We start from the raw sequence: 57,671 nt of genomic DNA, 5'->3' as shown, positions 1-57,671 counted from the left end.
TGGAAGTTACGTTTGACAGAATTCAGAATTTTAATGTTTCGGTAAAAGAATTAAAAGATACCGTTTTATTTATTCGTAAATTAGTGAAAGGCGGAAGCGCACATAGTTTTGGTATTCACGTAGCAAAAATGGCAGGAATGCCTCAAATTGTGATTCAAAAAGCGCAAAAATTATTGAAGCAATTGGAAAAAAGACATTCCAGTGAAGAATTATCTGGAATTAAATCGGCTAATGATGAATTGCAATTGAGTTTCTTTAATTTAGACGATCCGCTTTTGGAAGATATTAAGGAAGAAATCATGAATATCGACATCAATACTTTAACTCCTGTGGAAGCTTTAATGAAGCTAAACGAAATAAAACGAATGCTGGTTAAAAAATAATTTTAAAATAAAATATTCGTTATCAAAAGGTTATAAAAAAGTTTCAATTTTTATTTAAAAAGTACTTGCAAGAATAAAAATATGTACTATATTTGCACTCGCAATACGGAACAAGTATAGCAACGTTCTTTAAAGTTTATTATACGAAACGCGAAAATAGCTCAGTTGGTAGAGCGCGACCTTGCCAAGGTCGAGGTCGCGGGTTCGAACCCCGTTTTTCGCTCTATACCAAAATATTTGCTTGAGTGGTGGAATTGGTAGACACGCTGGACTTAAAATCCAGTGGGTAGTAATGCCCGTGCGGGTTCAAGTCCCGCCTTGAGTACAAAAGCTCCGAACAATGTTCGGAGCTTTTTTTGTTTAGAAAATTCTAAACTAAGAATTTTCTATTATCTTTAAAGAATTCTTTATAAAATTATCAATCACAACTATGGGTACATTTGTAATCGCACAACGATTAAGTGGAGTTTATAAATATGAGTTTGTTTCCAGAAAAGGAAAAACTATTTTTACGAGCAACGACTTCGAATTGCGTTTTGAATGTGAAGAGGAGATTGAAAAACTCAAAAGTTCTTTAGAAAGATGCGTCTTTATGCGCTTTAAATCGTCTAGTGGAAAGTTTTTCTTTAGATTGATATTAGATGAACATGAAGTGGCGGTAAGTAGAAGATATACCACACAGTTACTGCTTCAAAAAGGAATAGATGAAATAATTAAATACGCGGATAGAGCTGAGTTTTTAGATTTTTCCTCTGCAGAAGATATATTTGGATCATCAGAATAAAAAAAGTCCCGAAAATCGGGACTTTTAATTATAAAATAATCAAAAATTATTTTTTTACTTCTTCTTTAACTGCTTCAACAGCTTCAGTAGCAGCTCCTTCAACTTTAGCAGCAGCAGAGTCAACAGCTACAGCAGTAGAGTCAGCAACAGCTTCAACAGTTTCAGTTACTTCAGTAGCAGTAGAATCAACTGTAGTTTCTGCTTCAGCAGCAGCTTCTTTACAAGAAACGAACATAGCAGCAACAACTGCTAAACTTAATACAACTTTTTTCATTTTGTTATAATTATAAAAGGTTAAAATTTTTTTGAATAGAATTTCACTATTCTGGTTTTTTTATATTTAAAAAAAGCCCCACATTGTGGAGCTTGATTTTTTCTGTCAGCAATAAATTACTTAGCAGGTGCAGCTTCAGCAGCAGGTGCAGCAGTAGCAGCAGAGTCAGCAACTACAGCAGTAGAATCAGCTACAGGAGCTTCTTCAACAGCAGGAGTTTCAACAACTGTAGAATCTACAGTTTCAGTAGCCTCAGCAGCATTTTCTTTACATGATACGAACATAGCAGCAACAATTGCTAAACTTAAAACAACTTTTTTCATCTTACTAAATTATAAAGGTTAATTATTAATTCGGAGCAAAGATATAAATTTTTTAACATGTCAAAATATTTTTAGACATTTTTTTTCATTTTTTTTCTTTGGATTCCGAAATGCTTTATTTCAAATGGCGTGCCAAACTATTTATTTTTTAAAAATATTCTAATTATTTGGCTTTTTGTGACTTAGGGTAAACAATTGTCATCTCCTCTATAAGGTTTTTCGCACCTGCAAATTTATCAATCACAAATAAAATATAACGAGCATCAACCATGATGTTTCTACAGATTTCTGGACTGTAATAAATGTCGCTCATTGTGCCTTCCCAAACTCTATCAAAGTTTAATCCAATAAGATTTCCTTTTGCATCTAAAGCTGGACTTCCAGAATTCCCACCAGTGGTATGATTTGTTGCAATAAACGCTAAAGGCATTTTTCCATTTTTATCGGCATATCTTCCGTAATCTTTTGCATTATACAAATCGATTAATTTTTTAGGAACATCAAATTCGTAATCTCCAGGAATATATTTTTCGATAACACCATCTAAATAACTTACAGGTTCGTAAATAACTGCATCGCTTGGTTTGTAGCCTTTTACTTTTCCATAAGTTACACGTAATGTACTATTCGCATCAGGGAAAATTCTATCGTTTGGAAAGAATTCCATAATGCCTTTCATGTAGGTTCTTTGTAAAGCGATGTTTTTTAAATTTATTTCATCAAACTTAGGCGCTACATTTTTTTGGTAGCTATCTGCAATTGATTTTACCAATTTATACGCTGGATCTTGATTTAACTTTTCTAAAACTGATTTTGCATCACCATTTAATAGTTCTTTCAAACCATTGTAGTTCGTTAATTTAGATGAACCAAATACACTTGTAGTTAAATTTGAAGCATTAATATTGTTCAAACTCTCAGGCAAAAATTGTTTTGGCGATTTTGTAGCGTACAAATTGATCAATTGTTCAAAAACTTTTTCATCCACTTGAGCGCTGTAATCTTTATATAAACCTTCGAATCCTGAAATTAGATTGTTTTTTCTATCATTAAATGCTTGTTCACCTTTTGTATTATAAACTTGCTCTAACTGGTACAAACGATATCCAAAAGATAAAATTTCTGAATTACGCAAAACAACTTCAGTAAAGTAATCTCTTGCAATAGCATATTCTCTAATGTCTTTGTAGTTTTTTTCAAAATCAGCTAAAATAGTTCCGTATTCTGCTTGTTTGCCAGCTTTGTTAACTCTTTCTTGGAATTTCTTTTCGAAGTCTTTTTTGATAGCAACCGCATTCGATTTTTTTAAACCTTTTGTTTCTCCAATCCATTTTTTCCAATAATTCGCAACACCTGCGTATTTTGAAGCATACTGAATTTTAATTGCATTGTCTTTTCTCATGAAACCATCTTGTACTTTTAAAGCGGCATCACGAATTTCAATTTTTGCCGGATTCAAATCATTTACAATTTGTTCCACTGCGAATGATGGTAAATATTCTTGCGTTCTTCCTGGATAGCCCATTACCATTGTAAAATCGTTTTCCTGAATTCCTTTTGCAGAAACTGGGAAAAAGTGTTTTGGTGTGTAAGGAATGTTGTCTTTTGAATATTCAGCAGGACGATTGTTTTTGTCTGCATAAACTCTGAATAAAGAGAAATCTCCTGTGTGACGTGGCCAAACCCAGTTATCAGTATCAGAACCAAATTTACCAATTGAACTTGGTGGTGCACCCACTAAACGAACATCTTTGAATGTTTCAGTTACGAATAATAAGTATTGGTTTCCATCGTAAAAGGCACGAATCATCGTTTCTTGCCAAGCTTCTCTTGTGTAGCTTTTATTTAAAGCCGCAATGTTTTGCTGGATTTTCTTTTGCTTATCACTTTCCGAAGGAAGATTTAAAACACCTTCAAAAATTTTAGTGGTTACATCTTCAATTTTGATGATGAATGTTACCGTTAAATCTTTGTTTGGCAATTCGTCTTCCATTTTATAAGCCCAAAAACCATTCGTTAAATAATCGTTTTCAACGGTAGAATGACTTTGAATGTTGTCATAGCCACAGTGATGATTCGTTAATAAAAGTCCTTTTGGCGAAATCATTTCCGCTGTACAACCGCCATCAAAATGAGGAACAGCATCTTTTAAGCTGGAATTATTTACCGAATAAATATCATCGGCACTAATTTTCATTCCCAAAGCTTTCATTTCTTTTTCGTTGGTTCCTTTTAAAAGCGAAGGAATCCACATGCCTCCTTGTTGCGCTTGAACTTGGAAAACAACTAAAATAAGTAGTAATTTTAAAAATTTCATAGGTATAATTTTATTTAGTGACTTTGTATTTCATTAATTTTCGATTGTGAATTACAAAATCGTGTGCAAGATACAATTTTTGTGCGTTTTCGTTATGCGGTTCGACTTCTAAATACAGTAATTTTAACGATAATTTAGGAACTTCTTTCTGAATAAACTGAATAGCTTCTTTCCCAATTCCTTTTCCACGAGCGGTTTCTTTGATGAATAATTCGTCTACAAAAGCAATTTTTCCACCATATTCGAAACTGAAAATAAATGTTAGAATGATGTAACCTACAATTTCATTTTCAGTATATATTAACCAAGATTTTCCAAGATGTTCATTCGAAATAAATTCCTGAAACAAATTTTTAGCTACTTCAACATCCATCGGATAATTGTCAATCGCATAGAAATCTTGCATCATTTGAGTGATGGTTGAAATGTCTATTATTTCTAATGGCTTGAAGCTTGTCATTAGTTCAAAATATGATTCATAATCGTTTGAGTCGCTCCTTTATTCATTTGAACAAATGTGCTGCAAATGTGCCCTTTTTCTAATCGTTCGTCTTCGTTGTGAAGCAACAAATCAAAAGCTTCATTTAATTGGGTTTGATTTTGAATCGAAATACAACCTTCCATATTTACTAATGCTGTAGCTTCTGCAAAATGCGAGTAATTAGGACCAATCACAACCGGAACACCAAAAGTCGCCGGTTCTAAAATATTATGAACGCCAGGATTTCCAAAACCTCCGCCAACGTAAGCAATGTCGGCATACGAATAGATTTTGGTTAAAATTCCAATGGTATCGATGATAAAAACTTGAAAATCTTCTATTTTGTCATGCTGAACTTGTTTCAGCATCTCATCTTTTTCCGAATACAAAATCGTTTTCTTTTGAATTTGATTTTTGAGATTTGAAATTTGCTCCGATTTGATATTATGTGGCGCAATAATAAATTTCACGTCATCCGAACTTTGATTGATGTAATTCACTAATAAACTTTCATCTTTTGGCCAAGAACTTCCAATGACGATTGTGGTTGTATTGTCTTTAAATTGTTCGATGAAATCCAATGAATTATCACGTTCTAAAATCGAAACTACTCGATCAAAACGCGTGTCGCCAGAAACTTTTACATTTTTAAATCCGATACTTTGTAAAAGTGTTTTAGAACTTTCATTTTGAACAAAAAAGTAATCAAATGTTTTAAGAGCGTTTCTATAAAATCCACCATACCATTTAAAAAACGCTTGCTTTTCTCGTAATATTCCAGAAATTAAATAGGTTTTAATGTTTTGATTTTTCAGTTCGTTCAAATAATTTGGCCAATACTCATATTTAATGAAAAAAGCCATTTCTGGATGAACCAATTTAATGAATTGTTTCGCATTTGAAATCGTATCCAAAGGCAAATAAACCGTAACATCAGCAATTGTGTTGTTTTTTCTAACTTCATAACCTGAAGGCGAAAAAAACGTAACTACAATTTTATGTGTTGGAAATTGTCGTTTCATCGCTTCAATAACAGGTAAACCTTGTTCGTATTCGCCCAAAGATGCCGCATGAAACCAAATCGTTTTATCCGTAGATTGAATTTTATTATCCAAAGTTTGAAAAACCGACTTTCGTCCATCAACAAAAAGTTTCATTTTTGGACTAAAAAGGGCTACAATCTTTAAAAGTTGGGCTGCTAAAAGCGTAATTATGTTGTATAAAAATAGCATAATTGAATTTTATGGTGCTAAAATACGTTTCTTTTTAAGTTAGATAAAATTTGTACTATAGAATTTCTTATTTTTGCTAGACTTAATTTTTATTCCAAATGAGAAAATTGCAAATGGTTGACTTAAAAAGTCAATACGAAAAAATAAAAGAAGAAGTAAATGCTTCTATTCAAGAGGTTTTAGATACGAATACATACATCAACGGACCTTTGGTTCACCAATTTCAGGCAGATTTAGAAAAATATTTGGGAGTAAAACATGTAATTCCATGTGCTAACGGAACCGATGCGTTGCAAATTGCCATGATGGGATTGGATTTGAAACCAGGTGACGAAGTTATTACAGCCGATTTTACATTCGCAGCTACGGTTGAAGTGATTGCTTTGTTGCAATTAACTCCAGTTTTAGTAGATGTTGATATGAACAATATGAATATTTCGCTTGACGGAATTCGTAAAGCCATTACACCAAAAACTAAAGCAATTGTTCCAGTACATTTGTTTGGTCGCGCTGCTAATATGGATGCGATTATGGAAATTGCTAAGGAGCATAATTTATATGTCATCGAAGATAATGCACAAGCAATTGGTGCTGATTACACTTCAAAAGATGGTTCTAAAAAGAAAGTAGGAACTATTGGTCATGTAGCAGCAACATCGTTTTTCCCATCTAAAAACTTAGGTTGTTATGGAGATGGTGGAGCGATTTTTACTAATGATGATGCTTTAGCACATAAAATAAGAGGAATTGTAAATCACGGAATGTATGAAAGATATCATCATGATGTAGTAGGAGTGAATTCGCGTTTAGATAGTATGCAAGCTGGAGTTTTGAAAGCGAAATTACCACATTTAGATACTTATAACAAAGCACGTCAAGATGCTGCAAGAAAATACAGTTTGGCTTTGGGTGTGAATCCAAATATTTGGGCTCCAACTATTTGCGAATCTTGTGATTGTCACGTATTTCATCAATATGTAATCCGTATTTTAAATGGAAAACGCGATGGATTATTAGAACATTTACAGGCAAAAGGAATTCCTTGTGCGATTTATTATCCAATTCCATTACACAGTCAAAAAGCGTATGCAGATTCGCGCTATGACGAAGCTGATTTTCCAGTTACCAATCAATTGGTAAAAGAAGTAATCGCATTGCCAATGCACACGGAATTAGATGATGAACAAATTAAATTTATTACAGATTCGGTTTTAGAATACGTATAATAGTGTTCAGTCGCAGTACTCAGTCTCAGTTACTGTTTACTGCGACTGTGACTGAAAACTAAAAAATGAAGATATTAGTTACAGGCGGTTTAGGATTTATAGGTTCTCACACGGTTGTTGAATTACAAAATGAAGGTTTTGAAGTAATTGCGATTGATAATCTTTCTAATTCATCTCTTGGTGTTTTAGATGGAATTGAGCGCATCACTGGAAAAAAACCTTTGTTTGAAAATATCGATTTGCGAGATAAATCGGCTGTTCAAAATTTCTTTTCTAAATATCAAGATATTTCAGGTGTCATTCATTTTGCTGCTTCAAAAGCAGTAGGAGAAAGTGTTGAAAATCCGCTGTTGTATTACGAAAACAACATCAATTCTTTAGTGTATTTACTTCAAGAATTACAAAAAAAAACAGAAGCTAATTTTATTTTCAGTTCGTCTTGCACAGTTTACGGTCAAGCCGAAAAAATGCCAATTACTGAAAATGCACCTATTCAAGTTGCGATGTCGCCTTACGGAAATACAAAGCAAATAGGTGAAGAAATTATTACAGATGTTGCTAAAGTAACTAACATTAATTCCATTTTATTGCGCTATTTTAATCCTATTGGAGCGCATCCTTCAGCTGAAATAGGTGAATTACCATTAGGAGTTCCACAAAATTTAGTGCCTTTTATTACGCAAACCGCATTTGGACTTCGTGAAAAATTATCCGTTTTTGGAAATGATTATCCTACACCAGATGGAACCGCAATTCGAGATTACATTCATGTTGTAGATTTAGCAAAAGCACATGTAATTGCTTTGCAACGTTTGTTAAACAAGCAAAATTCAGAAAAAGTAGAGACGTTTAATTTGGGAACAGGAACGGGAAGTTCAGTTTTAGAAGTGATTACAGCTTTTGAAAAAGTTTCCAATCAAAAATTAAACTATCAAATTGTGGGTAGAAGAGAAGGCGATATAATTGAAGCTTTTGCAAACACAGACAAAGCGAATACTGTTCTAGGTTGGAAAGCCCAATATTCTTTAGAAGAAGCTTTGGCCAGCGCTTGGAAATGGGAACAGAAAATAAGGAATAAATAAACAAAAGTTAAAAAAGCTACTTTTTTAATAATTAAGAAAACCAATCTTTTATTCTTTTCGTAACTGCAAGTAATTAAAACTTACAGATTATGAAAAAGACACTACTTTTAGTTACTAGCTTCTTATTTACTTTAAATGTATTCTCACAAGTTGGAATTGGAACAACTAATATTCAGAATGGAGTTGAATTCCAAATCGAAAGCAATTCAAAAGGACTTTTAATTCCTAGAGTTGCCCTTACAGCTACTAATGTTGTGGCGCCTGTTGGTCCAGCACCTATCGCAACAGGAGTTCTAATTTTCAATACAGCAACTGCTGGAGCAGGTTTGATTGCAGTTTCTCCTGGATTCTATTATTGGTCTGGAACAGAATGGGTTGCATTGAAATCTAATCCATTAGCTTCAAGCCAAGATTGGTCTTTAACAGGAAATTCGGGTACCAATCCAAGTATAAATTTTTTAGGAACTACTGATAATCAAAATTTCCAAATTAGAACAAACAATATCAATCGTGTTACTATTGAAAACGACGGTCAAGTTATTTTAGGAACTAATACGGCTCCAATTGCTAATACGTTAACAACAATTAATGCAGGAGCAGGACAGATTGGTCTTTTTGTAAACAGCAATAATTCGCAACGAACAATAAGAGCTTTAAACGCTACGAATACACAATTTGTAATTGATGGCGGAAATTTGGATCCAAATGGAGGTAGAGGTGTAATAGGAATTAGCGCAGCTTTAGCAGCAAATGCAACTTCAACCGTTATGGGAGTTTTAGGAGTTGGAGGAAGAACAACCTTTACAGAATTACCAGGTGAATCGGTAGGAGTTTCTGGTCAAGGGACTACAGGTTTGCATGTTAGAGGTGTTGGTAAAGGAAATGGAGTAGACTATTTTTCAGCTTATTTTGAGTACGATCAAGATGATAATTTAGGAACAAGTAATGGTCCATTTGCCAGAATTGCAGGTAAAGATGTGAATTATTTTACAGGAAGTACTGCAGCAAGAAGAGATGTAACTTATGGTGGATATTTTGATGCCAACACTTCAACTACTGATTATGTTTTTGTAGGAGCTAGAAATAATAATACTTCATATAAAGTTTTGGGTGGTGGTTCTTTATCTACTATGATAGAAGATAGAAATGGGAACAATAGAATTCTTCATGCAACGGAAACCCCAGAAATTCTATTTGAAGATTTTGGAACAGGAAAATTAGTTAATGGAGAAGCTTATATTAAAATTGATGAATTAATGAGCGATCATATTTTTGTTGATGAAAGTCATCCTATGAAAGTTTTTATTCAATTAGAGGGCGATTGTAAAGGTGTTTATGTTACTGAAAAAACAAAGAATGGTTTTAAAGTAAAAGAATTACAAAACGGTAGATCTAATGTTTCTTTTTCTTGGAATATGGTAGCCAATAGGGCAGATGTATTAGAAAAAGACGGAACTATTGCATCAAAGCATGTTGATGTAAGATTTCCAATTGGTCCTAAAAAATTAAGTCAGGAAAAATCGGTTGAGAAGAAATACGAAATAGAAATGAAGTAAAAAAAGAATCCCAAGTAGAACAAACTACTTGGGATTTTTCATTAATCTTCTACTGATTCTTTTAATTTTTTTGCACCTTCTTCCACTTTTTCAGCTCCTTTAGCAATAATGTGTTTTGCTTTTTCACCTGCTTTTGAAGAATCAATTGCTTTTTTAGCTTTTACTTTTGCCGAATCTGCAGCTTGTTTTAAATCGGCTCCAACGGCTTTAGAAGCTTCTTTTACTTTTTCTTTCGTTTCTTCTTTACAAGATAATAAGACTGTTACAAGTGCAATTCCTAAAAATATTTTTTTCATGGTTGAATTTGTTTTATGAAAATAAAGTTACAAAATTAATGCCAAACAGAAGTGAAATGTTTTTTTATTGACAAGTTTACTCGATATCATTTTTTAGCTTAAATTCTTCTACTTCTTCCTTCGCATCTTGTAATGTAGTAGCTTCTAACTTTAGTTCTACCACATGAATTATTTCGGCATATTTTGAAGGTTTTATCGAACTTCCAAATTCAATAGCATAACATTTTGCAAATAGCGCTCCCAAGTATAAAATCACAGACGAATAATAAACCCAAACCATAATAATTACTAATGATCCCGCAGCTCCATAAATGGTTCCTAAAGACGATTGAGAAATGTAAAATGAAATTAAAAATTTCCCAAACATAAATAGTAAAGCGGTTGTAATTGAAGAAACTCTGACTTGTTTCCAAGTAATGTTGGCATCAGGTAATATTTTGAAAATTACTGCAAAAAGTAATGTTATCACTGTTAATGTTACCAATGTTTGTCCGATGTAAACCGAATAAACAGCCGCTTCAGAAAAATGGGCAAATAACTTTTGGTTCAATGAATCTAAAATGGCAGATAATCCTAAAGAAGCCAATAAAATAAATCCCAAACTTCCAATTACACCAAAAGAAAGTAGTCTTGATTTGAAGTATAACCAAAAACCAGAACGTTTTTTTAGTCGAATTCCCCAAATAGAATTAATAGAATCTTGAATTTCAGCAAAAACAGAAGTTGCTCCTATTAATAAAGTCACGATTCCGATGAGTGCAGGAAATCCACTTTTGTTAGAAATAGCGATGTTTTTAATCATTTCTTGTAATTGAATGGCGGCTTTTTCCCCTAAAAAATCTTTGATTTGGTAAAAAATTTCGCCTTCAATGGCATTGGTTCCCCAAAAAAGCCCCACAACATATAGTAAAACCATAAGTAGTGGAGCCATTGAAAATACGGTTGTGTAGGCTAATGAAGCACTTTTTTTCATGATTTTGTGTTCTCCAAATTCAGAAAACGTGGAATGAATTACATCCCATAAATCTTTGTAGTACGCTTCTTTAACTCCTTTCAAAATAGGTTATGCCGAAATCGTTTCGACTTCTTTATCAATTTTATTTACTAATCCCACTAAAACTTTTCCTGGACCAACTTCCGTGAAACTCGTTGCGCCATCTTTTATCATTTGTTGTACCGATTGCGTCCATTTTACTGGAGCTGTCAATTGAATGATTAAGTTTTTCTTGATTTCATCTGCGTCAGAAACCGCACTTGCTGTTACATTTTGATACACTGGACAAATTGGAGTTGAAAAAGTAGTTGCTTCGATAGCAGCGGCTAATTCTTCTCTTGCAGGTTCCATCATTGGTGAGTGGAAAGCACCACCAACAGGTAAAATTAAAGCACGTTTTGCTCCTGCTTCTTTCATTTTTTCGCAAGCTAATTCTACTGCTTTGTATTCTCCAGAAATTACTAATTGACCCGGACAGTTGTAATTTGCAGCTACCACAACGCCATCAATCGATGCACAAATATCTTCTACAATTTTGTCGTCTAAGTTTAAAACAGCAGCCATTGTTGAAGGTTTAATTTCACACGCTTTTTGCATAGCAATTGCTCTTTGCGAAACTAATTTTAACCCGTCTTCAAATGATAAAGCACCATTGGCAACTAAGGCAGAAAATTCGCCTAACGAATGTCCGGCAACCATTTCAGGCTTAAAGTTATCTAATGTTTTTGCTAAAATTACCGAATGTAAAAAAACCGCTGGTTGGGTTACTTTGGTTTCTTTTAATTCCTCTGCAGTTCCTTCGAACATGATATCAGTAATTCTAAAACCTAATATTTCATTAGCTTTTTCAAATAATTCTTTTGCAACTGCTGAATTTTCATATAAATCTTTTCCCATTCCTGAGAATTGTGCTCCTTGACCTGGAAATACGTATGCTTTCATAAATTTTGTTTCAAGTTTAATGTTTCAAGTTTTTCTTGAATAGCAAAAATAACATTTTTATTATAATTCGATTGAATTTACAATTTCCAATAATTGATTTTTCAAATCTTCATTTGTGATTCCTTTTTCAACATCAAAATTATCGTTGAAACTAGGCAACGAAAAACTTCCTTTTACAATTCCGCCTTGAAACGGAAATCGTTTAGTAGCAATATCTAAAACCGAACTTCCACCACGAGCTCCAGGTGAAGTAGCTAATAACAACATTGGTTTTTCTTGAAAAGTTTTAGCGTTTATTCGAGAAGACCAATCTAATATGTTTTTAAATGCTGACGAAAAATTTCCATTATGTTCAGCAAACGAAATCACGATTAAATCTGCACTTCCAATTTTTGCATAAAACTCTTGAGCTAATGGATGAATACCATTCTCAGCTTGTTTATCTACCGAAAAAACAGGCATTTCATAATCGTTTAAATCTAAAATTTCTACAGAAACATTTTGAAATTGATTAGCGGTATAAGAAGCTAATTGTTTATTAATGGAAGACTTGCTCGATGAAGCTCCAAAAGCGATGATTTTTTTAGTCATTTTTGTTTAGATAGTATGTTAAAGCACCAGAAGGACATTTGTTTACGGTTTCAATAATTTTTTCTGTCGTTGAATTATCGGGAGTAATCCAAGGTTGTTCTTTTGGTTTAAAAACAGCAGGATTATTTTTAACGCAATTGGCAGAATGCGTACACTTTCCAGATTGCCATACAATGGTTACTTCACCATTTGTATATTCTTTTTTAATGTCTTTTGGATCCATGACTATTTCGTTTTAAATTTATAATACGTCTCTAAATTCGGGAGTTTTATCAAAAACACTTTTGGCAAACGGACAAAGCGGAATAATTTTGATGCCTTTTTCTCGAGCAAATTCCACCGCTTTGGTCACCATTTTTTTACCAAAACCTTTTCCTTCATTTCCAGGATTCACTTCAGTGTGGTCGATGATGATTTTATCTTCGCCAGCAAAAACAAAAGTCATCAAAGACTCTTGTTTTCCATTTACTTCAATGTAAAAAGCTCCGTTTTTATCATTGATTTTTAGCTGTACTTCGTCGTTCATAGTTGTAATTATTGTTCCATCGGAATTTCCATCACTAAAAACTTCGCATTTGAATTCGCCTTGATTTCAATTTCATTGGTTGCCCAAATCCCAATTGCATCTCTTCTTTCTAGCTTTTCACCATTTACTTCAATTTCACCTTCAATATTGATGATATAAAACCCGTTTCCTTCTTTTTTCAAACTTAATTTTTTTGAAAAACCGTTGTCAAAATCACTCAAATAAAACCAAGCATCTTGATGAATCCAAACACCTTCGTCGTCTGCATTTGGTGATAAGATTTGCGCAAAATCATTTTTTTGTAAAGATTGTTCTAATGTAATTTGTTGGTAACGAGGTTCCACATTTCTATATTTTGGAAACAACCAAATTTGAAACAATTTTGTGTGTTGATCAGGATTTGGATTGAATTCGCTGTGTTGAATTCCTGTTCCAGCACTCATTACTTGCACATCTCCTGTTTTGATAGTTGCGGCATTTCCCATACTGTCTTTATGAGCTAAATCGCCTTCTAGCGGAATGGTGATAATTTCCATATTATCGTGCGGATGTGTTCCAAAACCCATTCCTGCCGCAACAGTATCGTCATTTAAAACGCGCAACATGCCAAATTGAACTCTTTCTGGATTGTACCAATTAGCAAAACTAAAACTATGGTAAGCGTTTAACCATCCATGATCTGCGTGTCCTCTTGAATCTGCTTTGTGTAAAATTGTATTTTTCATAATGTATAAATTTAGTAATTATTATGATACAAATTTACATCGATGAATAGGGAAGAGCACTTAACCTAGATTAAGAAATTATTTTTTTAATAATCTCGCTTTCATTTTGCTGAAAAACTCAGGTGTTACACCAATGTAAGAAGCAATATGTTTTTGTGGTACTTTTTGAATTAAGGTAGGATATTTAGAACAGAATTTTTCAAAACGTTCATCAGCGGTTAAACTCAAATTATCCATTAATCGCTCTTGATGGGAAACCAATGAATTTTCGGCTAATATTCTGAAAAAACGTTCTAATTTCGGGATTTCTTGATAAAGAATTTCTTGGTTTTCTTTAGTAATAATCACTACTTCGGCATCTTCTAAAACTTCTATAAAAAGATTGCCAGGTTTTCCTGAAATGTAACTGTACATATCACCAATCCACCAACCTTCGCAAGCAAAATGCAATACGTGTTCGATAATATTGTCATTAATATTGAAACTTCTCAAAATACCAGAATTCACAAAATAAGTGCAAGTAGCTACTTCGCCAGCACTTAATAAAATGGTTTTGGCTTTGAATGGTTTGGTTTCGGTTTTAGACAAAAATAGTTCTTGCTCTTGTGGAGTTAAAGCAACATGTTTGGCGATATTTTCTAAAATGGATTGCATTACTCCAAAAATACAATTTAATTTTGGGATTCCAGAAACAAAAAAACCGATGCATTACACATCGGTTTCTATATTAATGAAAGTGATCTTCTTCAATTTCGAATTCGGCATCTTTTTCCCAAATTTCCATTTCACAAGGTTTGCAATTGAATTTTAGTTTGTATTCCAATTCGCCTTGTTTCAAAACTAAAGGTTCTTTTAGTTTTTTATCCATGTTTTCTCTGTGGTATTTTGGACAACGTTCTAATTCGTATTTGATGCAATATTTAGTCGTCATTACACGAGATTTTCCTGGATCCCATTGCAATTCGAATGCTTTTTCAATTTCGGTTACACCATGACGTTCGTAGAATTTACGAGCGGTTTTGTTGGCAACATTGTACATAAAATCCAATTTCGTTTCTGGATAAGGATGCGATGTTTTTACCAATTGGTGTTCCTTACGAACATAGTTTTTTAAACGAATTTCTGATAATTGTTCGTAAACTGTTCTTCGCATTTCATTGATTTTTGAAATAGGAAGGAACCAATTTCCAGAAAATTCAATCGTAATTTCATCAGCTGTATAAGGTGTAAATCCTGTTTTTGCTAAGTTGATTTTGAAATTTTCAGCTAAAGATTCGTTGTTTTTTGTTTGCTCTTTTGGGTGAACCAAATTTACAACGCTTACATTTCCATCTTCATCAGTTGCGATTAATTCAAAACCTGTTTCGTTTTCTTTTAATAGTAAAGTCGTACTGATTTTTCGAACCGCACTGTCTTCTCTTTCTACTAACTTAATGAAAGCAGCATCGTTGTTTCTATAAATGAAAGTACCTTCTTTGATTTCTTTCAATACATTTGGATAAACAAATCCGTTTTCTGCACGGTTCACGTAAATTCCTTCGGCTTCGTTGTTTTCGTTAATGAAACACAATCCGTCACCATTATTTAATAACTCACCGTTTTCAATTTCGTATGAATTTCCAACGGTTTTAATCAATTTTCCAATGTATTGCCCTTTAGATTTTGGACTTTCCCAAGAACCGATAGATTGATGTCTTTCATTTACAAAATAATCGGTATAACCACGATTAAATGTTCTGTCTAATGAAGAATCGAATAAATACGTGCATTTTCCAGAAGAAGCTTTGGTATATTTATCGCTATTTTCGTTTAAGAAAGCATCTAATTTCTGACGTAAATAAGAAACATTATTTTTCACATAGACAATGTCTTTCAAACGACCTTCAATTTTGAAAGAAACAATTCCAGCCTCTACTAAATTCGGAATTTGATTCGAAACATCAAAATCTTTTATCGAAAGTAAGTGACTATTTTTGATTAAAGTATCGCCATTTCCATCAATTAAATTATAAGGTAAACGACAGTTTTGTGCGCAAGAACCACGGTTTGCCGAACGTTCTCCATTGGCAACACTCATATAGCAATTTCCGCTAAACGAAACACATAATGCGCCCGTAACGAAGAATTCTAATTCCACATCAGAAGCTTCACTGATTTCTTTGATTTGACTTAAATTCAATTCACGCGCTAAAACCACACGTTTGATTCCGGCATCCGCTAAGAATTTAATTTTATCGGCATCACGATTATTGGTTTGTGTACTGGCATGCAATACGATAGGAGGCAGCTCCATTTCCATAATCGCCATGTCTTGAATGATTAAAGCATCTACTCCAATATCATACAATTTCCAAATCAATTGACGACAAGGTTCTAATTCGTTATCATATAGAATGGTATTGATAACTACAAAAACCTGAGCGTTATATAAATGCGCATATTTAACTAATTCAGCAATATCCTCCACAGAATTGGTTGCATTAGATCGTGCGCCATATAAAGGAGCACCAATATAAACCGCATCGGCACCACTATTTATGGCAGCGATTCCTTGTGTTAGATTTTTTGCAGGAGCTAAAATTTCAATCTTCTTCTTCATTTGTAAAGCTTTAATTATTCGGGATTTGCCGAAAAAAAGTGTGCAAAGTTCTTATAAAAAATCCAAGATTTCTAATTCGAGTTCGCTTTTTTTGAATTTAGCGCATAAAAAAACACGAATTACACTAATTTTAGATTATCTGATAACTTCCATTTCTGTGAAACTAATGTTGTTAGAAGATTAGTCTATTGTTTTAATTTATATAGTTTTTCCAAAAAGTAATTTTCAGATGACAGCATATCTCGAACGATATGAGTTTCTACAGAGTATTTATTAGGACCATTTGCTGTTATCTTGTATACAGAAAATCTTGCGCTCAAGTCCATTTTTTGAATATTTTCAAATGAAAATCTTAAATTATCTACAAAGGATTCGGTTACTCCATGATCATCATATAATACCTTTTGTATTGGTAATTTTTCAGTTTTAGTCCTAGAATTTGGCAAATAAAAATAATAAATTTGAACAGAGGGGATTCGCTCTTCGATAACTACAAAGTCATATTCAATTATTTGTTCGCCACTATAATGTAATTTAAATAAATATAACTTTTCAATTTTTAAGTGTTTCCCTCGTAGTGCAATAATTGATTTAATCTGTTCTTTTAAAAACTCATCATTGTTGTTGATCTCAAATGAATCATAATCCCATTCTATAGATTTTAGATAGTTTGGGTCGTTTAATTCTTTAGATAAATAGCTTTGCTTTTCTTGGTCTAAAAATTTTAAGTGACTATCTTTTAATTTTGGTATTATCTCATCAACAAACTTTTCATCCAATTGAAAATATAATTTATCATTAAAATTTTCGGGAAAATCCTCCTCATGTTTTACACTTTTACAAGAGTTGATTAATATTAAAAGAGGAAAAAGAATGAATAAGTTTTTCATTGATTAATCTTTATAAGTTATCTAACTAACCCAGGAATAGAGGGCTAGTTAGATGATTTTTTAAGCATACCAATTCAGTTAAATATATAATTTAAGAAACAGCTTCTTTAATTCTTCTCATCGCTTCTGTTAATAAAGCTTCGCTGGTTGCGTATGAGAAACGAATACAATTTGGATTTCCAAAAGCATCTCCAGTTACAGTTGCAACATTTGCTTCTGCTAATAAGAACATTGAGAAATCAGTTGCATTTTTGATTTCGGTTCCTTTGATGGTTTTTCCAAAATAGTAAGATACATCAGGGAAAACATAAAATGCTCCTTCAGGAACATTCAATTTGAACCCCGGAATTTGGTTTACTAATCCAACCACTAAATCTCTACGGTTTTTGAATGCAGAAACCATTTCGTTTAATACGCTTGGATCCGCTTCAACAGCTGTTATTGTTGCTCTTTGTGCAATAGAATTTGCTCCCGAAGTAACTTGACCTTGAATTTTTGTACACGCTTTTGCGATAAATTCTGGCGCTCCGATATAACCAATTCTCCATCCTGTCATTGCAAATGCTTTTGCAACACCATTAACAGTAATAGTTCTTTCTAACATTCCTGGAATAGATGCAATACTGCAAAATGTTCCTGAAAAGTTGATGTGTTCGTAGATTTCATCAGAAACTACATATACGTGTGGATGTTTTTCTAAAACTTTAGCTAAAGCCGTTAATTCTTCACGATTGTATACCGAACCACTTGGATTACAAGGTGAACTGAACCACATCATTTTTGTTTTTGGCGTGATAGCTGCTTCTAATTGTTCTGGTGTAATTTTGAAATCGCTTTCGACAGAAGTTGGAACTTCAACAGGAACTCCACCAGAAAGTTTGATAATTTCAAAATATGAAACCCAATATGGAGCTGGAAGAATTACTTCGTCACCATCATTTAACATTACTTGCGCAATATTGTATAATGATTGTTTTGCTCCTGTAGAAACTACAATTTGTGATGGTTTGTACTCTAAATTATTATCTCTTTTGAATTTTTTACAAATCGCCTCTTTCAATTCTAAGTAACCTTCTACTGGAGTATACGTACTGTAGTTTTCGTCGATAGCTTTTTTTGCAGCTTCTTTAATAAATTCAGGTGTGTTGAAATCTGGTTCTCCTAAACTAAGGCTGATAATGTCTTTTCCTTGTGCTTTTAATTCTCTTGCCAAAGCCGCCATTGCTAAAGTTTGTGAAACGGCTAAGTTGTTGATTCTGTCCGATAACGGGTTCATTGTGTGTTAGTTATTATAGTTAATACAAAAGACGCGATTCCTCGCGTCTCTCAGTTTATTATGCTAATTGTGGTTTTCTTCCTAGTTCTCTCAGATGTTTGAAGTGAGATGCGATTGCCGCTCGAGTGGTTTTAAACTCGTGATACGGTAAGTTACATTCCGCAGCAGTTTGTTTAACAATTTCTGCAATTTTATTGTAATGAACGTGACTAATATTTGGGAAAATATGGTGCTCAATTTGGTGATTTAATCCACCAGTGTAATAGTTTACAATCCAATTTTTAGGAGCAAAGTTAGCTGTTGTAAACAATTGGTGAATTGCCCAAGTGTTTTCTATTTCTCCATTGTCATCTGGAATTGGATTTACAGTATCTTCTACTACGTGCGCTAATTGGAAAACTACACTCAAGATTAATCCGGCCGTATAATGCATTACGGCGAAACCTAAAATAACTTTCCACCAAGTAACTCCTAAAACCATTGGTAAAACTAACCAAATTGAAAAGTAGATTATTTTTGTAATCACTAAAGTTGTCCAAAGAATTGTTGGTTTTTTGAATTCACCATACGATAAGTTTCTTTTTAAGTAACGTTTCATTTGAAGGAAATCAGTGGTAATAGCCCAGTTGAATGTTAATAATCCATATAAGAAAACTGAATAATAATGTTGAAATCTGTGGTGACTGTACCATTTAGCTGTTTTTGAGAAACGTAAAATTCTTCCAGCTTCTAAATCTTCGTCATGACCAATAATGTTGGTATACGTGTGGTGTAAAACATTGTGTTGTACTTGCCAGTTGTACACATTTCCAGCTAAGATGTAGATACTTCCGCCCATTAATTTGTTTACCCAAGATTTGGTTGAATATGCACCGTGATTACCATCATGCATTACATTCATTCCCACTCCTGCCATTCCAATTCCAATTACTACGTTTAGCAATAAGTATGTCCAAAAAGGCATATCCATTGCAAGTAAAAAGAAGTATGGTGTTAGGAAAAGACCAAACATCACAATAGTTTTCAAGTGAAGTTTCCAGTTTCCTGTTTTGTCAATTTTATTTTCTTTAAAATAATCGTTTACTCTTTTATTTAATGTTCTGAAAAACTTCAGATTGTCTTCTTTTGAGAAAATAGGTGTAGTAGTACTCATAAATTTTGTATTCAAATTTTGCCAAAGATAATTATTATAATTTTTTCATTTATGATATTAGTCATTTTTTATTCACCAAAAAGCGTATTTTTGTGTAAAATTTAACTAATGGAAGAGATTTTAAAGCAATTTCCTGATTTATCTGATAATCAAATACTTCAGTTTCAAAAATTGCAATCGCTATATGAAGATTGGAATGCAAAAATTAATGTGATTTCAAGAAAAGATATCGACGAATTATATACGCGTCACGTTTTGCATTCGTTAGGAATTGCAAAAATTATCGAATTCCGTCCAGGTTCAAAGATTATGGACGTGGGAACAGGTGGTGGTTTTCCTGGAATTCCATTGGCAATTTTGCATCCTGAAGTCGATTTTTATTTGATTGATGTCATTGCAAAAAAAATCAAAGTAGTAAATGAAGTTGCTGCTGGTTTAGGATTAAAAAACGTAAAAGCCGAACAAAAACGTGCCGAATTAGTAAAACAAGAATTCGATTTCATCGTAAGTCGCGCAGTAACCAATATGCCTGATTTTGTAAGTTGGGTAGTTGATAAAGTTTCGAAAAAACAAAATCACGAATTAGCCAACGGAATTTTATATTTAAAAGGAGGCGATTTAACCGAAGAATTAAAAGCTTTCTCAAAAGCCACAGAATATAATTTATCAGATTTCTTTTCAGATGAGTTTTTTGAGACGAAGAAAGTGGTGCATTTGCCGTTGAAGTATAAGAAGTAATTTTATTAAAGATTAGTATTTTCTATGAAAAAAATTATTTTAGTTTTTTTGTTTTCTTTTCTCTTTTCTTGTGAAGGTTCTGATATTTACAGAGGAAAATGGAAAGCCCTAGATAAAGAAGGAAATAAATTGGAAATTGAATTTTTTCCTAAAAAAATGACTCTGTTGGATAGTTTAGGAAAATCAATAAATTATGATTACACTCAAAATTCTATTGAATCTGATGACTCAATAAAAACTTATGGAATTACTTTAAGTGATGGAAGAATATATCAAATTTATTTTCCTAAAAAAGATTGTAGTATTGGTTTGATTTTGGACGAAAATGATAATCAAATATTTACATTAAGTAGAGATACTTATGTTGATTTTGACGAAATTTATAAGCTATATTAATTATAAATAAAAAGGGTTAAGAAATTAAATCTTAACCCTTTTTGTACTTAGTACTTTACACTTTGTACTTCGAATTATCCTAAAAACGGATATTTATAATCTTCTGGTGTTACGAAAGTTTCTTTAATAGTTCTAACAGAAGCCCAACGTAATAAGTTTTGAGATGAACCTGCCTTATCGTTTGTTCCAGAACCTCTTGCGCCTCCAAATGGTTGCATTCCTACAACAGCACCTGTTGGTTTATCGTTGATGTAGAAGTTTCCTGCCGCATTTTGTAACGCAACGGTTGCTTCTTCCACCGCATAACGACATTGGCTAAATACCGCACCTGTTAAAGCGTATTCTGAAGTTTCGTCAACTAATTTTAACGTTTCAGACCATCTGGCATCTTCGTAAATATAAATCGTAACTACTGGTCCGAATAATTCGGTACACATGGTATTGTATTTTGGATTTGTAGTTAAGATAACCGTTGGTTCAATGAAATATCCTTTTGATTTATCATAATTTCCACCCATGATTATTTCCGCATCGCTATCGTTTTTAGCTTGGTCAATATAACGTGCTAATTTATCGAATGAAGCTTCTGAAATAACTGCTGTAATGAAATTACTCATATCTTCTGGAGAACCCATTTTCATCGATTTCAAATCTGCTTCTAATTTAGCTTGAACGGCAGGCCATAAACTTTGTGGTACATAAACACGAGATGCAGCACTACATTTTTGCCCTTGGAATTCAAAAGCACCACGAGCAATTCCTACTGCAACTTGTGCTGGATTTGCTGATGGATGTGCAATGATGAAATCTTTTCCACCTGTTTCTCCAACGATTCTTGGATACGTTTTGTAAGTAGCGATGTTGTTTCCGATAGTTTTCCAAATGTCATTGAAAACGCCAGTTGATCCTGTAAAGTGAACTCCAGCTAAATGTGGACTAGATAAAACTACGTCAGAAACCATTCCAGAATCACCCATTACCATGTTGATAACGCCATCTGGTAAACCTGCTTCTTTGAAAACTTGCATGATTACATTAGCAGAATATACTTGTGTTGCAGCTGGTTTCCAAACCACAACATTTCCCATTAAAGCTGCACTTGAAGGTAAATTTCCTGCAATAGCGGTAAAATTGAAAGGTGTAATTGCATATACAAAACCTTCTAATGGTCTGTATTCAACACGGTTCCACATGTCTGATGTTGATGCTGGTTGGTCTGCATATATTTTAGTCATGAATTCAACGTTATAACGTAAGAAATCAATCAACTCACAAGCCGAATCAATTTCTGCTTGGTGAATCGTTTTTGATTGTGCAATCATAGTTGCTGCATTGATTTTAGCACGGTATGGACCTGCTAATAATTCAGCTGCTTTTAAGAAAATTCCAGCTCTGTTTTCCCAAGCCATAGCTGCCCATTTTTTGCGAGCTTCTAATGCTTCGGTAATTGCTTTTTCAACTAAAGCTCTATCTGCTTGATGATAAAACCCTACGATATGTTGGTGATCGTGTGGAGCTGACATTTTTTTGGTATCGCCCGTTTTAATTTCTTCGCTACCAATATATAAAGGAACTTCTACTTGAGAATTCCACATTTTTGTATATGTTGCTGCAACGGCTGCTCTTTCGGGAGAACCTGGTGCGTACGATTTTACGGGTTCGTTAACCGCTTTTGGGACATTAAAAAATCCTTTTAACATGGTTTTGAATTTTAGCTTCGCTCAGTTTGGACAAAGTCCTTGAGCGAAAATTAGACAATTTTGTGTGTTGATTTACTGGTTTTTCGTAAACGAATACAAAAATACAAAGTATATTTTGAATAATCGATAACAAAAGTTACTTAGCTGAAATGAAAGTTAATTAATAGCAAAAGGAGCACTTAGCTTGAAAGTAGGGATAATTACTCTAAAGCTTCTAGTTGAGGTAAAGTTTACCATATTGAAATATCCTTTCATAGCGCCAATAGGAGAAGAAAGTAAGCATCCAGAAGAATAAGTATAGCTTTCACCTGGCTTGATAACTGGTTTTTTTCCAATTACGCCTTCGCCATCTACTACTTCAACATTGTTTAATGCATCGTAAATTTCCCAATGACGTGTGGTTAATTGTACCGAATCTTTACTTTGATTTTCAATAGTAACATGATACGCAAAGGCAAAGTGAATCTTATAGTTTTTGAAGTAAGTTCCTTCAAAACTAGTTAAAACTGAAATCTTTATGCCTTTTGTAATTTGACTTACCATATATTAAAATAGAATTATTCCTATTAGCATCATTATTAAAGCGCAAATGCTTAAGAATAAAAAGAATAACGGATTCAAAATTAAGAATTTTAAAACAGTTATCCAACGGCTTTGTTGATAAAAATTTCTTAAAGATTTGTAGAAATAAATTGGGAATAAAAATGCAAATGAAATTCCAGCGATGAAGTTAGATAACGATTCACTTATAAAACTTATTAAATTGAAAATCATCATACATAAAAATATGAAGGTAAAAAATGTATAAGCAAAGACCAAATGTTCAGTGTAATTAATTTTTCTTGAATAAAAAACCAACCAAAACATAAGTGTTAGTATAGGTAAAGAAAGAAAAATAAAAAACGGAAGTTTTTGATAAAAGTAATCGAAAAGTTCTTCATAGATATTGTTGGATTTAAAAAGCTTTGCTTTATTACACATTGTGTTGTAGGTAAAGTTGTTTTCAAATCCTAGCTCTTTTAATATTTGATCATCTGATTTTTCCGGATATTTTAAGTGGAAATTTCTTAGCGAAGTTATGTAATAGACTAAAGGGTCTAAATTCCGATTGATATTTTTGTCGATAAAATCTTTGGTGTAGATTGAGTCTTTGCTGTATTCAATTTTGTTTTTTAAAAGATTGTCTTTTATTGTTACGTTAGTATTTAATAATTTTAGAGCTGCACTGTCTTTTTTTATTTCTTCTTTAAATTGTTCTTTTGCTAATTCTTCTTTTGCGGTGTCAGAAACAGGTAACTTATCTCCTTCTGTTAAATTAAAAGTAATAAATAGAATTATCGAAACACTCAAAAACAAACGAAACGGATTGGCATAGGTATGTCTTTTACCTTCGTTAAATTCACGAGCTAAAGCGCCTGGTTTTGTAAAAATCGAAATTATAGAATTGCGTAATCTAGAATCGTAAGCGTAAAAGTTGGCAAAAAACTCTTCAATGAAATCTTTTATCGTTAACTTTTTTGTGGAATTTAATTGACCGCAATGATGACAATATTTTTCGCTTATATCTAACGATGTTTCACAGTTGATACACTGAGTTCCTCTGTATTTTATGTCTTTTCTACTCATTCTTAATTTCGGATAACTTCACTATTTGTGTTTGCAATTCCAATTACTCTGTCGTATCGGTCGTTATTGCCTCTGTAATATACAATTGCGGTATAGTTGTTTTCTGTTTGAAAGAAATTACCGTCAACAGCATTTTCATAATCTACTTTTCCTGATTTATCCGTAATAACGTATTGGTAATTGGTAAATCCTTGCTTCAACAAAATAGCTTTTTCGTATAAACCAGAATTTTTATCGAATTCTAATTTATATTCATCAGTTAAAGCGTAATTGTTAAACATGCCAACCACATAAATATTTTTGTCTAATAAATTAGGCGTGTTTAAAGCAAAGTAAACCCAAGAGTAATCAGCTTCTATTTGTGAATTTGCGGTATTTGCATTCTGAATAAAAAAGTTGCCATTAATATCAGGAAAATAGGTATAAGGCTGATTTTTTCGTGGCGTATTTACATACAAATAGGTGTTGTAAATGTTTTCTCCCGAAGTTACTTTTGCAACAGTGTTGTTGGTTCCTCTAATAATTTTGTTATCAATACTATAGGTTTCGTTTCCTCCCCAAAATTGTGTTTCCTTATTGTATCGGTAAATTAATTCTGAACCTAGAGTGTATTGTGGTTTAATGTTAGAAATACTGGTTTTCCAATTTCCATTTTGAAAAAGAGTAACTTTTACATTCTGAATAGGATTTTGTAAAATTCTATCACCATAATTTATTGTCATTTCGATGTTTTGCTTTCCGTCTAAACTATCAAAATCTCTTGCTCTTCTAACTAAAAGACCCACAGCAACTTGTTCTTCGTAAATGATAACCCTACGGGAAAATACGGTTTCGTTTTCATCATTTAAAACAGTAATCATATAATTTCCGCTTTTCGTAATTTGATTGAATCTATTAGGAAAAACTTGTTTGTAATGCGAATACAATTGTAAAGTATTGAATGAATTTTCATAAGTAATGATACGTTGGTTATCCATTCCATTCAAGTATTCTACTTTTCCTAAATCAGATGGTGCAGACCAATCGTAATTGTATTGCGTAATGGTGTAGTAATAATCAGCTTCATCTCCGTATAAATCATCAAAACTCAATTCAAAAGTTTCACCAAGTTTAAAAAACGGGATAACATTATTTCCATTTACACGAAATGAAATGGTTTTAATGTTAAATGAAGGTTCTTGTTCAATTCCTGCTTGTGAGAAAATAAATTGAAAAAAGAAAAAAGAAATTATGAGTGCAATTTTGTTCATTTTAATCCTATAAAGACGTAAAAATAGTAAAACTTTAGGTACAAACGTAATTCCTTTTAATTTATTAGTAATTTCTAATTTAGAATAATTATAAATAAATCAAATCTCCGTCTTTATTTTTGGTAAGGTGCTATGTATTTGATTAAATTTGCACGTTTTATAGTAAATTTTTTAACAATCATATCTTCAAAAATATGTCAAAAGACATTCGAATTAAAAAAGGTTTAGACCTTAAGTTGAAGGGTGAAGCAGCTCACAAGATAGCTGATGCCACTCGCTCGAAAGTCTATGCTGTTAAACCTTCTGACTTCCACGGAGTAACTCCAAAGATGGTAGTAAAAGAAGGAGATAACGTTAAAGCGGGAGAAGTAATTTTCTATTCTAAATCAGATGAGAAAGTTAAGTTTGTTGCTCCTGTAAGCGGAAAAATTCAAGAAATCAAACGTGGTGAAAAAAGAGTCATTTTAGAGATTCTTATTGCTGCTGATTCTCAAGATGTTTTCGTTGAGCATAGCAAGAAAAATCCTAACGATTTATCAACAGAAGAAGTAAAAGCACATTTGTTAGCTTCAGGTTGTTGGCCATTTATCAATCAACGTCCATATGATGTGATTGCTAATTCAGCTGATGCACCTAAAGCTATTTTTATTTCAGCTTATGCAACTGCTCCTTTGGCGGCAGATGTTGAGTTTGTTTTAGAAAGCAAATTAGAAGCTTTCCAAGTTGGTATTGATGCTTTAGCTAAATTGACAACTGGGAAAGTTCATTTGTCTGTAAAAGGAAAAGGAAAATCAATTTTCAAAGATGTTAAGGGAGTTTCTATTCACAATGTATACGGACCACATCCTGCTGGAAATGTTGGTGTTCAAATTGGAAAAATTTCGCCTATTAATGCAGGTGAAAGAGTTTGGACGGTAACGCCTCAAGATGTTGCAACAATTGGTGAATTATTTTTAACTGGAAAATTCAATGCTACAAGAACTGTGGCTTTAGTAGGTTCTGAAGTTAAAGATGCTCAATACTACAATGTAATTTCTGGTGCTGCTATTGCCGATTTAGTTGCTGGTAAAGTTGAAGGAGATAACGTAAGAGTTATTTCTGGAGACGTTTTAACTGGTACTAAAGTAAAAATGGATGGGAATTTAGGTTTCTTAAGCAATACAGTAACTGTTATTCCTGAAGGAAATGTTTACAGAATGTTTGGATGGATGCCATTCGCTTCGCCAAGTGTTCACAGTGCATCAAGAACAGGTTTATCATGGTTAATGCCAGGTAAAAAATATGCACCTAACACCAATTTGAACGGTGAAGAAAGAGCTTTAGTTGTAACAGGAGAAATGGAAGCAGTTATGCCTCTTGATATTTTTCCAATGCAATTATTAAAAGCTTGTTTGGCAAGTGATATCGATAAAATGGAAAGCTTAGGAATTTACGAAGTAGCTCCAGAAGATTTTGCTTTAATTGATTATACTAACACATCTAAATTAGAAGCGCAACAAATCATTCGTGAAGCTCTTGATTTAATGATTAAAGAAGTAGGATAATAGCTATGAAGTTTTTAAGAGATAAAATAGACCAAATTAAAAAGCCTTTTGAGAAAGGGCAAAAATTTGAAAAATATGCACCAGCAATTAATGCATTAGATACATTTTTATATGTGCCTAATCATACTACAAAGCATGGAGCTCATATTAGAGATGCTGTAGATTTAAAGAGAACTATGATTACTGTGGTTTTAGCTTTAGTTCCAGCATTATTATTCGGAATTTATAATGCAGGTTACCAACACTTTATTCAATTGAACGATGGTGTTTTACCTTCATTTATGGATATTTTTTTACACGGATTGTGGAAAGTGTTACCAATGATTATTGTATCGTATGCAGTAGGATTAGGTATTGAATTTGCTTTTGCAATATTTAGAGGTCACGAAGTTAACGAAGGATATTTAGTGTCTGGTTTGTTAATTCCAATGGTTATGCCAGTTGACTTACCTTTATGGATGTTAGCTATTTCAGTTGCTTTTGCAGTTGTAATTGGTAAAGAAGCTTTTGGTGGAACTGGAATGAATATTTTCAACCCAGCTTTATTAGCGCGTGCTTTCGCATTCTTTGCTTATCCTACATTCATGTCGGGAGATAAAATTTGGGTTAGTGAGGCAAGTACTACTGATGCAATTTCAGGTGAAACTATTTTAGGTTCATTAGCACAAGGAAAAGAAGTCGCTTATTCTACAATGGATATGTTCTTAGGATTTATTCCAGGTTCAATTGGAGAAACCTCGGTTTTAGCTATTTTAATTGGTGCATTCATATTGATTGCAACAGGAGTTGGTAGTTGGAAAATTATGGTTTCTGGAGTAATTGGAGCAGCATTAACAGCAATGATGTTCAACGCTGTTGGTTTAACTGCTTTAATGAACTTTGATTGGACAAATCATTTAGTAGTTGGAGGTTTTGCTTTTGGTATTGTATTCATGGCAACTGATCCAGTTTCTGCAGCACAAACCGATAAAGGAAAAATTATCTACGGTTTATTAATAGGATTCTTTAGTATTATGATTAGAGTTTTCAATCCAGCTTACCCAGAAGGAGTAATGTTAGCTATCTTATTAATGAACACTTTAGCGCCAACTATCGATTATTTCGTAGTAAATGGAAACATTTCTAAGAGAAAGAAAAGATTGGCTAAGTCTAAACAATTAAAATCTGCATAGTCATGAATAGAGAAAGTAACGGATATACGTTTTTGTTTGCGACTGTAATGGTAGTGTTAGTAGCTTCTGCTTTGGCATTTGCTGCAACTGCACTTAAGCCAGACCAAGACGCAAACATTAAGAAAGAGAAAATGCAGTACATTCTAAAATCGTTTGGAGTAGCTGTAGATAGAGATGCTTCTGAGGAAGCATACAAAAAACACATCATTAGTGAGGTGGTTTTTGACGAGAACGGAGCAGAAATCAGTAAAGATGCTTTTACGGTTGATATCGCTAAAGAAAAAGGGAAATTCCCAATTTTTAACGCTGAAAAAGATGGTAAAAAATTCTATGTTATTCCTGTAAGAGGAATGGGATTATGGGATGCTATCTGGGGTTATGTTTCGGTTGACGAAAATTTAAAAGTAGACGGTATTGTATTTGATCACAAAGCAGAAACTCCTGGTTTAGGAGGTGAAATTACTCAAGATTATTTCCAAAAAAGTTTTATTGGAGAGAGTGTTTTTGACGCTAACGGAAACTTACAAGGTTTAAAAGTAGTTAAAGGATATACAGGAAAAGACAACAAAGCTGATGGTGAAGTTGATGCAATTTCTGGTGCAACTTTAACAGGTAATGGTGTAACCGAAATGTTAGTTAGAGGTTTAAAACCATATGAAAAATATCTAAAATCTAATAAAAAATAATCGTCATGGCAGATAACAATAAAGAAGGATTATTTTCAAAAAGTAATATTAAATTAATTACGAATCCATTTAATGACGATAACCCAGTAACAGTTCAGGTATTAGGTATTTGTTCAGCTTTAGCGGTAACAGTTCAAATGAAAAATGCCTTTGTAATGGCACTTTCAGTAACTGCGGTAGTAGCTTTTGGTAACGTAATTGTATCATTATTAAGAAATTTAATTCCAAGTAGAATCCGTATCATTGTTCAGTTGGTTGTAGCAGCAGCTTTAGTAATCTTGGTTGACCAAGTTTTAAAAGCGTATGCTTATGATATCAGTAAACAACTATCAGTATTTGTAGGATTAATTATTACCAACTGTATCTTGATGGGACGTTTTGAAGCATTTGCTTTAGGAAACAAACCATGGCCTTCTTTCTTAGATGGTTTAGGAAACGGTTTAGGGTATGGAATCATTTTAATGGTTGTAGCATTTTTTAGAGAATTATTTGGTTCAGGAAAATTATTCGGAATAGAAATTCTTGGAAACTCTGTTGAAAAAACAGGTTTGTATGCTACAGGATATGTTAATAACGGATTCATGTTATTAGCTCCAATGGCCTTAGTTATGGTAGGTATCGTAATTTGGGTACAAAGAGGAATTAACAAGAAATTAATCGAGAAAAAATAATAGCTATGTTTGAATATATCAATATATTTTTAAAATCAGTTTTCATTGATAACATGATTTTTGCATACTTCTTAGGAATGTGTTCATTTTTGGCCGTTTCTAAAAAAGTATCAACAGCTATAGGTCTTGGAATTGCAGTAACCTTTGTACAAGTAATTACGGTTCCATTAAACTATTTAATTTATCACTATGTTTTAGGTGCTGGTGCATTAGCTTGGTTAGATCCATCATTTGCAGAATTAGATTTAAGCTTTTTAACTTTCATTTTATTTATCGCTTCTGTAGCAACAATGGTACAGTTGGTTGAAATGATTGTTGAGAAATTTTCACCTTCATTATATAACTCATTGGGTATTTTCTTACCACTTATTGCGGTAAACTGTGCTATCTTGGGAGGTTCATTATTCATGCAACAAAGAGTTGATGGTGGAACTTATTCTTCATTAGGACATGTAGTAACTTTCGGATTTGCTTCTGGATTTGGTTGGACAATTGCAATTGTTGCAATGGCAGCTATCCGTGAAAAAATGGAATATTCGAATGTATTAGCACCGCTAAGAGGTTTAGGGATTACTTTTATCTTAACAGGTTTAATGGCTATTGGATTTATGAGTTTTGGTGGAATTGACCTTAACGCATTAAACAAAAAACCAGAAGCAAAAGTAGTAACTCCAGCTCCAGCTGTTGTTGAAACTCCTGTAGTTGATTCAGTTCAAGTAGCTGTAGATTCTGTAAAAGTAGATTCAACTCAAGTAGTTAAATAATAGTATAACATTAAAAATTGAACTCATGTTTAGTATAACAGAATTAATTACATATTCAATTTTAGCTTTCTTAGTGCTTATTTTACTAATGGTGTTTATGCTATTATACGCTAAATCAAAGTTAGTAAACTCGGGTGCAGTAAAGATTAAAATTAACGGTGAAAACGAAATTGAAGTAAGCGGAGGTAGTACACTTCTAACTACTTTAGGAAATAATAAAATCTTTTTACCATCAGCTTGTGGTGGTGGAGGTTCTTGTTTACAATGTAAATGTAAAGTATTAGATGGTGGTGGTGAACCATTACCAACAGAAATACCTAACTTTTCACGTAAAGAATTAGCAGACGGATGGCGTTTAGGATGTCAAGTTAAAGTAAAACAAGACATGGTAATTGAAGTGCCAGAAGAAATTTTTGGTATCAAAAAATTCGAAGCAAAAGTATATTCTAACTACAACGTAGCTTCTTTTATTAAAGAATTTATTGTTGAGTTACCTGATGATATGCATTACGAAGCAGGTGGATATATCCAAATTGAAATCCCTAAATGTGAAGTAAAATTCTCAGATATGGATATTATGGCGCACCCAGAAGAACATCCTGGTGATCCTGAAAAATTTAAAGCTGAGTGGGATAAGTTTAAATTATGGCCATTAGTTATGAAAAATGACGAATTGGTTGAAAGAGCTTACTCTATGGCTTCTTACCCTGCAGAAGGAAGAAAAATTATGTTGAACGTTCGTATTGCAACGCCTCCTTTTGATAGAGCTACAAACGATTGGATGAAAGTTAACCCAGGTATTGCTTCTTCATACGTTTTCTCAAGAAAAGCAGGTGACCCAGTAGTAGTTTCAGGACCTTACGGAGAATTCTTCATCAACGAATCAGAAGCAGAAATGTTGTATGTAGGTGGTGGAGCTGGTATGGCACCAATGCGTTCACACTTATATCACTTATTCCGTACAGTTAAGACTGGAAGAAAAGTTACGTATTGGTACGGAGGACGTTCTAAACGTGAATTGTTCTACACAGACCATTTCAGAGCGTTAGAGAAAGATTTCCCAAACTTTAAATTCTATTTGGCTTTATCTGAACCACAACCAGAAGATAACTGGAAAGTTAAAGAAGGAATCGACGGAGAAGGTGACGGATTCGTTGGATTTATTCACAATGTGGTAATTGATAATTATTTATCAAAACACGATAATCCAGAAGATATTGAATTGTATTTCTGTGGACCACCAATGATGAACAAAGCAGTTCAAAAAATGGGTGAAGACTTCGGTTTAGATCCAGAAAACATTAGATTTGACGACTTTGGAGGTTAATCCAAATTTTAAATACCAAAACCGATTCAGAAATGAGTCGGTTTTTTATTTGATTGAAATTGTTTATTTTTGAAATTAGTTAATTCAATTCCATTGCTAAAAATGAAAGATTTTTTAATAAAAAATAGTCTTACAATTATTGGTTTTTCATTAATATTTGGACTAATTATTCATGGTTATACAGGATATTTAGATAGGAAAAAATATTTTGATGAAGGTGAAACATTATATACAGTTGGAGAAGTAGTTAATTATAATTATGAAAACAAAAGCACTAATGTGTATTTTACATTTATGTACAAAGGTGTAGATTACAGTGATATTTCTTATGCAAGTGATGCTGCTAAAAATTCTGTTTATCGTAAACACATATCTAATGTTGACAAAATGAAAAATCTTGTAATTGGTAAAAAGTTTTTTGTAAAATTTAGTGTTGAAAAACCTAAATATGCTGAAATCTATTTTAATCTTCTAGTTCATGAAGAGTTTCAATACGAAGAAGGTCAAACTTGGAAAAAGCCTCTTAAAAGAGCAGTTGCAAAAGAAGATATTTATGGTAATTATAGATAAAATTAATTTTAAAATATATTATGCTCAACGTTAAAAGTAAAAATAAATTTAAAGGGATTGGTCTTTTAATTTTTATTGTTTTTTTGTTTTATATAGCAGGATTTTATTACAATAAACATAATGCTTGTAAATTAATTAATAATCTACATTTTGCAACAGCAATACCAATAGAAATAAATAAGACTAAAGGGATGAAAAGTTTAAAATGTAAGATATATTATGATGATAAAATTGAAATAATTGAATCGACATATTTTAATGAAGAACCATTATTAGGTAATAAATATTTTATAGCTTTTAATAAAAGAGACTTTGATTCTTTTATTGTATTTACAAAATGTCCCGTCCCTGAAAATATTAAAGAAAATAATAATGGTTGGTCAAAATTACCTATTATAGAATATCAATATATAGTTGAAGATTATTTTAATAAAATGACTAATCAAGGTGTTTATAAATATTTTCCATCTTGAAATTGAAAAAGTTATGTTTTAAATACCAAAACCGATTCAGAAATGAGTCGGTTTTTTTATGCTTTCAAATAGAATAACTACCTTTGCATCATGGAACCATTATCACTACAAGACTTACATCGTTTGGCCATGAATCACGTGGGAAAAGAACTCGAAAAACAAGGATTTGAGTTCATTGCCATTAACAGCCAATTGAAAAAACATCCTCAATTTGTTTGTGTAGATAAACCTACAAATACCTTGCATTTTGTAATGGTACAAGCCGTTACGTATCCTGATAATCCTGCCGATTACGATGTTTTGTTTATGGAAACCTTCATTAATCACGCAAAAGGTAAAAAAGCTAAAGTGTTGTATGCTGGAGTTGGTTTTGCTAACGCAGAAGATTTCGAAAAGCCTGTTTTTAAAAATCAAGATTATATTTTAAATTATGAAGGAATTAAAGAGATTTTATAGTTTTCTAGTTGTTGTAGTTTTATTTATTTCATGTGATAAAACTACAGATTTTCACACCATTCAAGGCGAAGCGCAAGGGAGTACGTATTCCATCAAATATATTTCAAACGAAGAAAAAGTAACTAAAAATCAAATCGATTCGTTGCTAACAGCTTTCGATTTATCACTTTCTACGTATCGACCAGATTCTAAAATTTCAAAGATAAATGCTGGGGATTCAGCTGTTGTAGTAGATGATTTTTTTACAGAAACGTTTCAACTTTCAAATCAAATTTATAAAGAAACAAAAGGTTTGTTTGATCCAACAATTGGTATTTTAGTAAACGCTTACGGCTTTGGCCCGAATAAAAAGCAAGAAAATCTGTCTCAAAAACAAATCGATAGTTTGTTGCAATTTGTTGGTTTTGATAAAATTGCTTTAAACGCTAACAAAACCATTTCAAAAAAATACAACCAAACATTCATCGATTTTAATGCGATTGCGCAAGGTTATTCGGTTGATGTGGTCGTAAATTATTTAAAATCGAAAGGGATTGAAAATGCCATTGTTGAAATTGGCGGTGAATTATTCGCTTTAGGAAAAAACACGATTGAAAATAAGAATTGGGTAGTAGGAATTGACGACCCATTACAAAAACCTGAAGAACGTACTTTAATTGCCAAAGTCAATCTAGAAAACTTAGGAATGGCAACTTCAGGTAATTATCGTAAAGTAATGATTGACGAAGTTACAGGGAATAAATTCGTACACATCATTAATCCAAAAACAGGATTGGCACAAAAAAACAATGTATTAAGCGCTACAGTTTTATCTAAATCTTCGGCTATTTCTGATGGTTATGCAACTGCTTTTATGTTAATGAGTTTAGAGGAAAGTAAAGCATTCTTACAAAAACATCCAGAGTTGTATGTGATGCTTTTGTACTCGGATTTAGACAATAAAATGCAGCAATTTACTACAGATAATTTCAATTCTTTGATTGTAGACTAATTCCAAATAAGAAAACAATTGTTAAAACTTGTATAATAAACTTTTGATTTTGTAGTTATAAAGATAATTTTATCCAAACAAAATCAAATTTTATGAAGAAATTTCAATTTTCCATTTCTTTATTGCTTTTGGCTCCAGCGTTTCTTTTTGCGCAGGACTTTAAGCTAGAAGATCCCATTCCGACTGACCCAAATGTAAAAATCGGAAAACTTTCAAACGGATTAACTTATTACATCCGTAAAAATGCAAAACCAGAAGATAAGGTAGATTTACGCTTAGTTGTTAATGCAGGTTCTATTCAAGAAACGGATGAGCAACAAGGATTAGCACACTTTATGGAGCACATGTGTTTCAATGGAACAAAGCGATTTCCTAAAAATGAATTGGTAAATTACCTTCAAAGTATCGGAGTTAAATTCGGGCAACACTTAAATGCTTACACGAGTTTTGATGAAACGGTTTACTTTTTACCAATTCCTTCAGATGATAAAGAAAAAGTAGAAAAAGGGTTTCAAATAATTGAAGATTGGGCGTTCAATACCACTTTAACCCCAGAAGAAATTGATAAAGAAAGAGGAGTTGTTTTAGAAGAATATCGTTTAGGTTTAGGCGCCGATAAAAGAATGATGGGGCGTTTTATGCCTAAAATGATGTACAATTCGTTATACGCAAAACGTCTTCCTATTGGTCAAAAAGAAATTTTAGAAAACTTTACATACGATAAATTAACTAGTTTTTATAAAGACTGGTATCGTCCTAATTTAATGGCAGTAATTGTTGTTGGAGATATCGATGTTGCCGAAATGGAGCAAAAAATTATCGCTCATTTTGGAAAATATAAAAATCCGAAGAAGCAAAAAGAAAGAAAAACGTATGATGTTCCTAATCATAAAGAAACTTTTGTTTCTGTAGAATCGGATAAAGAAGCTGCCTTTTCTCAAGTTCAATTGTTATATAAAGATTATGAAAAACCAAAAGATGTAGTTACTCTTGCAGATTTTAAAGACTATCTTGCTAAAGGGCTTTTTTCTACCATGTTAAATAACAGATTAGAAGAGTTACAAAACAGTCCAAATCCTCCTTTTAACTTTGGTTATACTTACCATGGTGGTACTTTTGCAAGAACAAAAGAAGCTTTTCAGTCTTTTGCTATGGTGGCGCAAGACAAACAATTAGAAGCTTTAAAAGTCTTAGTAAAAGAGAATGAAAGAGTGAAACAATTTGGATTTACGCAAGGCGAATTAGATAGAGCAAAAGCCGAATTCTTATCGCAAATCGAAAGACAATATAACGAGAGAGAAAAGAATGAATCTGAAAATTACGTTTCAGAATATCAGGCAAATTTCCTTGAAAAAGAACCAATACCTAGTATAGAATGGACATTTGATGTGTTCAAAAAAATGTTACCTTTAGTAAGTGTTGAAGATACAAACGGATTAATTTCTAAATATTTAAAAGAAGACAACCGAGTTGTAATCTTAACAGGTCCAGAAAAAGATGGATTGGTAAAACCAACGGAACAAGAAGTTTTAAATTCATTAACTGTAAATAAAAATGAATTAACAGCTTACACGGAAACGAAAGTATCTGAAAGTTTATTGAGAAATCCGGTTAAAGAAGGAAGTGTAGTTTCAAAAGAAAGCAATCCGAAATTAGGAACAACTACTTTAAAACTTTCAAATGGAGCAACTGTAGTTTACAAAAAGACCGATTTTAAAAACGATCAAGTAATGTTTGAAGCAATCAGTTTTGGAGGTTCAAATTTATTTTCAAATGATGAAATGGCAAAAGTGTCATTAGCAATGGGTGGTTTATCTGAAGCAGGTTTTTCAGGAATGTCTAAAAATGATATCAATAAATTCATGACTGGAAAAATCGCAAGAGTAAATCCTTATGTTGGTGGAGTTTATGAAGGATTAAATGGTTCTTCTACTCCAAAAGATTTAGAGTATTTATTCCAAATGACATACGCTTATTTCACTGATTTGAATTTAGATAAAGATGCTTTTGCTGGTTTTATTTCAAAACAAAAAGGTTTTATGTCGAATATGATGTCGCAACCTGGTACATATTTTTCGAATGAATTTTATACGTATTTGAACAAAGAAAATCCAAGATATAAAGGTTTTCCAAAAGAAGAAGATTTTGATAAAGCGGATTATGAATTAGCTTATAAAAAATACAAAGAGCGTTTTGCAAATGCAGCTGATTTTAATTTTTACTTTGTTGGGAATTTTGATGAAGCTCAATTGGAAGCTTTTGCAGCGAAATATATTGCTTCATTGCCTTCAGACAAGAATACTAAAGAAAGTGCGAAAGATTTAGGATACAGAATGCTTAATGGTTCACACAAAAAAGTGGTAAATAAAGGTAAAGATCCAAAAAGTACTGTGAATATTATGATTTATGGAGATACAAAATACGATGCTAAAGAAGCATTTGCTTTCAAAGCATTAGGTGAAGTATTAACAATTAAATTAGTAGAAGAATTAAGAGAAAATGAAAGTGGTGTATATGGAGTAGGTGCAAGAGGAAGTATGAATAAAGTGCCTTACGGAAGTTATAATTTCTCAATTTCTTTCCCTTGTGGACCTGAAAATGCTGAAAAACTTACAGAATCTGCATTAAGAGAATTAAACAAAATGATTACTAACGGTCCAGAACAAAAAGATTTGGATAAATTTAAAGAAGCTTCAAGATTAGAGTACAAAGAAAGCTTGAAAGATAACAGATACTGGATGGCAGTTTTAAAACGTCAATATACAGATGGAGTTAATCCTGAAGAAGTATTTGAATTTGAAGCTAAATTGAATGCTTTGACCGTTAAAGAACTTCAAGATGTTGCTAAGAAATATTTAGCTAAAGATAAAGTAATTGGTATGCTAATGCCAGAAGAATAAAAATAGTCATTAAATAAAAATCCCGCAATTGTAATGATTGCGGGATTTTTTTATTTATAACAAACCGGAATAATTTCCCCTTTTGCTAAACAATATTTTTCTACTAATTCGGGAGCAATTGTTTGGGTGTAATCTACTTCTTCTACTTTAAAACCAATGCTTCTTAGTTTGTCAAAGTAATCTCTACCATAAACTCTAACGTGATCATATTGTCCGAAGATTTTAGCTCTTTCTTTTGGGTCAGTTATGGAATCATCTGCAAAAGTAGTGGCTCTTGATAAATCTTGTGGGATTTGGAAAATACCCATTCCTCCGGGTTTTAAAACGCGATATAATTCTTGCATGGCTTTCGTATCATCCGGAATGTGTTCTAAAACGTGATTACACAAAATCATATCATACGAGTTATCTTCAAACGGTAAATTACAAATATCTGCTTTTACATCGGCTAAAGGTGAAAACAAATCGGTAGTTGTATAATCTAAATTTGATTGTTTTTTAAAACGTTTGTAAAATTCTTGCTCTGGTGCAAAGTGTAATACTTTTTTTGGAGCAGTAAAGAAATCCGTTTCGTTTTGTAAATACAACCATAATAAACGGTGTCTTTCTAATGAAAGCGTACTTGGTGATAATACATTATTTCGTTGTGTTCCATAACCATAAGGTAAAAACATACGAAAACTTTTTCCATCAATTGGATCTGTAAATCGACTTCCTTTTAATAAAAAAGCCAAAATAGGACGCACTACAATACTCAATCGAATCAATATCGGACGAGGAATGGTGTTTAATATAAGTTTAAAAAGTTTTTTCATTAAAGTAAAGTTATGTTATGGCGTATATGATGAAAAATAGAATTGTAAGTGCGATGATTATCCCAAAATATAATCCGAAGAAAAGCAATAAATATTTTATTGCTGAGACAATACTTTGTTTTAAGTTTTGATTATATAATTCTTTAAAAGCATAAAGCGTGAAAAGTATGAATAAAAACAAAAATAGCATAGAATAAGTACCAAAACTCATTCCCAACATATTTACTAATATAACTTGTAATACTAATGATATAAAACCTAAGTTTGTTTGTAAGTAACTATTAAACACCAAATGTTCGAAGAAATTATGACCTCTTTTATTGAAAATAATATAACTAGTCAGCGCATATATAGGGATTAATAACAATACGAAAAAGTTGTAATAATTCATTAATGTTTCCATGTATCCTTCCATGAAACCTTTCATGTCTATTTTAGGGACATTACTTGAGGGATTTGTCGAATTATAGCCTTTTGTAAATCCTTCTGAATAATCCATAATTATTTCCATTGGAAAAAATTTATAGAAAAAAACCGCTATCGTAGCATATAAAATTATATAGGAAAAAGGTTGGAAATATTTTTTTCTGGCACCAGAAATATAGGCTTCTAATACATCTTTGGGATTTTTAAACAAACCAAAGAAAGTTCTCCAAAAATTATTATCCCAACTAAAAAATGGTCCAACAAATTCTTCCCAAGTTCCTTTTAATGAAAGTCTGTCATCAACTATTTTAGCGCCACAATTTGAACAATATTGTGCGGTATTTTCATAAGGATTATTACAAGTTTTACAATTCATACATTAAATGAGTTATATTATAATATTAATGGTTTTTGTCTCAATCCATCTTCTTCGTTACTCACAATTCCTAAAGCATCATAGATGTAAGCAAAAGTGGATAGCAATTCAGGTTTTCCGTTTACAATAGCAACATCGTGTTCAAAGTGAGCACTTGGTTTTCCGTCAGCAGTTGTGATTGTCCAGCCGTCTTTATGTTGTTTGATGTTTTTGGTTCCCATATTAATCATTGGTTCGATTGCTATTACCATTCCGTTGACTAATTTTTTTCCGCGACCGCGTTTCCCATAATTAGGAACTTCTGGATCTTCGTGCATTTTTCGACCTAAACCGTGTCCGCATAATTCACGAACCACACCATAACCATGACTTTCGCAGTATTGTTGAATTGCATGTCCGATATCTTCTACACGATTACCTACTTTAGTTTCTCGAATTCCAACGTATAAAGATTCTTTGGTAACTTGAAGTAGTTTTTTTGTTTCTGGAGCCACTTCACCTACTTCAAAAGTGTACGCATGATCGCCATAAAAACCATTTTTCAACGCACCACAATCTACCGAAATAATATCGCCATCTTGTAACGGAACATTATTTGGAATACCATGAACCACTTGCGTATTTGGACTCATACAAAGCGAGTTTGGAAAACCGTACATTCCTAAAAATGCAGGCTCAGCTCCATGCGAACGAAGAAAATCTTCCGCTAATTTATCTAAATATAAAGTAGTAACGCCAGGTTTAATTTCCTTAGCAATCATTCCTAATGTTTTCGAAACAATCAAAGCACTTTCGCGCATCAATTCAATTTCTTCTAAGGTTTTAATTACGATCATAATGCAAAATTTCGAAGCAAAAATACAAATTCAAGTTCAATTTCAATTTCAAGAATAACTTTAATTTTAAATCTCAAGCTATTATGTGACAATACGAGCATCTTACTTCTAAATTTAAAATGAGAATTATCATATTTTATACTTAAATTCCAACATAAATTTGCAATATAAATTTCATTAGGTATGGGAAAATATGTAACCGCAGCGGAAGCTGTACAAGTAGTAAAAAGTGGCGACAGAGTTTATGTTCAAGCCGCGGCAGCTACACCAACAATCTTAACAAAAGCATTAACCGATAGGGCATCAGAATTAAGAAATGTAGAAATTTGTCATTTACACACCGAAGGTGATGCGCCTTATGCTAATCCTGAATTAGCAGAAAGTTTTCATGTAAATTCCTTTTTTATTGGAGCTAATGTACGTCATACATTAAAAGCTGGAAATGGTTCGTACACCCCTGTTTTTTTAAGCGAGCTGCCATTATTGTTTCGTAAAAATGTAGTAAAATTAGATGTAGTATTTATACATGTTTCACCACCAGATGGTCATGGTTATTGTTCGTTAGGAGTTTCTGTTGAAGCGTCTATAGCGGCGATTGAAAATGCTAAAACTGTTATTGCTCAAGTCAATCCAAATATGCCAAGAACTTTTGGAGATGGAATTCTACACGTTTCAGAAATTGATTATTTGGTAGAAGTTAATGTTCCAATTTATGCTCATGATGTAACACCATTTACAGCTGAAGAAGAAAAAATTGGCGCTTATGTTGCTTCTTTAATTGAAAATAAAAGTACGCTTCAAATGGGAATAGGTTCTATTCCAAATGCGGCTTTGAGTAAATTAACCAATCACAAAGATTTAGGATTACATACAGAAATGTTTTCGGATGGTGTTATCGATTTAATAGAAAATGATGTCATTAATTGTAATTATAAAGGAACTTTAAGAGGTAGAGCATTGGCAACTTTTTTAATGGGTTCAAAACGTTTGTACGATTTTGTAGATGATAATCCGTTTATTGAAATGAAAGAATCTTCCATGGTAAATGATACGGCTCGCATTCGTAAAAACCCAAGAATGGTGGCTATTAATTCGGCTATCGAAGTAGATGTAACTGGACAAGTTTGTGCCGATTCTATAGGAAGTACCATGTATTCTGGAGTAGGAGGTCAAATGGATTTTATTCGTGGAGCTTCATTAAGTGAAGGAGGAAAAGCAATTATTGCATTACCGTCGATTACAAAAAGAGGAGAAAGTAGAATTGTACCTTATTTAAAACAAGGTGCTGGAGTGGTAACAACGAGAGCACACGCTCATTATATTATAACCGAAAATGGTATTGCCGATTTATACGGAAAAACTTTAAAACAAAGAGTTACGGAGTTAGTAAAAATTGCACATCCAAATCATCAAGAAGCAGTGGAACGCGCTTACTATGAAATGACAGGTTGTAAATAAATATGAACTGAACTATAGAAAAGGGACAATCGAAAGGTTGTCCTTTTTTGTTGAAAAAAATCTAAAAAATTAAAAACTTCTCAAAAAACTAACTTTTTGATTTTGAATTTTTTAGCTAAAAAGGCTTGTTTTTGAAAATAAACCAAACTTTAACCTTTTCACAACATTAAATAGTCTACCTTTGTAAGGAATTAAATTTTTCATAGATGAACATTTTTGTAGGAAGTCTTCCTTTCAGTGTAGAGGAAGCAGATTTAAGAGGTTATTTTGAAGAGTATGGAGCTGTTGAATCAGTTAAAATTATCTCTGATAAATTTACCGGAAGAAGTAAAGGATTTGGATTTGTTGAAATGGCTAATGATGCTGAGGCTCAAAAAGCAATCGACGAATTAAACGGTGGAACTATCGAAGGTAGAAAAATCGTTGTTAACAAATCTGAACCAAAACCAGAAGGCGAAAGAAGAAGTTTCGATCGTAATTCAGGTGGAAGTAGAGGCGGTTACTCTAATAATAGAGAAAACTCAACAAGAAGTCGTTACTAATATTTTTGGATATAAAACGCAAAAGCCTCCGCATCGCGGAGGCTTTTTTATTGCTTTATTTTTCGTTTATCGAATTAAACTAAAGTGGCCTTTGAATTCTTTAGTAATGTTGTCTTTAGTATATTCAATCGTAAACCAATAATCCGTAGAAGGTAATAATTCATTGTTGAATGTTCCATTCCATCCATTTCCATTCGGGTCAATTTGTTTGATTAACTTTCCATAGCGATCAAAAATTCTTATGATTGCTAAATCTAAAGCGCTACTTCCTTTTATATTCCATGTATCATTATAACCATCCCCGTTTGGAGTAAAGTAGTTAGGATAATCTACAACAGTAAATGTTGCACTAAGATCTCCACAACCAAATTTATTGATAACGGTTAAAGTATAGTCGCCACCAGGAATATTAGTAAACACATTACTAGACTGAAAGTAGGTTCCATCAATCGAATATAAATAATCGTTAGATGTTGGAGTTACTATTGCAGTTACAGTATTATCTGTTCCAAAAGCGATTAATTCGTTTGGATTAATTGAAACAGAATTAGGTACTATCGAATTTTGTGTACTAAGATTAAATGTAGACGAACAGTTGGCTGCATTAGAAATGTTAGTAACCACTACCGAATATTGTCCAACAGTTGAAGTGGTAAATGAAGTGCCAGTTTCTCCAATAATTTCATTTCCAGCAACTGCATCATGACCATTGTACCATTGAAAAGTATAATCGGTGCTGTTTAATTGCGTTTTTATTTCAACAGGATATGTAATGTTATTTAGTTGGTCAATACAAATAGTATAAGGTTCGTTTAAAAGATAATTTACTGGATAAGGTCTAACATATAAGTCCAATTCTAAAATTTTAAAACAAGCAATTCCGGTTTCACTATCAATATTAGTTCTACTATTTAATCGAACATATATTTTTTGAAAATTGATAGTTGTATTTAAGAAATTACTTGGTACAGCTATACGATTTGTATTTCCATTTGTTAAAGCATCTGGTAATTCTGTGTAATATCTAAAATTGATTGTGTTAATAGGTGTCAAACCAGCCATTTCAATTTCTCTAGTAGTCAAATCAAAATAGTCAAAACCAGAATCGTTACATAATTCCATTTGAGTTGGATTAGAATTGCTTCCAGGTAATGCCATTACTACAAGATTCAAAGTAGTAAATGCTTCACAAGAATTGTTAGTAGCATCAATAACTTTACAAATTATAGTTGTTGATGAACTTGTATAATTGTCTGGTGTTGTAATTGGATTATTTGCTAATACGTCTGCATTATTGGCATAAAACGTAACTTGATAGTTTAAATTTCCGTTAGTAATTTGGTTAATTCTACTATTTAAATCAAAAGTAGCAGTGACACCCCCACAGTGGCGAATGGGTGAAGGTTGTACAATAATTGGATTTGGGAAAACCGTAATAGTAAAGTTTACAATTGAAATGCATCCAGTTAGTGTATCAAATAAACGAGCAAAAATAGTTCTTGTTCCTAATGCCAATGGAAGAGGAATATTTTTATTTATAACAAAAACATTGTCTTTCGCATTATCAAACGTATTGAAATAAGAAACAGTAACAGAAGGATTTTGTCCTGCTAAAGCTTCAGCATCTTTTGTATTCAACAAAAACGAATCTAAAAGACAAACAGATTCATTATTTATAATATTTTGTAAAGGCGCTTGTGTGACTATCACATCAAAAGTTCCAATTCCTTCACAGCTTTGAGTTGTATTTGAAATTACTCTTGTGAAAACAATTGTGGTTCCAACCGGAATTTGGCTTAAATTACTCAATCCGTTTAAACCTGTTGAAGCATCAGATGTATTCAAATGAAAAGAAATACTTACATCAGAACTCGCAAAATAAGTGTTTTTAATTAAGATACGTTGAACATCAAAATTTACAAACCCATAGTTTTGATTGATTTCTGGGCAAACTGCAGGAATATTTGGATAGTTAGCAACACTTGTTGGATTAATTTGAAGAACAAAACTACCAACACCCACCGAAGTGCAATTAGGAGTCACATTCTCATTTATAGCTTTTACATAAATGGTTTGTAAAAATGGAGATGTCGTATTAACGTAGTTCGTAGGATTGGTTATTAATTGTGTTAATCCAGCATCAGCATAGAAATTAAGCGTTAATCCAGGAGTATTATTTGTAAAATAATTATAGAGTTGTAATAAGTTAGTTTCAGCAATTCCATCAAGAGTATTGTTGATGTAGTCACATTGTTCTAAAGTAGTTAAAACCGAGTTAATTATAGGTAATGCATTAATAGTAATTGAAACTGAATTTGAGGTATTTGTACAAGTTCCTTGTTCAGCGGTTTCTAAATAATATTGTGCAGTTGTATTTAGTGTTTGATTAAATTTAGTTACAGTATAAGTCGAATTGTTTGCTCCAGTTATGGCAATTCCATCTCTAAACCATTGATACGTTAATCCAGTATTTATACTTGCATTTGCATTTAATGAAGTAATAGTATAAGCATCATCTTCACAAATTGTGGTATCCGTTGCAATTTGAATGCTTGGATTAGCAATGATTCGAATTACATTTGAATCTGTTTCTGAGCAAGGTGAATTGATAACTTTTACAAAGTAGTCTCCTGGTAGAGTTGGAGTAAATGTATTTGTTGTAGCTCCATTTATAATGGTGTTATTACGATACCATTGATAACTTAAAACATCAATAGTCGCATTTAAATCCACATTATTAATAATATTTGATGATAATATTGGATTCGTATTCAAGCAAACCGTATTAGAATTTGAAATACTAACATCAGGTTTTACATGAAATTTTAAATTAGCCTCTGATTCACTCACTCTTAAACCAGTTAAGTTTCCTGTCGGATTTACGGTAATGTCATAAGCCGTTGTAACTACTTTATAAACACCACTTTCAGAAATAATTAAGCTGTTGGTTGACGTTGTTGAATTAGAAACGGCATTGATTTGAATATTGTCTTTAAACCAAGTGTAATTAAATCGTAAGTTACTTGGAACGCCTGGGAAATCTGAAATATCTATTGTTGCTACTATTTCTTTAGTATCAGGTTTGCAATAGTCTAAATTAGTTAAAAGAGAACCATCCGTATTGTTTAACGTAACAGAAGATAAGAAGTCACAGTTTGTACTTCCTGTTCCTCCTGTTTGCGATACAGTAATATTTCCAGCTTGACCTGAATAATTATCAATTACTATAACATATAAATCACCTGCATTACTATTTGGAATATTTACAGTTTCAACATTGTCTGGTAAATAACTACAATCTACTTCATTAGCAGTGTTTAATTGATTACAAATATTATTTAAATTTTGGAATGGTCCCCATAAAACAAAATCGACATCGGTACCATTACCAGCTAAATTTTGTTGACTAATTTGTAGTGTGACATCTCCTGGTGTGTCAATTTCAATAAAAAACCATGTAGGTCCAACATATTGTGTTGGAATACAGGTTGAATTAAAGTTTTCTCCATTTCCACCAGTAGAACTACTAAAAGGAATGCTCGTTGCACAAGATTGATACGCTGCAGGATTAGCAGCTAATTCAGCACAAGAAGGAGCGCCTCCTTGACCAAAAGTGTTTAAACTTAATAGCAGAAAGAGAATTAATAAATTAAAAACAGTTTTTTTCATGATACTTGTTTGGGGTTGCTAATTTATTAATTTTTATGCAGAAAGTTATAAAATAAACTATTTTACTATGTTTTGTGTGTTTTATTGGGGATTAGCAATGGTTTTATACAAACTAATTATAGCATTCAAATAACGATTTTCTAATGCAATTTCATTAATTTGTGAGCTTACCAAAGAATTTTCTCTGGAATTAATAACAAACAACGAACTTTCTCCCATTTCAAATAATCGGTCTTCGGCGTTTAACAATGTGGTAAAATCTTTTACTAATTTATCATTGTAATCTTGCTGTTTTTCAAGCGAAACAATTTCTTGCTGTTGTGCTTTGAGCTTGTTCTCTAAATTTTTCCGTTCAAACTGCAATCCAAATTCTGAATCCTGAATTTTTAAATCGGCTAATTTTAAACTTCCTCGCTCTTTTCTTAAAAATATAGGAAATGCAAAATTTACTCCTACTTTATAATCTTCAAAGCGATAATTGTCAATATAACTGGGTTCTGATAAATAATTGTAACTCAAATCTAACTTAGGCAAAAGTGCATTTGCTTTAAGTTTTCGGTCTACTTTTAACATTGCAATTTTAGCGTCTAAAGCTAGAATTTTTGGATGATTATCTAAATCAACGGTTCCTAATTCGTTAACTTGTAAAACTTCTTTGATTGTTTTGGATAACGTTGCTTCAGGAAATAAATTGTCATTCAGTTCTAAAGGAATATTATTTTCTAACCACAAATAGTTAGATAATTCTAATTTAGCTTTAGTAAATTTTAGTTTGGCTTCTTCTAAATTTAATCTTCGAGTTTTAACGGCAATTCCAGCTTCAACACTATCAATTGCAGGTTTATCGCCTTCTTCAATTAATTTTGAAACACCGTTGTAACGAATTAAAGCATTTTCTAAATAGGTTTCATACAATTTTACTTCATCAAAACTTCTTTTCCAATTTACATAACTTACCGAAGCTTCATAAATTACTTCAACCGCTTGCAAATTTCTTTCGGCAACGTTTAAGTTTCTGGCAATTTTGGCTTTTCTTAAGTCGGCCATTCGTTGATTAATGAATAAACCTTGTCCTACAGGGACTGAAATTCCAAACGAAGTTAATCCACTATTTGGCAATGTATTTTCTGGATTTACGTAAATTCCCTCGGCGTTATCAAAACCAGCTTTTAATTCGATTCCGTACCAAGTTGGAATTTTAAAACTGCTGTTTAAAATCGAATAATATTCACTGTCTTTGAATTGTTTTTCACTAAAATCAACTTCAATTTTTGGATCAAAAGCACCACGCGCTTGCATTAAATTGGCTTGAGCTTCGTTCAGTTTTAAATCAGCTTGTTTTACTAATGGATGGTATTTTTTTACATAACCTAAAAATTCATTGTAGGTGAATTCAGTTGGTGAATTTTGTGCCAACAAACTAAATGAACTACAAATGAAAAGGAAGATATAAAATAGTTTCGGTTTCATTATTTCTTAGTATTTTCGGTGGTTGTTGGTTGATAAAAATTAGGTGGAAAACCATTCAATGTTCGCCAAATCTCGAACCAAATTGGCACATCGTCTAGCAAAGCCAAAGTTTGTGTTCCAGCTCCAATGCTTAATTGCTCTGGCCATTTTTTATCTTTAGGATCAGGCGCAATTAGCACACGATATTTTCCATTTGGACTAATGAAATTTTCTTTAGCAACAATTACACCTCCAAATGTTCCATAAGAAACACCAGGCCAACCGCTGAAAACAATCGTAGGCCAACCATCAAACCAAACACGTACTTTTTCACCGTTATTAATTAAAGGGAAATCAACAGGATCAATGTAGGTTTCAACTGCAATATCATATTTTGAAGGCATAATGCTCACAACAGCTGTTCCTTCTTTAATGTTTTCACCAATTCCAGATTGTAAAGCTCTGTTTACATAACCATCTTGTGGTGCTGTAATGTAATACAAACCATTTCTAATTTGATAGTTTTTATATTGGTTTTTCAGTTTGTTTACTTGTGCTTCGGTGTCAAATTGTGAACTTAAAGCGGTTTGTTTATCGCTACTTGCTTTGGCATTTTTTTCAGCATATTCAGCACTAATTCTGTTGAGTTCCATTGTAGCATTCAATACTTCATTTTTGCTGGTAATGTATTTGTTTTCTTGTGTAATGATTTTTGCTTCGGTTTCTTGCAATTTCATGCGTTTTTCCTCCACATCGGTCATTGGTTTTAAACCTTCTTTATTCAAATTTATCGAACGATTGTATTGTGTTTTAGCAATTTTAAGTTGGGTTTTAGTCGCTTCGAAATCAATACTGTCACTTTGTACTTTTAAATAAGATTGTTTCAATTTATTTTGTGCTTGCTTTAGTTTCAGATTTTTTTCGTTTTGAATAGCGCCCATTTGCGCTTCTAATGCTTTTACTTTATCAGCATAAGAAGTTACTGCATTTTCTTTTGCTTTTACCTGATTGCCTGTGTTTTCAACTAAATTTGGGTCTAAATACTCTTCTTTAATTTCCGAAATGAATAAAATAGTATCTCCTTTTTTTACAAAATCACCTTCGTTTACGTACCATTTTTCGATTCGACCACCAATAATTGTTTGAATTGTTTGCGGTCTTTGATTTGGTTTTAACGTAGTTACATTTCCAGCACCTTTGATGTTTTGTGTCCAAGGAAGGAAAAGAAATAAAACCACCATGATAACAAAAGCCCAAATAAGTTTTCGAATAACTTTGTAATGTTTTTGTTCTTTAAATATTTGTCCCGATTTGAATTGCTCTAATTTTACAAATTGGTCAATTCTATTTTTTGTGATGTTTAGCATGGCTTAAATTGATTTAATTTCACCTTTTTCTAAAAGAATGGTTTGTTTGCAAATCTGTTTCCAATAGCTGTTCTTACTAACAACAACTAGTGTCCAAGGATGTTTTTCGTTGCTTAAGAAGTCAATGATTTCTCTGCAACTTTGTTCATCTGATTTGTCTAAAGGATTTTCTAAAAATAATAATTTTGGTTGGTTGATAATGCAACGCGCCAAGACAATTTTTTGAATGGTTGACGAATTAATTTGCTTTCCTTCTGAAGAAATTGGTGTGTCTAATCCTTTTGGAAGAGCCTTGATGGCTTCGGTAAGTTTTAATTTTTCGATTAAATCAAAAACGGTTTCCATTTTAATTTCTGGATTGTTACAGGTGATATTTTCTAAAATTGTACCTTCAAACGGCATTTCGTGCGCTGTGATAATTCCAATTTTAGAACGATATTCATCTGAAGAATACTTTTTATAATTGGTGTTATTGATAAAAATACTTCCAGATGTTGGTTCAATCAAACGCGCTAACAAACGGATTAAAGTTGTTTTTCCAGAACCATTTTCGCCCAAAATCAAAGTATGTTGTTTCGGTTGAATCGATAAGCTAATGTTTTTTAGTATTTCTTTATCTGATTTTGGATACGTGAAAGAAACATTCTCGGTTTCGATTGTAATTTTATTTTTATCTACTAAATAGTTCGAATTTTGAATGTCTTCTTCTAATTCCATATCAACAACAGAACCAAGTTTTTCTAAAGAAGTCAATACATCATAAAACAATTCTAACCCTGAAAACAATTTTTCAACCGCAGCAATAATGCTCAAAATGATAATCTCAGCCGCAACAAATTGCCCAATATTCATTTGCTGATTGATTACTAATAATCCTCCAATAATTAGTAGACCTGCTGTGATTAAAATTTTAAATCCAGTTAACTGAATGAATTGTTTCATCAAAACCTGAAAATGACTTTCACGTTGTTTTAGGTATTCATTAACCAATTTATCGTTTTTGTGTAGCGAAAAATTGAAAATCGAATTGCTTTTAAAACTCAAATGATTTCTGGCAATTTCTTGTAACCAATGTGCGATTTTGTATTTGTATTTAGATTCTTTTAAACTGGTTTCTAATCCTAAATTAAAATTGATTTTGAAAATTAAATACAACAACAATAGTAGCACAATTCCGAAGAAAATGAAGAATGAATGATATAAGGAAAGCAGAATAATTCCGAAAAGGATTTGTAAAGCTGCTCCTGAAATTTCCAATAATAGTTTTGAAAAGCCTTTTTGCACGGTTAACGTATCGAAAAATCGATTGGCTAGTTCTGGCGGGTATTGATTGTGCAATTCATTGAATTTTATTTTCGGAAATCGGTAAGCAAATTCAAAAGATGAACGCACAAATATTTTTTGTTGTAAGTTTTCAGTAATTCTGAACTGCATTATCTTTAATACTCCAACAAAAGCTACTCCAACAACAACGATAATTACTAAAATAATCCAAGAAGTGCTTACTTTTCCAGCTTGAATAAAGTTAATAATGGATTGAATTCCTAAAGGCAAAGACAAACTAATTAATCCTGCAATTATCGAATATAGGAAGATTTGATAAATATCTTGTTTGTCGATTAAGATGAGGTTTTTAAATCTTTTTAAAGGTGTCATAGTAGTATTTTTTTAGCCATATCTGTATAGAATTCAGTAGCGCATTCTTTTTCAGATAAGTTGGTGATAGTTTTTAAATGATTTTTTAAAAAATGTTGGTGAAGTGCACCTTCCACAACACTTGAAGCTAAGCTTTTCGCGTAAGGATAATCTGGATTCACTTCTTTTATGATATCAATTATACGATTGATAACTCTTTTATACACTAAGAAAAAACCTTCTTTGTTTTCGTTGTCCACTTCTTTTGTCATTAAAGTTTTGGTAAATTCTTCAACGATTATTCGGTTTAGAATTTCTTCATTAATGTGTGGAGTTGCATTATCGTCAACTATATTTTCAGTAACAAGTTTAATTGCTTTTTCTAATTTTTCTATAGGATTAGAAACATTTGTAGTAGCAAAAGCCATACGATATTCCATCCACGACCAATACCACGAAGTTAGGTAAACCAAAAGTTTGTGCTTGTTTTCAAAATAGCGATAGATAGAACTTTCATTAGATTGAATTTTCTCACCTAATTTTTTGAAAGTAAACGCTTCAAAGCCAATTTCATCAATTAGTAAGATGCTATTTTTTAAAATATTACGTCCTAATTCAGAAGTCTCTGGATCTTTAACGTATAGCTTTTCGTTGATGGTTATTTTTAAATTAGATAGTAAATTTTGCATAAATTAATATTTAACAATGCAAATATAATAGTAATACTATCAATATGTAAAAGTTTAACTTTTATTTTAGAATTGTTCAAAAAAAATCCCGACGAATCGGGATTAATAAACTTATACTTTTATGCCTATTGTTGTGTTTTTACTTTGTCCATTTTTGCCATCTTCACCATCTTTTCCTTTTTGTTCAGTTCCGGGTTTACCGTCTTCTCCTGGTTTTCCATCTTCTCCATTTGCTCCTTTGAAAGTTGTTGCACATCCAAAAAATAATAAACAGATTAATAGTAATAGTATATTTTTCATTATAATAGAGATTTACAGGTCATTACTGCGGGTTTTTCAATTCCCATTAAATCTAAAATAGTAGGAGCAATGTCGCCCAAAACACCATCATGAATTGTTTTTAGATCTTTATCCACTAAAATAATTGGTACAGGGTTGGTTGTATGTGCTGTATTTGGTGAGCCATCAGGATTTATCATCGTTTCACAATTTCCATGATCTGCTATGATTATTGTGGTGTAATTGTTTTCTAAAGCCGTTTCAACCACTTCTTTTACACAAACATCAACAGCTTCGCACGCTTTTATTGCGGCTGACATTACACCGGTATGACCCACCATATCGCCATTGGCGAAATTTAAACAAACAAAATCAACTTCACCTTTTTTAAGCTCTGGGATTAGGGCATCTTTCAATTCAAAAGCACTCATTTCGGGTTGTAAATCGTATGTTGCTACTTTTGGCGAATTTTTTAAAATACGCGTTTCTCCTACAAAAGGTTCTTCTCTTCCGCCAGAAAAGAAAAAGGTTACGTGCGGATATTTCTCAGTTTCTGCAATACGAATTTGTTTTTTATTGGCTTTTTCTAAAACCTCGCCAAGTGTTTCAGTAATATTATCTTTGTCGTAAATTACGTGAACATTTTTATAGGTGTCATCGTAATTGGTCATCGTAACATAATACAAATTCAGTTTGTGCATATTGAATTCGTGAAAGTCTTTTTGCGATAAAACTTCGGTTAATTCTCTTCCTCTATCAGTTCTAAAATTGAAGAAAATAACCACATCGTCATTTTCAATTTTTGTCAGTGGCTCGTTATTTTCATCTACCTTTATTAAAGGTTGAATGAACTCATCGGTTACATTTTCATCGTAACTATTTTGTATGCTTTCAATAAAATTTGAGGTGTGATGACCAATTGAATTAACCAATAAATCATAGGCTAATTTAACGCGTTCCCAGCGTTTATCTCTATCCATTGCGTAATATCGGCCAATAACGGTTGCAATTTTTGCATTAGAATCTTTTACATATTCTTCTAAATTTGCGATGTCTAATAAAGCTGATTTTGGATCTACATCACGACCATCGGTAAAGGCATGAACAAATATTTTTTCTAAACCATATTCTTTAGCTGCGTCTAATAATCCGTATAAATGCGAGGTATGAGAATGCACGCCTCCATTTGAAACTAATCCTAAAAAGTGTACTTTTTTATTGTTTTCTAACGCATATTTGAACGCATCAATAAGTGGTTTTTCTTGATTTACGTTTTTATTTTGAACAGCTAAATTTATTTTTGCTAAGTCTTGATATACAATTCGACCAGCGCCTAAATTCATATGACCTACTTCTGAATTTCCCATTTGACCTTCTGGTAAACCTACGTTTAAGCCATCAGTTCTTAATTGTGCATTTGGATATTTTGTGTATAAACTATCAATAAATGGTGTGTTGGCGTTGTCTATTGCGGAAACTCTCGGATCGGGCGATTTTCCCCAACCGTCCAATATCATTAAAATTACTTTTTTGTTCATTTTTGTGTGTTTGTACAAAGATAAACAATTGATAAATTTCTAAATGAAAAAGCGACTTAAAATTACGAAAACGATTAAGTGATTTATCCTTTTTTAATCCAGTTTTTGGCTTGGTTGTAGTCAATAAAATAACGAACACTTACCGATAAAACATGATTCAGATTGTCTTCAAATAAGTTAGAGAAATTAGAACCAAAATCTTTATTTATAGTTCTATCAAAAGTACCTGCGTTGTTTCGGTACAAAATCGACATTTGACTTCCTGGAGCAAACCACCAAGAATAGGATAAATCTAAATTCCAAGTACTAAAGTTTGAGTTTCGGTTACCTGTATAAGTATTGTTAATTGATAAACTTCCATCTTCGTTCAGATTATTGATTTTATTATTTTCGGCTAATGACCAATAATGTCTAACCGATAAATTGAAATTCATTACACTACTAATCGAAAATTTACTTGTAATTGAATTGGTGTAAGTATCTCTATCTCTTCGAGCAAAAATGATATTTGAATCTTCGAAATCTATAAAACCAATATCGTTTTTTTGTTTAAAATAATTGAAGCCGTAAACCAGTGAAAACTTATCGCTAAAACGATATCTAGGACTAATATTTACTCCAGCTTCGTATCTATTTTCGTTGATTACATGCGTTATGAAAGGTTCAAAATCAATTGCAAATTTATTATTATAGTTTGATGAAAAGTAGATCCAACCGCCTATATTTTCTGGATTTACAAAAAACCTATCAGCTACACGAGGCTCATAATAATCGTAATTTTTAAAAGGGTTAAAGTTGATTCCTCCACCAAAAAAATGATTTTTCTTGTTAGTAGAATTTAAGTTTACATTAAAATTACTTGATTGAATTTGATTTGTTGGTGTGTAAAATTCAAAGTAAGAATTTAAGTTGATTCTAAAGGTGTTGAAAGTTTTGTTTGGGTTTAGGATACGATAGTTGGTGTTTCCAGAAAACGAATAATAGTTGGTTCTGAAATTAATTCCTAAATCGTTGATTTCGAAATCTTTTGACATATATTCGCTACCAAAGCTATATCTAAACTTTCCGTTTGTTTCTGCAAAATATAACGATGCATTATAACCATTTTTGTTTTCAACATCATTAATGCTACTCGATTTTAATCCTCCTGAAAGATTGTATTTGTTGGTTTTATTGTTCAAATCGAATAATAATCCTGTTACATTGGCATCTCTAAAACTTCCGTTTCGGGTAACATTTGTGTTGATAAAAGTTACCGATGAATTTTGATTAAATCGTTGGTCAAAAACCATCACATTGTAATTGGTTAATGGCGAAACTTCTATTTGTCGTGTAGAAGTATCGTTTGAATTTGAAACTGTTGCCATTGTTTTTTCGGTAATAGCATTTAAAAATCCAATTCCCAAACCATCCTTATCACGACCCGAAATTTTCAATGCGTTTAATAGATTGATAGCGCCAGGATTTTCTACGGATTCATTTCCCGCAATGTTTAAATTCAAATCAGGAGTTTGTCCAATTCTTCTCGAATACAATAAATTTCCTTTGCTAAATAAGTCAGTTCCTTCGGTAAAAAAAGGGCGGTTTTCATTAAATTGTTGTTCGAAAGGACCTAGATTTAAAACCACATTATCAAATTTAGTTTGTCCAAAATCGGGAACCAAAATTGCATCTAATGTAAAAGCATCATTTATTCCGTATTTGATATCCAATCCACCTTTTAATTCGCCTTTGGTTTTTTGTGTTTCACTTCCAGAAAGATAAAACGAAGAATAAGGAATTAAGAATAAACGGGTAGGTGTTTTGATGTTTTCAATTCCAGTTAAAATTCCAGCTTGCTGCGAAATAGCTCCAATTTTATTATCAATAGGGCTCCAAGTATATTTTTGACGTTCTCTTCGAACTTCTCTAAAAAAATTAAGACCCCAAGTTTGTTTGTCTTTTTCAGGAAAACGAAGCGCGGCATAAGGTATTTTCATTTCGATGACATAACCAAAATCGGTAATTTTTGCATTGCTTTCCCAAATGGCATTCCAAGAGCCATCTTCGCCTTCAGATGAAGTAAAATTTGTGTCGACTTGTCCATTGGCTGCAGTTACGAAAAATCTAAATTCTTGCTGCCCATCATTGTAACCATTTATAAAAATACCAAAAAAATCAGAAGTGCCAATTTCGTCTCGCTCTACTAATTCTTTTAAAATTTTTTCTGGATTTGGATCATATAACTTAGCACCTATATAAACAGCGTCATCTGAGTACAAGATTTTTACTTCAGTTTTAAATTCTTCAGGAATTGGAGTTCCGTTTTTTGGTTCTAAAGAAACAAAGTCGGTTGCAATTTCTGCATCTTTCCAAGAAGCTTCATTTAGTTCAGCATCAATTGAAATGTTTTCAGTTGTTTTTTTTGTTGAAACACTTTTTTTAGTTTGTGAAAACGAAAAAAGAAAACCTGCTAAGCAAAAAAGAATTGAAATACTGAATCTGTTTGTCATGTAAAAAATTTTGGCTACAAAATTAGAGGATTATTATATTTGTCTACTTTTTTTATGTAATGTTTAACTTTTGTACGAATAACCGACGAAAGGTTAAAATTTTCGATAAAATGCATAAAAAAGTTTGCAGGTTTAAAAATAATAAATATATTTGGCACATCTCAATAACAATATAACTACTAGATTAACAATGATTTACAGAATATTGCCCTTAATTTTATTTTGCGTTTTTTCGTTCAAGCCTTTAAATACAGCAGAAAATACTAAGAATGAAGTTAAATCTACTGATCCAAAATTAATTGCTGCAAATGCGAAAGCAACTTTTGAAGCTAAAAGTAAATCATTTTACACTGTAATTGATGCTAATGGATTTTCTTTACCAACTTTTGAAAGCTTTGTAGCTGCTTTTGAAGGGTATGAGCAATTAAAACAACAAGGCAAAATTGAAAACGAAATTTTAACTATAGTTGATTTTAGTTTGTCATCTAGTCAAGAAAGAATGTGGGTTATTGATATGAAAACACAAAAAGTGATTTTAAAATCGTTAGTTTCTCACGGAAGAAATTCGGGTTCTGAATTTGCAACTGATTTTTCTAACACTAGTGAATCATTTAAAAGTAGTTTAGGCTTTTATGTAACTGGAGAAACTTACACAGGAAAACACGGATTATCATTACGTTTAGACGGAATGGAATACGGAATTAACGACAATGCTAGAAATAGAGCAGTTGTGGTTCACGGAGCAGATTATGTAAGCAAATCATTTATTAAAAATACAGGAAGATTAGGAAGAAGTCAAGGCTGCCCTGCTGTTCCATACGAAGTACACAAAGAATTGATTCAAACAATAAAAGGCAAATCGTGTATTTTTATTTATCACCCATCAAGAAACTATGTAGTGAAATCTAAGTTAGTTTCGTAGTTTTTGAAAAAGGACTTTATCGAGTTCATAAATGTCATCTCTAAATTGAAGTTTGTCATTTTCTATCCAACTCGTCCAATAAAACAAATATACATTTACAGTGTCTTTAACGGACACTGTTTTTGTTTTCTCTAATTTTATAATGGAATCAATTTCGTTGTTATCCCATTTGTTAGGATTAGTTTTGGTTAAAATTTGTTTGGTTAAAACCAATGGATTTTCCACGCGTACACAACCCGAGCTCAATGAACGATAAGTTTTCACAAAGTAATCACGATGATTTGTGTCATGTAAATAAACCGAATGACGATTGGCAAAATTAAATTTAACCAAACCTAAAGAATTATTATAACCTGGTTTTTGTACGTATTTGTAATTATTAGCTTTGGCTGGATTCCATTCATACGGACTCACTTCTTTTCCTTGACTGTTATATATTGTTAGTCTTCTAGAAGGAAAATAATTTCGGTTTCTTGATGCTTCTGGAGTTAAATCTTCTTTAATAATAGTAGGAGGAATGGTCCAAGTAGGATTGAAAACAAAATTAGAAAGTTTGGAACTCAAAATAGGAGTTTTTCTTTTGGGTGTTCCTACTACAATTTTGTGTGAAGCTACCGTATCATTATCAATTACATAATGTAACATGTAATCTGGAATGTTTGATATTAAGTATTGTTTTCCCAAATCAGAAGGATACCATTTCCAACGTTCTAAATTGGCAAATATTTGTTCTATTCGTTCGTTTTTTGTAGTGTTTAAAGCTCTAAGTGTTCCAATTCCGATAACGCCATCTGGAGCCAATCCATGTCGTGCTTGAAAACGTTTTACAGCTTTGAGTGTTAAAGTGTCGTAAGCCCAAGTAATTATGCTGTCTTTGTTTTTATAATCTTTCCAATAAGCCAATCTTTTTTTAATTTTTACCATTTCGGGTAAAGTGTCGTTTACAACAATTTTATTTTTGACAGCAATTTTTTCAAAAGTTACATTGGGAAATTTGTCTATTTCTAGTAAACTTTTTTTAAGTAATTGATAGACAATGTGATTGGGTTTTAAATCTTTAAAGGTTGTAGCGATAGTTTTCTCTTTAATACCTTTTTCTAAAAATGGAGAAAGTGCTATTTCTTTTGGTTTTAAATCCCAATCGGTGTATAATTCTTTCGGATTTAATTTTCCTTTGTGTAAATGATTGGCTAATTTTTCAAATGTTTCGGTAAGTAGAATGTCATATTTTACAATATCTTCATCATTTAATTTTGCTCTTTTGCTTTCTAAATCTTCAATAATTTTAATTTCATAATCGTTTGGATTTAATCCATCTTCGTAGCAAAATTTTACTTCATTAATTAAATCTCTTCGGTTTTCATCTAAATACCAAATTTCATGAAAGTTCATTTTTTGATAGTATAATTTCAAACTATCTGATTTTTCTGAGAGTAAGTCGGGATGCACAGGTCTTATAATGACATTTAAAACCGTGTCTTTAATAATGCTATTATCAAAAGCAACAGGTAAAGCCTCCTTTTTACAAGAAATAACAGAGAGAATAAGAAGTAGAAATGTAATTTTTTTCATAGAGAGCAGCAATTGTGCCATAAATATAAGAAGAATTATTGAATTAATTTTTCCGAATTTTCTTATACATAGCAAAATGAATGCCAACATCAGGAATTAAAAAAGAATCTCCAATAGTAGCATAGCCTAGTTTTTTGTAAAAAGGAACTGCATTTTCTCGTGCGTTAAACCAAATTAAATCGGTGTTCAAATTAACACAATGATTTTCAGCTTCTTTAACTAATTCAGCTCCAAATCCTTTGCCTTGAAATTCTTCCAAAACCGCCATTCCTCTAATCTGTAATTGATTTATTTCAGAGAATAATTCGTTCTTTTCTTTAAAAATTGAAATAATTCCAATCAATTGTTCTTTTTGATACAATCCAAAATGAACAGTATTTTGATCATCATCTCCTTTAAATTGGCAAGTTTCGATAGGCTTTCCCTTTCTTAAAACTTCATGCCTAACAGGATAAGTGTCAATTGAATTGATTTTTTTTATTTCCATAATTGTATAACTTATTAAAAGCTAATCATTTAGTAAAATGTGTTTATTCTAGTGTAAAGTTAGTGCAATTGCTTCGAAAAAAATATTTAAAAAAATTTGCAATTAAAAAAACTTTTGAAGTATATTTGCACCCACCAAAGAAATACATACAACTCCTAATAAAATTAGAGTTTTTGTAATTCAAATGCGGAAGTAGCTCAGTTGG

The 57,671-nt window shown here is 32.2% G+C and carries 55 protein-coding genes and 2 tRNA genes (1 of these 57 only partly in view); 23 read left to right on the top strand and 34 right to left on the bottom strand.

Translation table 11 applies throughout. The annotated features are described in order from the left end of the window. From mutS to B2741_RS04545, 4 genes are all read left to right on the top strand, one after another. Window positions 1–383: the 3' end of a DNA mismatch repair protein MutS gene (gene mutS / locus B2741_RS04560; RefSeq protein ID WP_291135855.1), read on the top strand. Its footprint begins 2,185 nt before the window's first position; 383 of the gene's 2,568 nt are visible here — the last part of the coding sequence; its start codon lies beyond the left edge, outside the window; it ends in the stop codon at window positions 381–383. Window positions 384–533: 150 nt separating this feature from the next. After that, window positions 534–606: transfer RNA gene (locus B2741_RS04555), tRNA-Gly, on the top strand. A gap of 16 nt (window positions 607–622) precedes the next feature. Further along, window positions 623–708 (top strand) — tRNA-Leu (locus B2741_RS04550). 105 nt (window positions 709–813) lie between these two features. Continuing rightward, window positions 814–1,167: a DUF1508 domain-containing protein gene (locus B2741_RS04545; protein ID WP_291135833.1), complete on the top strand. Its 354-nt coding sequence runs from the start codon at window positions 814–816 to the stop codon at window positions 1,165–1,167. Between the two features lie 46 nt (window positions 1,168–1,213). Here B2741_RS04545 and B2741_RS04540 read toward each other — a convergent pair whose 3' ends face one another. From B2741_RS04540 to B2741_RS04520, 5 genes are all read right to left on the bottom strand, one after another. Beyond that, entirely contained in the window at window positions 1,214–1,441 is a 228-nt protein-coding gene (locus tag B2741_RS04540; protein WP_291135832.1) for a hypothetical protein, read from the bottom strand. 116 nt (window positions 1,442–1,557) lie between these two features. Then, window positions 1,558–1,764 carry a hypothetical protein gene (locus tag B2741_RS04535; RefSeq protein ID WP_291135831.1) on the bottom strand — a complete coding sequence of 69 codons (207 nt, stop codon included), beginning with the start codon at window positions 1,762–1,764 and terminating at the stop codon, window positions 1,558–1,560. A gap of 163 nt (window positions 1,765–1,927) precedes the next feature. Continuing rightward, window positions 1,928–4,081: a S46 family peptidase gene (locus tag B2741_RS04530; protein WP_291135830.1), complete on the bottom strand. Its 2,154-nt coding sequence runs from the start codon at window positions 4,079–4,081 to the stop codon at window positions 1,928–1,930. Window positions 4,082–4,091: 10 nt separating this feature from the next. Beyond that, window positions 4,092–4,541, bottom strand: a complete 450-nt coding sequence (locus B2741_RS04525) for a GNAT family N-acetyltransferase (protein WP_291135829.1) — start codon at window positions 4,539–4,541, stop codon at window positions 4,092–4,094. Beyond that, the gene (locus tag B2741_RS04520; RefSeq protein WP_291135828.1) at window positions 4,541–5,794 is read right to left on the bottom strand and encodes a 3-deoxy-D-manno-octulosonic acid transferase; all 1,254 of its coding nucleotides are present in this window, start codon (window positions 5,792–5,794) and stop codon (window positions 4,541–4,543) included. Before B2741_RS04520 ends, B2741_RS04525 begins: the two co-directional genes overlap by 1 nt. A gap of 98 nt (window positions 5,795–5,892) precedes the next feature. Between B2741_RS04520 and B2741_RS04515 the strand changes: the two genes are divergently transcribed. The 3 genes from B2741_RS04515 (at window position 5,893) to B2741_RS04505 (ending at window position 9,658) form a co-directional block, all read left to right on the top strand. Next, the gene (locus tag B2741_RS04515; protein ID WP_291135827.1) at window positions 5,893–7,020 is read left to right on the top strand and encodes a DegT/DnrJ/EryC1/StrS family aminotransferase; all 1,128 of its coding nucleotides are present in this window, start codon (window positions 5,893–5,895) and stop codon (window positions 7,018–7,020) included. Between the two features lie 65 nt (window positions 7,021–7,085). After that, window positions 7,086–8,102, top strand: coding sequence for a UDP-glucose 4-epimerase GalE (gene galE / locus B2741_RS04510; protein ID WP_291135826.1), 1,017 nt, complete (start codon window positions 7,086–7,088; stop codon window positions 8,100–8,102). An 89-nt stretch (window positions 8,103–8,191) separates the two neighbouring features. Beyond that, window positions 8,192–9,658, top strand: coding sequence for a hypothetical protein (locus B2741_RS04505; RefSeq protein WP_291135825.1), 1,467 nt, complete (start codon window positions 8,192–8,194; stop codon window positions 9,656–9,658). Between the two features lie 41 nt (window positions 9,659–9,699). Here B2741_RS04505 and B2741_RS04500 read toward each other — a convergent pair whose 3' ends face one another. The 12 genes from B2741_RS04500 to B2741_RS04445 all read right to left on the bottom strand — a co-directional run bounded on the left by B2741_RS04500 (window position 9,700) and on the right by B2741_RS04445 (window position 19,650). Then, a complete protein-coding gene (locus tag B2741_RS04500) occupies window positions 9,700–9,954 on the bottom strand; it encodes a hypothetical protein (protein WP_291135824.1) in 255 nt (84 codons plus the stop codon). Between the two features lie 76 nt (window positions 9,955–10,030). Further along, window positions 10,031–11,011: a YihY/virulence factor BrkB family protein gene (locus B2741_RS04495; RefSeq protein ID WP_291135823.1), complete on the bottom strand. Its 981-nt coding sequence runs from the start codon at window positions 11,009–11,011 to the stop codon at window positions 10,031–10,033. 6 nt (window positions 11,012–11,017) lie between these two features. Next, window positions 11,018–11,890, bottom strand: a complete 873-nt coding sequence (gene fabD, locus B2741_RS04490; RefSeq protein WP_291135822.1) for an ACP S-malonyltransferase — start codon at window positions 11,888–11,890, stop codon at window positions 11,018–11,020. A gap of 60 nt (window positions 11,891–11,950) precedes the next feature. Continuing rightward, window positions 11,951–12,481: an NADPH-dependent FMN reductase gene (locus tag B2741_RS04485; protein ID WP_291135821.1), complete on the bottom strand. Its 531-nt coding sequence runs from the start codon at window positions 12,479–12,481 to the stop codon at window positions 11,951–11,953. After that, a complete protein-coding gene (locus B2741_RS04480; protein ID WP_264548931.1) occupies window positions 12,474–12,704 on the bottom strand; it encodes a (4Fe-4S)-binding protein in 231 nt (76 codons plus the stop codon). Before B2741_RS04480 ends, B2741_RS04485 begins: the two co-directional genes overlap by 8 nt. An 18-nt stretch (window positions 12,705–12,722) precedes the next feature. Continuing rightward, window positions 12,723–13,007: a GNAT family N-acetyltransferase gene (locus B2741_RS04475; protein ID WP_291135820.1), complete on the bottom strand. Its 285-nt coding sequence runs from the start codon at window positions 13,005–13,007 to the stop codon at window positions 12,723–12,725. An 8-nt stretch (window positions 13,008–13,015) separates the two neighbouring features. After that, the gene (locus B2741_RS04470) at window positions 13,016–13,732 is read right to left on the bottom strand and encodes a pirin family protein (protein WP_291135819.1); all 717 of its coding nucleotides are present in this window, start codon (window positions 13,730–13,732) and stop codon (window positions 13,016–13,018) included. Between the two features lie 78 nt (window positions 13,733–13,810). Further along, window positions 13,811–14,386 (bottom strand): Crp/Fnr family transcriptional regulator, encoded by a 576-nt coding sequence (locus B2741_RS04465; RefSeq protein ID WP_291135818.1) that lies wholly within the window; start codon window positions 14,384–14,386, stop codon window positions 13,811–13,813. A gap of 73 nt (window positions 14,387–14,459) precedes the next feature. Further along, complete coding sequence (locus B2741_RS04460; RefSeq protein WP_291135817.1) at window positions 14,460–16,331, bottom strand: peptidase U32 family protein; 1,872 nt, start codon at window positions 16,329–16,331, stop codon at window positions 14,460–14,462. Between the two features lie 185 nt (window positions 16,332–16,516). After that, window positions 16,517–17,221: a hypothetical protein gene (locus tag B2741_RS04455; protein ID WP_291135816.1), complete on the bottom strand. Its 705-nt coding sequence runs from the start codon at window positions 17,219–17,221 to the stop codon at window positions 16,517–16,519. Between the two features lie 91 nt (window positions 17,222–17,312). Then, entirely contained in the window at window positions 17,313–18,497 is a 1,185-nt protein-coding gene (locus B2741_RS04450; protein ID WP_291135815.1) for a pyridoxal phosphate-dependent aminotransferase, read from the bottom strand. Window positions 18,498–18,555: 58 nt separating this feature from the next. Continuing rightward, window positions 18,556–19,650 carry a fatty acid desaturase family protein gene (locus B2741_RS04445; RefSeq protein ID WP_291135814.1) on the bottom strand — a complete coding sequence of 365 codons (1,095 nt, stop codon included), beginning with the start codon at window positions 19,648–19,650 and terminating at the stop codon, window positions 18,556–18,558. 108 nt (window positions 19,651–19,758) lie between these two features. Between B2741_RS04445 and rsmG the strand changes: the two genes are divergently transcribed. Next, window positions 19,759–20,388, top strand: coding sequence for a 16S rRNA (guanine(527)-N(7))-methyltransferase RsmG (gene rsmG / locus B2741_RS04440; RefSeq protein WP_291135813.1), 630 nt, complete (start codon window positions 19,759–19,761; stop codon window positions 20,386–20,388). A 24-nt stretch (window positions 20,389–20,412) separates the two neighbouring features. Then, complete coding sequence (locus B2741_RS04435) at window positions 20,413–20,784, top strand: hypothetical protein (protein ID WP_291135812.1); 372 nt, start codon at window positions 20,413–20,415, stop codon at window positions 20,782–20,784. A gap of 74 nt (window positions 20,785–20,858) precedes the next feature. Here B2741_RS04435 and pruA read toward each other — a convergent pair whose 3' ends face one another. The 4 genes from pruA to B2741_RS04415 all read right to left on the bottom strand — a co-directional run bounded on the left by pruA (window position 20,859) and on the right by B2741_RS04415 (window position 25,360). Then, window positions 20,859–22,484 (bottom strand): L-glutamate gamma-semialdehyde dehydrogenase, encoded by a 1,626-nt coding sequence (gene pruA / locus B2741_RS04430; protein WP_291135810.1) that lies wholly within the window; start codon window positions 22,482–22,484, stop codon window positions 20,859–20,861. Window positions 22,485–22,640: 156 nt separating this feature from the next. Beyond that, a complete protein-coding gene (gene apaG, locus B2741_RS04425) occupies window positions 22,641–23,027 on the bottom strand; it encodes a Co2+/Mg2+ efflux protein ApaG (protein ID WP_291135808.1) in 387 nt (128 codons plus the stop codon). 3 nt (window positions 23,028–23,030) lie between these two features. Further along, window positions 23,031–24,110, bottom strand: coding sequence for a DUF3667 domain-containing protein (locus B2741_RS04420; protein ID WP_291135806.1), 1,080 nt, complete (start codon window positions 24,108–24,110; stop codon window positions 23,031–23,033). A gap of 2 nt (window positions 24,111–24,112) precedes the next feature. Beyond that, the gene (locus B2741_RS04415; RefSeq protein WP_291135804.1) at window positions 24,113–25,360 is read right to left on the bottom strand and encodes a type IX secretion system plug protein domain-containing protein; all 1,248 of its coding nucleotides are present in this window, start codon (window positions 25,358–25,360) and stop codon (window positions 24,113–24,115) included. A gap of 194 nt (window positions 25,361–25,554) precedes the next feature. On the opposite strand from B2741_RS04415, the gene B2741_RS04410 reads away from it, so the two are divergent. The 11 genes from B2741_RS04410 (at window position 25,555) to B2741_RS04360 (ending at window position 36,914) form a co-directional block, all read left to right on the top strand. After that, window positions 25,555–26,904 carry a Na(+)-translocating NADH-quinone reductase subunit A gene (locus B2741_RS04410; RefSeq protein WP_291135802.1) on the top strand — a complete coding sequence of 450 codons (1,350 nt, stop codon included), beginning with the start codon at window positions 25,555–25,557 and terminating at the stop codon, window positions 26,902–26,904. A 5-nt stretch (window positions 26,905–26,909) separates the two neighbouring features. Beyond that, window positions 26,910–28,076: an NADH:ubiquinone reductase (Na(+)-transporting) subunit B gene (locus tag B2741_RS04405; protein WP_291135800.1), complete on the top strand. Its 1,167-nt coding sequence runs from the start codon at window positions 26,910–26,912 to the stop codon at window positions 28,074–28,076. A gap of 2 nt (window positions 28,077–28,078) precedes the next feature. Next, window positions 28,079–28,762 carry an NADH:ubiquinone reductase (Na(+)-transporting) subunit C gene (gene nqrC / locus B2741_RS04400; RefSeq protein WP_291135798.1) on the top strand — a complete coding sequence of 228 codons (684 nt, stop codon included), beginning with the start codon at window positions 28,079–28,081 and terminating at the stop codon, window positions 28,760–28,762. A gap of 5 nt (window positions 28,763–28,767) precedes the next feature. Then, window positions 28,768–29,433, top strand: a complete 666-nt coding sequence (locus B2741_RS04395; protein WP_290819526.1) for an NADH:ubiquinone reductase (Na(+)-transporting) subunit D — start codon at window positions 28,768–28,770, stop codon at window positions 29,431–29,433. A 5-nt stretch (window positions 29,434–29,438) separates the two neighbouring features. Further along, on the top strand, window positions 29,439–30,197 hold the full coding sequence (gene nqrE / locus B2741_RS04390; protein WP_291135796.1) for an NADH:ubiquinone reductase (Na(+)-transporting) subunit E: 759 nt from the start codon (window positions 29,439–29,441) through the stop codon (window positions 30,195–30,197). Between the two features lie 25 nt (window positions 30,198–30,222). Continuing rightward, complete coding sequence (nqrF, locus tag B2741_RS04385) at window positions 30,223–31,524, top strand: NADH:ubiquinone reductase (Na(+)-transporting) subunit F (protein WP_291135794.1); 1,302 nt, start codon at window positions 30,223–30,225, stop codon at window positions 31,522–31,524. A gap of 102 nt (window positions 31,525–31,626) precedes the next feature. Next, window positions 31,627–32,094 carry a hypothetical protein gene (locus tag B2741_RS04380; protein ID WP_291135792.1) on the top strand — a complete coding sequence of 156 codons (468 nt, stop codon included), beginning with the start codon at window positions 31,627–31,629 and terminating at the stop codon, window positions 32,092–32,094. A gap of 20 nt (window positions 32,095–32,114) precedes the next feature. Next, window positions 32,115–32,567: a hypothetical protein gene (locus tag B2741_RS04375; protein ID WP_291135790.1), complete on the top strand. Its 453-nt coding sequence runs from the start codon at window positions 32,115–32,117 to the stop codon at window positions 32,565–32,567. 90 nt (window positions 32,568–32,657) lie between these two features. After that, window positions 32,658–33,023, top strand: a complete 366-nt coding sequence (locus B2741_RS04370) for a Na(+)-translocating NADH-quinone reductase subunit F (protein ID WP_349680391.1) — start codon at window positions 32,658–32,660, stop codon at window positions 33,021–33,023. Further along, complete coding sequence (locus B2741_RS04365; protein WP_291135788.1) at window positions 32,998–34,014, top strand: FAD:protein FMN transferase; 1,017 nt, start codon at window positions 32,998–33,000, stop codon at window positions 34,012–34,014. Before B2741_RS04370 ends, B2741_RS04365 begins: the two co-directional genes overlap by 26 nt. A 92-nt stretch (window positions 34,015–34,106) precedes the next feature. Then, window positions 34,107–36,914, top strand: coding sequence for a M16 family metallopeptidase (locus tag B2741_RS04360; protein ID WP_291135786.1), 2,808 nt, complete (start codon window positions 34,107–34,109; stop codon window positions 36,912–36,914). A gap of 50 nt (window positions 36,915–36,964) precedes the next feature. On the opposite strand, the gene B2741_RS04355 is transcribed toward B2741_RS04360, so the two are convergent. From B2741_RS04355 to map, 3 genes are read right to left on the bottom strand one after another with little or no spacing between them, the layout of a single operon-like run. Next, window positions 36,965–37,729: a class I SAM-dependent methyltransferase gene (locus tag B2741_RS04355; protein WP_291135784.1), complete on the bottom strand. Its 765-nt coding sequence runs from the start codon at window positions 37,727–37,729 to the stop codon at window positions 36,965–36,967. 10 nt (window positions 37,730–37,739) lie between these two features. Continuing rightward, window positions 37,740–38,531 carry a DUF3667 domain-containing protein gene (locus B2741_RS04350; RefSeq protein WP_291135782.1) on the bottom strand — a complete coding sequence of 264 codons (792 nt, stop codon included), beginning with the start codon at window positions 38,529–38,531 and terminating at the stop codon, window positions 37,740–37,742. A gap of 17 nt (window positions 38,532–38,548) precedes the next feature. Then, complete coding sequence (gene map, locus B2741_RS04345) at window positions 38,549–39,367, bottom strand: type I methionyl aminopeptidase (RefSeq protein WP_291135780.1); 819 nt, start codon at window positions 39,365–39,367, stop codon at window positions 38,549–38,551. Between the two features lie 183 nt (window positions 39,368–39,550). On the opposite strand from map, the gene B2741_RS04340 reads away from it, so the two are divergent. Together B2741_RS04340 and B2741_RS04335 are read left to right on the top strand one after the other, a co-directional pair. After that, on the top strand, window positions 39,551–40,825 hold the full coding sequence (locus tag B2741_RS04340; protein WP_291135778.1) for an acetyl-CoA hydrolase/transferase family protein: 1,275 nt from the start codon (window positions 39,551–39,553) through the stop codon (window positions 40,823–40,825). Between the two features lie 206 nt (window positions 40,826–41,031). Then, complete coding sequence (locus B2741_RS04335; protein WP_153201406.1) at window positions 41,032–41,367, top strand: RNA recognition motif domain-containing protein; 336 nt, start codon at window positions 41,032–41,034, stop codon at window positions 41,365–41,367. 66 nt (window positions 41,368–41,433) lie between these two features. On the opposite strand, the gene B2741_RS04330 is transcribed toward B2741_RS04335, so the two are convergent. The 8 genes from B2741_RS04330 to B2741_RS04295 form a co-directional block, all read right to left on the bottom strand. Continuing rightward, entirely contained in the window at window positions 41,434–45,036 is a 3,603-nt protein-coding gene (locus tag B2741_RS04330) for a T9SS type B sorting domain-containing protein (protein WP_291135775.1), read from the bottom strand. 81 nt (window positions 45,037–45,117) lie between these two features. Next, a complete protein-coding gene (locus tag B2741_RS04325; protein WP_291135773.1) occupies window positions 45,118–46,506 on the bottom strand; it encodes a TolC family protein in 1,389 nt (462 codons plus the stop codon). After that, window positions 46,506–47,852, bottom strand: coding sequence for an HlyD family secretion protein (locus tag B2741_RS04320; RefSeq protein WP_291135771.1), 1,347 nt, complete (start codon window positions 47,850–47,852; stop codon window positions 46,506–46,508). Before B2741_RS04320 ends, B2741_RS04325 begins: the two co-directional genes overlap by 1 nt. A gap of 3 nt (window positions 47,853–47,855) precedes the next feature. Then, window positions 47,856–49,508, bottom strand: coding sequence for a peptidase domain-containing ABC transporter (locus B2741_RS04315; RefSeq protein WP_291135769.1), 1,653 nt, complete (start codon window positions 49,506–49,508; stop codon window positions 47,856–47,858). Next, window positions 49,505–50,176 (bottom strand): TetR/AcrR family transcriptional regulator, encoded by a 672-nt coding sequence (locus B2741_RS04310; RefSeq protein WP_291135767.1) that lies wholly within the window; start codon window positions 50,174–50,176, stop codon window positions 49,505–49,507. Before B2741_RS04310 ends, B2741_RS04315 begins: the two co-directional genes overlap by 4 nt. Before the next feature lie 111 nt (window positions 50,177–50,287). Then, the gene (locus tag B2741_RS04305; protein WP_291135765.1) at window positions 50,288–50,476 is read right to left on the bottom strand and encodes a hypothetical protein; all 189 of its coding nucleotides are present in this window, start codon (window positions 50,474–50,476) and stop codon (window positions 50,288–50,290) included. Next, a complete protein-coding gene (gene gpmI, locus B2741_RS04300) occupies window positions 50,476–51,993 on the bottom strand; it encodes a 2,3-bisphosphoglycerate-independent phosphoglycerate mutase (protein WP_291135763.1) in 1,518 nt (505 codons plus the stop codon). Before gpmI ends, B2741_RS04305 begins: the two co-directional genes overlap by 1 nt. An 83-nt stretch (window positions 51,994–52,076) precedes the next feature. Continuing rightward, entirely contained in the window at window positions 52,077–54,485 is a 2,409-nt protein-coding gene (locus tag B2741_RS04295; protein WP_291135761.1) for a DUF5916 domain-containing protein, read from the bottom strand. Window positions 54,486–54,675: 190 nt separating this feature from the next. On the opposite strand from B2741_RS04295, the gene B2741_RS04290 reads away from it, so the two are divergent. Then, the gene (locus tag B2741_RS04290; RefSeq protein ID WP_291135759.1) at window positions 54,676–55,407 is read left to right on the top strand and encodes a murein L,D-transpeptidase catalytic domain family protein; all 732 of its coding nucleotides are present in this window, start codon (window positions 54,676–54,678) and stop codon (window positions 55,405–55,407) included. Here the strand turns inward: B2741_RS04290 and B2741_RS04285 are convergent. Together B2741_RS04285 and B2741_RS04280 are read right to left on the bottom strand one after the other, a co-directional pair. Then, window positions 55,396–56,979 (bottom strand): L,D-transpeptidase family protein, encoded by a 1,584-nt coding sequence (locus B2741_RS04285; RefSeq protein ID WP_291135757.1) that lies wholly within the window; start codon window positions 56,977–56,979, stop codon window positions 55,396–55,398. The genes B2741_RS04290 and B2741_RS04285 overlap by 12 nt on opposite strands. Window positions 56,980–57,022: 43 nt before the next feature. After that, entirely contained in the window at window positions 57,023–57,466 is a 444-nt protein-coding gene (locus B2741_RS04280) for a GNAT family N-acetyltransferase (RefSeq protein ID WP_291135755.1), read from the bottom strand. Window positions 57,467–57,671: the final 205 nt, after the last annotated feature.

The sequence above is a fragment of the Flavobacterium sp. UBA7663 genome (assembly GCF_002483315.1).
GTDB lineage: Bacteria > Bacteroidota > Bacteroidia > Flavobacteriales > Flavobacteriaceae > Flavobacterium.
The sequence above is the reverse complement of the archived record's forward strand: the minus strand, read 5'-3'. Positions and strand labels throughout refer to the sequence as shown.

What these genes read in the sequence shown, in the direction of transcription:
- B2741_RS04545 (WP_291135833.1), top strand. Translation starts at nt 814, where the DNA reads ATGGGTACATTTGTAATCGCACAACGATTAAGTGGAGTTTATAAATAT.
- B2741_RS04540 (WP_291135832.1), bottom strand. Translation starts at nt 1,441, where the DNA reads ATGAAAAAAGTTGTATTAAGTTTAGCAGTTGTTGCTGCTATGTTCGTT.
- B2741_RS04535 (WP_291135831.1), bottom strand. Translation starts at nt 1,764, where the DNA reads ATGAAAAAAGTTGTTTTAAGTTTAGCAATTGTTGCTGCTATGTTCGTA.
- B2741_RS04530 (WP_291135830.1), bottom strand. Translation starts at nt 4,081, where the DNA reads ATGAAATTTTTAAAATTACTACTTATTTTAGTTGTTTTCCAAGTTCAA.
- B2741_RS04525 (WP_291135829.1), bottom strand. Translation starts at nt 4,541, where the DNA reads ATGACAAGCTTCAAGCCATTAGAAATAATAGACATTTCAACCATCACT.
- B2741_RS04520 (WP_291135828.1), bottom strand. Translation starts at nt 5,794, where the DNA reads ATGCTATTTTTATACAACATAATTACGCTTTTAGCAGCCCAACTTTTA.
- B2741_RS04515 (WP_291135827.1), top strand. Translation starts at nt 5,893, where the DNA reads ATGAGAAAATTGCAAATGGTTGACTTAAAAAGTCAATACGAAAAAATA.
- galE (WP_291135826.1), top strand. Translation starts at nt 7,086, where the DNA reads ATGAAGATATTAGTTACAGGCGGTTTAGGATTTATAGGTTCTCACACG.
- B2741_RS04505 (WP_291135825.1), top strand. Translation starts at nt 8,192, where the DNA reads ATGAAAAAGACACTACTTTTAGTTACTAGCTTCTTATTTACTTTAAAT.
- B2741_RS04500 (WP_291135824.1), bottom strand. Translation starts at nt 9,954, where the DNA reads ATGAAAAAAATATTTTTAGGAATTGCACTTGTAACAGTCTTATTATCT.
- fabD (WP_291135822.1), bottom strand. Translation starts at nt 11,890, where the DNA reads ATGAAAGCATACGTATTTCCAGGTCAAGGAGCACAATTCTCAGGAATG.
- B2741_RS04485 (WP_291135821.1), bottom strand. Translation starts at nt 12,481, where the DNA reads ATGACTAAAAAAATCATCGCTTTTGGAGCTTCATCGAGCAAGTCTTCC.
- B2741_RS04480 (WP_264548931.1), bottom strand. Translation starts at nt 12,704, where the DNA reads ATGGATCCAAAAGACATTAAAAAAGAATATACAAATGGTGAAGTAACC.
- B2741_RS04475 (WP_291135820.1), bottom strand. Translation starts at nt 13,007, where the DNA reads ATGAACGACGAAGTACAGCTAAAAATCAATGATAAAAACGGAGCTTTT.
- B2741_RS04470 (WP_291135819.1), bottom strand. Translation starts at nt 13,732, where the DNA reads ATGAAAAATACAATTTTACACAAAGCAGATTCAAGAGGACACGCAGAT.
- B2741_RS04465 (WP_291135818.1), bottom strand. Translation starts at nt 14,386, where the DNA reads ATGCAATCCATTTTAGAAAATATCGCCAAACATGTTGCTTTAACTCCA.
- B2741_RS04460 (WP_291135817.1), bottom strand. Translation starts at nt 16,331, where the DNA reads ATGAAGAAGAAGATTGAAATTTTAGCTCCTGCAAAAAATCTAACACAA.
- B2741_RS04455 (WP_291135816.1), bottom strand. Translation starts at nt 17,221, where the DNA reads ATGAAAAACTTATTCATTCTTTTTCCTCTTTTAATATTAATCAACTCT.
- B2741_RS04450 (WP_291135815.1), bottom strand. Translation starts at nt 18,497, where the DNA reads ATGAACCCGTTATCGGACAGAATCAACAACTTAGCCGTTTCACAAACT.
- B2741_RS04445 (WP_291135814.1), bottom strand. Translation starts at nt 19,650, where the DNA reads ATGAGTACTACTACACCTATTTTCTCAAAAGAAGACAATCTGAAGTTT.
- rsmG (WP_291135813.1), top strand. Translation starts at nt 19,759, where the DNA reads ATGGAAGAGATTTTAAAGCAATTTCCTGATTTATCTGATAATCAAATA.
- B2741_RS04435 (WP_291135812.1), top strand. Translation starts at nt 20,413, where the DNA reads ATGAAAAAAATTATTTTAGTTTTTTTGTTTTCTTTTCTCTTTTCTTGT.
- pruA (WP_291135810.1), bottom strand. Translation starts at nt 22,484, where the DNA reads ATGTTAAAAGGATTTTTTAATGTCCCAAAAGCGGTTAACGAACCCGTA.
- apaG (WP_291135808.1), bottom strand. Translation starts at nt 23,027, where the DNA reads ATGGTAAGTCAAATTACAAAAGGCATAAAGATTTCAGTTTTAACTAGT.
- B2741_RS04420 (WP_291135806.1), bottom strand. Translation starts at nt 24,110, where the DNA reads ATGAGTAGAAAAGACATAAAATACAGAGGAACTCAGTGTATCAACTGT.
- B2741_RS04415 (WP_291135804.1), bottom strand. Translation starts at nt 25,360, where the DNA reads ATGAACAAAATTGCACTCATAATTTCTTTTTTCTTTTTTCAATTTATT.
- B2741_RS04410 (WP_291135802.1), top strand. Translation starts at nt 25,555, where the DNA reads ATGTCAAAAGACATTCGAATTAAAAAAGGTTTAGACCTTAAGTTGAAG.
- B2741_RS04405 (WP_291135800.1), top strand. Translation starts at nt 26,910, where the DNA reads ATGAAGTTTTTAAGAGATAAAATAGACCAAATTAAAAAGCCTTTTGAG.
- nqrC (WP_291135798.1), top strand. Translation starts at nt 28,079, where the DNA reads ATGAATAGAGAAAGTAACGGATATACGTTTTTGTTTGCGACTGTAATG.
- B2741_RS04395 (WP_290819526.1), top strand. Translation starts at nt 28,768, where the DNA reads ATGGCAGATAACAATAAAGAAGGATTATTTTCAAAAAGTAATATTAAA.
- nqrE (WP_291135796.1), top strand. Translation starts at nt 29,439, where the DNA reads ATGTTTGAATATATCAATATATTTTTAAAATCAGTTTTCATTGATAAC.
- nqrF (WP_291135794.1), top strand. Translation starts at nt 30,223, where the DNA reads ATGTTTAGTATAACAGAATTAATTACATATTCAATTTTAGCTTTCTTA.
- B2741_RS04380 (WP_291135792.1), top strand. Translation starts at nt 31,627, where the DNA reads ATGAAAGATTTTTTAATAAAAAATAGTCTTACAATTATTGGTTTTTCA.
- B2741_RS04375 (WP_291135790.1), top strand. Translation starts at nt 32,115, where the DNA reads ATGCTCAACGTTAAAAGTAAAAATAAATTTAAAGGGATTGGTCTTTTA.
- B2741_RS04370 (WP_349680391.1), top strand. Translation starts at nt 32,658, where the DNA reads ATGGAACCATTATCACTACAAGACTTACATCGTTTGGCCATGAATCAC.
- B2741_RS04365 (WP_291135788.1), top strand. Translation starts at nt 32,998, where the DNA reads ATGAAGGAATTAAAGAGATTTTATAGTTTTCTAGTTGTTGTAGTTTTA.
- B2741_RS04360 (WP_291135786.1), top strand. Translation starts at nt 34,107, where the DNA reads ATGAAGAAATTTCAATTTTCCATTTCTTTATTGCTTTTGGCTCCAGCG.
- B2741_RS04355 (WP_291135784.1), bottom strand. Translation starts at nt 37,729, where the DNA reads ATGAAAAAACTTTTTAAACTTATATTAAACACCATTCCTCGTCCGATA.
- B2741_RS04350 (WP_291135782.1), bottom strand. Translation starts at nt 38,531, where the DNA reads ATGAATTGTAAAACTTGTAATAATCCTTATGAAAATACCGCACAATAT.
- map (WP_291135780.1), bottom strand. Translation starts at nt 39,367, where the DNA reads ATGATCGTAATTAAAACCTTAGAAGAAATTGAATTGATGCGCGAAAGT.
- B2741_RS04340 (WP_291135778.1), top strand. Translation starts at nt 39,551, where the DNA reads ATGGGAAAATATGTAACCGCAGCGGAAGCTGTACAAGTAGTAAAAAGT.
- B2741_RS04335 (WP_153201406.1), top strand. Translation starts at nt 41,032, where the DNA reads ATGAACATTTTTGTAGGAAGTCTTCCTTTCAGTGTAGAGGAAGCAGAT.
- B2741_RS04330 (WP_291135775.1), bottom strand. Translation starts at nt 45,036, where the DNA reads ATGAAAAAAACTGTTTTTAATTTATTAATTCTCTTTCTGCTATTAAGT.
- B2741_RS04325 (WP_291135773.1), bottom strand. Translation starts at nt 46,506, where the DNA reads ATGAAACCGAAACTATTTTATATCTTCCTTTTCATTTGTAGTTCATTT.
- B2741_RS04320 (WP_291135771.1), bottom strand. Translation starts at nt 47,852, where the DNA reads ATGCTAAACATCACAAAAAATAGAATTGACCAATTTGTAAAATTAGAG.
- B2741_RS04315 (WP_291135769.1), bottom strand. Translation starts at nt 49,508, where the DNA reads ATGACACCTTTAAAAAGATTTAAAAACCTCATCTTAATCGACAAACAA.
- B2741_RS04310 (WP_291135767.1), bottom strand. Translation starts at nt 50,176, where the DNA reads ATGCAAAATTTACTATCTAATTTAAAAATAACCATCAACGAAAAGCTA.
- B2741_RS04305 (WP_291135765.1), bottom strand. Translation starts at nt 50,476, where the DNA reads ATGAAAAATATACTATTACTATTAATCTGTTTATTATTTTTTGGATGT.
- gpmI (WP_291135763.1), bottom strand. Translation starts at nt 51,993, where the DNA reads ATGAACAAAAAAGTAATTTTAATGATATTGGACGGTTGGGGAAAATCG.
- B2741_RS04295 (WP_291135761.1), bottom strand. Translation starts at nt 54,485, where the DNA reads ATGACAAACAGATTCAGTATTTCAATTCTTTTTTGCTTAGCAGGTTTT.
- B2741_RS04290 (WP_291135759.1), top strand. Translation starts at nt 54,676, where the DNA reads ATGATTTACAGAATATTGCCCTTAATTTTATTTTGCGTTTTTTCGTTC.
- B2741_RS04285 (WP_291135757.1), bottom strand. Translation starts at nt 56,979, where the DNA reads ATGAAAAAAATTACATTTCTACTTCTTATTCTCTCTGTTATTTCTTGT.
- B2741_RS04280 (WP_291135755.1), bottom strand. Translation starts at nt 57,466, where the DNA reads ATGGAAATAAAAAAAATCAATTCAATTGACACTTATCCTGTTAGGCAT.